This window comes from Flavobacterium sp., assembly GCF_041392005.1.
Classification (GTDB): domain Bacteria; phylum Bacteroidota; class Bacteroidia; order Flavobacteriales; family Flavobacteriaceae; genus Flavobacterium.
On sequence record NZ_JAWKMX010000005.1, the window covers coordinates 1 to 57,671 of the forward strand.

The following is a 57,671-nucleotide window of genomic DNA, read 5'->3' on the forward strand; positions in this document are numbered from 1 at the left end:
TCATCAATTCCTTTTTGTAATAGCAACTTTGTAGAATATTTCCTACTTATGGCTAATTCTTTTTGGTTTAAAATAATTTTGAAATAAAATTTACCGTTTCCCGATTTAAATTTCATGAAAATCAAATCGGGTAGATGTCTTTTAATATATTCAATTTCTTCCTCACATTCAAAGCGTAGTTCAAAAGAATTACTTGTAAAAATAGTTTTCCCTTTTCGCGAAACTAATTCGTATTTATACAAACCGCTAAAACGTTTACTAATAACAAAAGTTGCCATAAAATTTAGAAATAAAAAAAGCCCCAAGAAAACTTGGAGCTTTAGTACTCAAGGCGGGACTTGAACCCGCACGGACATTGCTGCCCACTGGATTTTAAGTCCAGCGTGTCTACCAATTCCACCACTCGAGCATTATATTTTGGTAGTGTTGAGCGAAAAACGGGGTTCGAACCCGCGACCTCAACCTTGGCAAGGTTGCGCTCTACCAACTGAGCTATTTTCGCATTTGTTAAGAACTTCGCAATGCTTAGTTGTTCATTGCGAGTGCAAATATAAAACATATTTTTATTCTTACAAGAACTTTTTAAATAAAAATATAAACTTTTTTATAATGTTTTGATAATTAATAATTTATTTATGTTTTAATATACGAAAATTTACTTTTTAAATTAATAAATCTTTTTTCGTATGTGGTATAAGAAAGATGAGCTATTAAAATTGTTAGAGAAAAAGTAGCTATAAACATTGTTATATCTTTTATTATCGGATTAAATTCTTTTAAATAAGGAACCAAATAATATAGTAAAAAGTAGATTACAATTTGATGAATTAAATAAAGACCAAAGGAAATTTTACCTAAATAGTTCATCGTTTTATTCTCAATATTAAAGAGAGGAGCTTTGTTAATGGACAAATTCAAAATGCAAAATCCAAAAAGCCAAGGATTAATTAAGAAGTTTACTATGTTAAAAAAATCCGAAGAATAGCTTGTAATAATTATTGAAAAAAAAGCTAAACCAAAGACCAATAGTTGCATATTTTTTCCGAAAAAATTTTCTAGTTTAAAAGTGAATTTTAAAACTTTTAATTCTTTGGAATAACCTAAAATTCCAAATAACCCGCCTACAGCCATAGCATCAAATCTTGTAACACTTAAAATACTGGATATTGTTTGATACAGTTCTATACTTGTAAATTTGTTTAAAGCCATAAATAAAAATTTTAAAGCTGGTATGGCTAAAATTATTAAAAATATAATTTTATTTCGCCATTTTTGCTTCAATTTAATAACCCATGGCCAAAAAATATAAAATTGTTCTTCAATTCCAATAGACCAAATTACCCTAATTATTAGTGGTGTCATTTTTAATATTAGTGTTACATTGGTTAAAAAGAAAATATTTAATAATACGCTATTAAAATTAAAACGATTTATCTCTTTTTGATAGTAGCTAGGAATAATAAAAGGGATAAGAATATAGGTAAATAATAGCACCAAAAAATATAGAGGCCATATTCTTAATGCTCTTCTAATATAAAAATCTTTAACTTTTATAGTTTTAAATTTTTCTTGTTCTGCTAATAATAAATATGTAATTAAAAAGCCACTTAGCGTGAAGAAAATAGTAACTCCAAGTCCTCCAAAGTGTCCTAAATGTTGACCTAGTTTAGTTTTATTATTTAATAAATGAGAAATAATTACCATACAAGCAGCAATTGCTCTTAATGAGTTTAAATTAGACAAGTAAACTTTATTCATTAATTTATTTTTTAGTCAACATTCGTTTTATTTCATTTAGTTTCATTAAAGCCTCTACAGGGGTTAGTGTGTTAATGTCGATAGTAATTATTTCTTCTTTTATTTCTTCTAAAAGCGGATCATCTAAATTAAAAAAGCTCAATTGCAGTTCTTCTTCTTTTGGTAGCGCACTCCGCTCAGTATTAGAATGGTTTTTTTCTAGCCTTTTAAGCATTTTTTGTGCTTTTTGAATTACAGTTTGCGGCATTCCAGCCATTTTTGCTACATGAATACCAAAACTATGTGCGCTACCTCCTTTTATTAACTTTCGTATAAACAAAACGGTATCTTTTAATTCTTTTACAGCTACATTATAATTTTGAATGCGTTCAAAAGTAGCTTCCATTTCATTTAATTCATGATAGTGCGTTGCAAAAAGAGTTTTTGGTTTATAAGGATGTTCATGTAAATATTCTGAAATTGCCCAAGCTATCGAAATACCGTCGTATGTTGATGTTCCTCTGCCAATTTCATCAAGAAGTACCAAACTTCTTTCAGAAATGTTATTTAAAATAGAAGCAGTTTCGTTCATTTCGACCATAAAAGTAGATTCGCCCATCGAAATATTATCGCTTGCGCCAACTCGGGTAAAAATTTTATCTACAATTCCTATTTGTGCGCTTTCCGCAGGAACAAAACTTCCCATTTGTGCTAATAATACTATTAAAGCGGTTTGCCGTAAAATAGCTGACTTACCCGACATGTTAGGCCCAGTAATCATTATAATTTGTTGTTTTTCTGTGTCTAAAAACAAATCGTTTGCAATATAAGGAACGCCAATAGGAAGTTGCTTTTCAATAACAGGATGTCTTCCGTTTTGTATAATAAGCTCTAAGGTCGAATTAATTTCGGGTTGTACATAATTATTTTCAATTGCTAATTGGGTAAACGATTGTAAACAATCTAACTGTGCTATTAAATTAGCATTGTGTTGTACGGGTTTTATGTAAGTTGCAGTCCAATTTACTAGTTGTTCAAAAATTTTAGTTTCGAGTAATTGAATTTTTTCTTCGGCACCTAAAATTTTGGTTTCATATTCTTTTAATTCTTCGGTTATGTAGCGTTCGGCATTAACTAATGTTTGTTTGCGTATCCATTGGCTAGGCACTTTATCTTTATGCGTGTTTCGCACTTCTATATAATAACCAAAAACATTATTAAACGCTATTTTTAACGAAGGAATTCCTGTTTGTTCACTCTCGCGCTGTTCTAATTCTTCTAAATAGGCTTTTCCGTTTTGTGAAATATTGCGCAATTCGTCAAGCTCTTGGTTTATACCATTTGCAATAGCATTTCCTTTATTTATATTTACGGGTGCATCTGAAAATAGTGTAGTTTCAATTTTTTCGCGTAATAACTCGCAAGCATGTAAATTATCGCCTATAGTTTTTAAGGCTTCATTATTGCTTTGTAATGCTTTGTTTTTTATTGGAATAATAGCGTTTAACGATTCTTTTAAGTAAACCATTTCGCGAGGCGATATTTTTCCAGCAGCAACTTTAGAAATAAGACGTTCTAAGTCGGAAATTTGTTTTATTTGGAACTGAAAATGTGTTAAAAAGTTATCGTTTTCTTTTAAAAAACGAACCACTTCGTGCCTATTTCTTATGTTGTTTTCATCTTTTAAGGGCAATGCTAACCAGCGTTTAAGTAGCCTAGCGCCCATTGGCGAAAGGGTTTTGTCAATGACATCTAAAAGTGTAACCGCATTTACATTTGTAGAATGAAGAAGTTCTAAATTACGAATGGTAAAACGATCCATCCAAACGTAGGCATTTTCGGCTATTCGTTGAATGTTGGTTATGTGCTGAATTTTACTATGTTGAGTTTCCGAAAGATAATATAATATAGCACCCGAAGCTATAATTCCATCAGTTAAATCGTCTATTCCAAAACCTTTTAAAGAATTAGTTTGAAAATGCTTGGTTAAACTTTCTATAGCGTAATCTTCTTTATAAATCCAATCTTCTAGATAAAATGTATGATAATCTTCGCCAAAAATTTCTCTAAATTTTGTTTTGTATTGTTTTGGAATTAAAATTTCACTTGGATTAAAATTTTGCAATAATTTATCAATATAATCTTCGTTGCCTTGCGCGGTTAAAAACTCGCCAGTTGAAACATCTAAAAACGAAACGCCTAAAGTAATTTTTCCAAAAAAAACAGCGGCTAAAAAATTGTTCGATTTAGCTTGTAAAACTTCATCGTTCATGGCAACTCCAGGTGTTATTAATTCGGTAACACCTCGTTTTACAATTGTTTTAGCCATTTTTGGATCTTCTAATTGGTCGCAAATGGCTACTCGAAGTCCTGCTTTTACTAATTTTGGTAAATAAGTGTTTAAAGAATGATGTGGAAAACCAGCTAATGCTGTTTCGCTTTCGCTACCACTTCCTCTTTTGGTTAGGGTAATGCCTAAAATAGCTGCCGACCGAACAGCGTCGTCGCCAAAAGTTTCGTAAAAATCGCCTACGCGAAACAGTAAGCAAGCATCAGGATATTTTGCCTTAATGCTATTGTATTGTTTCATTAAAGGCGTTTCTTTTTTTGCTTTGGTTTCCTGTTTTTTTGCCACAATTATTGTTTTAGTTGTCTTGTTGCGAAGGTACTAAATTAACTGTCAAAACCAATAACCAATAAATTCCATTTTATAATTTAGTTGTAAAAATAGAAACCATAAAGCAAAATAATTTAGCTAATATTTGACTAAGCGTTAATGGGTTTGTAGTAAAATAAAATAGCCTAAATCTTGGTTTAGGCTATTAATGTTTTAAAAAATTACTTTCGATTTTATAGTATTGTTATCTTCATCGGTCATTTGAATTAACAGTACTGAATTTGTTTTAAGTATTGTTTGCGTTTCGATGCGGTTTGCATCAATTCCTAATTTACGCCACAATAGCCTCCCCTGCATATCGTAAACTTCAACTTTTTGTAATTTAGCTATAGTGCTGTTAAAGACTAAATTATTGTTGTTAACAAATGCAAACATTGTATTGGCGTTTGTGTTAAAAAAGGTATTGTTTAATGCAGCGTTATAGATTATTTCAAACCGAGCATTTTCTTCAATTGCATTAGAATAAAAAGAATAGCTATTTTCAGAAAGGTTAATTATGCTACCTGTAAAGTTATCTTTTAAATAAATGTTTTGGTTGTTTACAAATATACCTTCGGTGGCGTCTAGCGAAATAGTGAAAGTGCCGTCAACGTTTGTTTTGTAGCCAAGAGGCACAATGTCATCTGTGTTAAATGGGGCCGCTTTTCCTTGAATTACAAGTTTATTATCTTCTACTACAGAATATAAGCTAGCGTTACTATTGTTATATAGTTTTCCGTCGTATCCGTTATCGAAACCGTTTGTTGCATTTTCTACATAACCAATAAGAATTTGATTTTGAGGAGTTTCATCTGCTGAAAAATTCAACCAAAATTTATTGTTCTCAGTAGTAGCGCTTATTGTTTTAGCCATAAATTGATTATTACTTGTGGCGTTTCGCATACTGTTAGTAAAATAAAGTGTTCCGTTTACTGGAGTGTCAATAAGAAAACCTTGCCCAGATTCAATATATAAATCGGGAATAATAGAACCGCCATAAGCAGCTGTTCCGCCTGTTAAATTGCGGGTTGCCCAGTTGTTTTGTATGTAAATACCGCCTACAGGATCGTTTGTATTGGTCCAAAAATGAAGTGTTCCGTTGCTTGTAGCTTGGTTTCCTTCAATAAATTCTTCAATGTTAATAGGCGATGGGTATGGATTTCCTACTAAATTGTAACCAAGTGTAGCGCCATAATTTTCTACAGTTTGGTTAATTCTTCCGTTAAAAGGTGTTCCGTTAAAACTACCTGTCCAGTCAGTAGGAGTTGTAGTCCAGTTGTTCTCTGCTCGAATAGTATAACCTTTTGCAGGCAAAAAATTATGGGTTAAAGGGTCTATATTTATATAAGCTGTTTCAGTTGTTCCTCCTGCAGGATTAAATTCATAAAAACGTTGATTTAATGTTTCAGGAGAAAAGTTTTTTAAATTTTGATTGGCAACAGGTGATGACCAAAACACATAATTTAATCGTTTAATTGTAACGGTTTTATCTAATAGAATATTGCCAGTATTAGCAATTTCTTCGATTTGATAAATATTTGCATTATCATTTATTTTTAGTTGCGCTGTAGCAGCTACATCAATTTTTCCACGAACTATTAAATTATCGCCAGATAAAAAAGTAACAACAGCATTTCCGTTAACAGTTACCGAACAAGCTTCTAGATTGCTATTAGAAGTATAATCGTCGTTAAAAACTACTTGTGTTTCTTTGTTAGGAGCTCCGTTGCTCCAGTTTGATCCATCCCAAGTAGTTATGTTAGGACATTTTAGTTGTATATTGTTTACAATTTCATCAATTGCAAAAGCTACGTTATTAGGAGTTAAAGTAACATGAAATTCATTTTGCGTAGGCGCATAATAGGCATCAAAATTGGTAACATCTGTATTTACAATGTTTGCATACCAATTATTTCCAGAGGAAATAGCTAATGAGCTTTTTGCAGGAATAAAATCAAATTTTTTAATTTGAAGCGCATTTAAAAAGTTCGTAAGTGTAGGGTTAGAGCCAGCATCGGCTGCCAAACCTTCCATATCGAATTGACCTCCAGGAGCCGAATCTAAACCAGCAGTATAGCTAAAAGACCTAGCATTGGTTGCACCTGTACCAATAGTAACCCAAAAAAGCGTCCATATTTGTTTTCTTACACGGCTAACTTGTATGTTTCCATTGGCATTAGGTGTAAATTTAAGATCGAGTAAAGCTCTAGAAAAACCTTCGCTATCGGGTACATCTAAGCCGTTTAAAACGGTCATTCCAGGTGTTCCTGTCATTGCGCCATTAGAGGCGCCATTAGAAATAGCAATTTTTCTACACTTTTGAGGGAACCCCATTGTGTTTAATTCGGTTTGGAAAACGTTGCGATATGTTGGGTGTCCCGTTGGTAAAAGCGCTGTTGAGTTTTGATTAAATTCGGTTGTGCTACCACTAACTAAATGGCCTTCGAAATGATCGATAAGCATTTGTCTAGCTGCCGGACTTTTAAGCATAGCATCTACTATGGCTCGCACTGTTAAATCGGCAATATCACTGTCGTAGGCAATATAATTAAACATATGTTGCATTCCTATAGGAACATTGGCCCCTAAATGTGGAGAATCAAAAGACAACCAAAGTCTTGTATGATGATTCATTCCGTTCATTTCCATATAGCGAAGTGCATAGCGCGAAATTAAACCACCCATACTAGGGCCTATAACAACTAATTCTTGGTTTCCTACTTTATTTGCATTTAAATAATTAATGAGTTCAATTAAAACTCGTGCATTTCTTTGGATATAATCGACACCGCCATCAATATTTGTTACGCCATCTGGGCGTGTGTATTGTGGAAAATTTAAAACGACTACATCGTAACCTAAATCGCGAACGGTATTGCCTAAGTTTTGAGTAGGACTTCCATAGTTTAATAAATTGTAGATAGCACTTGTGTCTCTACCATCGCCAGGATCAAAACCATCGCAAACAATAACTATTTTGTCTAATAATCCTGCTTCGTTATCGTAATAAATTTGGAATTCTCCTTGTCCTGCATGAGCTGCAGATTCGTCGTATCCTTGATAGGTTAAAGAAGAAGTAATAGTTGTTACAGGTGTAATTTCACTTGTTAATCCTTGCGAAATGTTTTTGGAATAATCTAGCGGTTGTGCTTGCGCAATAAGTTTAAACGATACGGTATTTGTAAAAACTTCGCCATTATTTAATGTTATTTTAAAAACACCTTCTTTTATACCCGTTGTTTCAAAATTAATGGTTATTATTTCGTTTTCATTAATGGTTTTAAAACCTAGATTGTTAAAATTTACTTCTATTTTAGAAATTGTTTTATTTGTAGTGTTAAAAATTAAATCGCTTTTGAGTTGAAATTGAATTGAAGTACCTTTAAGTTGTTTAATTAAGGGAGAAGCTAATCCTACTTTGTAAGTATCAAATAAATCAATAGCGTTTGAAACAGGTTCGTATTGATTGTTGTTGTTTAAAATTAATTGATTTTGAGCTTTTACACTAGGTTTTAAGGCTTCAAACTCGGAAACTAAAATAGATATAGGAATAATACGGCTTGCAAAACCTTCTTCGGTTGCTTTTTCTAAAGTAGTTAAGCTAGGAAGTCTATTTAAAAAATCGGAACGTTGAATTTCATAAAAGGCTTGTTTGTAATATAAAGTGTTGCAAGCATCTTCTTTTTTTGATGTTAATTTAGCTATAGGAGCAACTCTGTTATATAAAATTTTAGTTTGTGTTTTATCTTTTAGTAAATCAAATTGATTATTTCTAGAATCTTTATTTTGAGACCAAGAAATAACAACAAAAAAAAGTAAAGTTAGTAATGTAATTTTTTTCATATCGGGTACAATTAAAATAGGATAATTAGATTATAAAAATATAAAAAAATATTTTAAAAATGAGATAGTTACACTTTATTATGGAAAACAAAGTAAATATCTATATAAACCAAAAAGAGTTGCTTTTAGCAACTCTTTTTGGTTTGTAGTATTTTGTAAGAAACTATTTTAAAAAAGGATAACGATAGTTTTCTGGTGTTACAAAAGTTTCTTTTATAGTTCTTGGCGAAACCCAACGGAGTAAGTTTAAGGCAGAACCTGCTTTATCATTAGTTCCTGATGCTCTTGCACCACCAAAGGGTTGATTACCTACAACTGCACCTGTTGGTTTGTCGTTAATATAGAAATTTCCGGCGCTGTTTTCTAAAGCTTTTGTAGCTTCTTCAATTGCATAACGGTCTTGACTAAAAATAGCGCCTGTTAGTGCATATTCAGAAGTGGTGTCTATTAGCTCTAGTGTTTCATTCCATTTTTCGTCATCGTAAATGTAAACCGTTAAAACAGGTCCAAAAAGCTCTGTTTCCATGGTTTTGTATTTAGGATTAGTGGTTACAATTACTGTTGGCTCTATAAACCAACCTTTCGATTTGTCGTAGCCACCACCAATAATAACTTCGGCATCTGCATCTTGTTTTGCTTGGTCTATATAAGATGCTAGTTTGTTAAAAGAACCTTCGTGAATTACAGCCGTAAAGAAGTTAGATAAATCATCTGGAGCTCCCATTTTTATAGTGCTTATTTCTTTTTCTAATTCTGTTTTTATAGCATTCCATAAACTTTTAGGGTAGTAGGCTCTTGATGCGGCAGAACATTTTTGACCTTGGAATTCGAAAGCTCCTCGTATAGAGTTTGCTACTACTTGTTTTACATTTGCTGATGGGTGTGCTACAATAAAATCTTTTCCACCTGTTTCGCCAACGATTCTTGGGTAGGTTTTGTAGTTGTGAATATTAGTTCCAATTTTTACCCATAAATCTTTAAAAACGTGGGTAGAACCCGTAAAGTGAATTCCAGCGAAATCTGGGCTTGCTAAAATAGTATCTGTAATCATTATAGGGTCGCCATAAACTACGTTTATTACGCCATCAGGCACACCTGCTTCTTTAAAAACATCAACAATTACTTTTGCAGAAAATATTTGGCTATCGCTTGGTTTCCAAACCACAACGTTGCCCATCATAGCGGCACTTGCTGGCAAATTAGCTGCGATAGCTGTAAAATTAAATGGTGTTACAGCATATACAAAACCTTCTAATGGACGTTGCTCTAAACGATTCCAAACCGACGAATCTGAAATAGGTTGGTCTTTGTAAATTTGCGTCATAAATTCTACATTAAATCGCAAAAAGTCAATTAACTCACAAGCAGCATCAATTTCGGCTTGATGTACTGTTTTAGATTGTGCAATCATAGTTGCGGCATTAATTTTTGCTCGGTAAGGTCCAGCAATTAATTCGGCTGCTTTTAAGAAAATAGCAGCCCGACTTTGCCACGACATTTTAGACCATTTTTTGCGAACTTCTAAAGCTGAAGCAATGGCTTTTTCTACGTGCGATTTTTCGGCTAAATGGTATTTTCCTACAATATGTTGATGGTCGTGCGGTGCCGACATTGTTTTGGTATTGCCGGTTTTTATTTCTTCATTGCCAATATACAAAGGAACATCAATTTGTTGGTTCCACATTTTGTTGTAAGCCTCTAATACTTGCTCTCTTTCGGGTGTTCCTGGTGCATACGATTTTACTGGTTCGTTTACAGCCTTTGGAACATTAAAAAATCCTTTAGACATATTTTGTTTTTTTAAGAATTGTGTAAAAAATAAGTACAAAATTACTAAAAAAATATAGTTTTTTCAGTAATTAAAGTAACATTAAATAAATAGCATTAATTAAGAGCAAACGGAGCGCTTAATCGAAAAGTAGGCACATTAACTTTAAAGCTTTTAGAAGAAGTAAAATTAATCATGTTAAAATGACCTTTCATTGCCCCAATTGGCGAAGCTAAAAGACAGCCCGAAGAATATGCATGTTTTTCGCCTGGTTTTAAAACGGGTTTTTTGCCAACAACACCTTCGCCATCAACAATTTCTTTTCCGTTTAAAGCATCAAAAATTTCCCAATGACGCGATTTTAACTGTACCGAATCTTTACTTTGATTTTCTATAGTTATATGATAACTAAAAGCAAAATGAATTTTGTAGTTTTTAAAGTAAGTGCCTTCAAAACTAGTTAAAACCGAAATTTTAATACCTTTTGTTATTTGTGTTATCATAGCAATACAAATCCTAACGAAAACATGATAAAAGATGAAATTATCATTATAATTAGAAATAGTGGATGTAAAATTACAAATTTTAAAATGGTTTTCCAACGACTAAAATTATAAAAATTTCTTAAAGCGCGATATAAATAATAAGGTAATATAAGAAAGAAACCAATAGATGTAATAAAATTGGAAAGATTTATAGAAAAAATTGCAATTAGTTCTGTAAACAATACAAATAAAAATAAGAAGGTGTAGAAGGAATAAGTAAAAATTAAATGATCGGTATAATTGTATTCTTTTCTGTAAAAAGTAATCCAAAAAATTAAAGCGATAAATGGTATAGTGAGAAAAAGTAAAAAAGGTAATTTTTCTACGATTAAACCGCCAGCTTCTTGCATAATTTCTTTTGTTTTAAACTTTTCAGCTTTGTTGTATAAAAAAATATTCACATTTGAATTTTCAAATTGAAGCTCTTTAAAGGTTTCGCTTTTTCCTTTTTCAGGAAATTTTTCTCTAAAATTTTTAAAAGTAAGTATTTTGTTTGTTGCTAAGCTAACAATGTTGCTGCTGTTTTTTTTCAAAAAGGCTTCGTTGTAAATAGAATCTTTATTTATATGAGCTAGTTTTAAGGTTTTTTTATTGCCTAAAAATTGCTGATTTACAGTTACACTATCGAGTGTTTCTTCTTCTTTTGTTTCGTGCGAAGGATTTATTTTAACTATTCCACCGGCATATTGTTTTTCTTTATTTGGGTTATTATTGTCATAAAAATCACTTAAGATGCTCATTGTTAAAAACAAAATAATCGAAACATTTAAAAACAATCGAAACGGATTGGCAAATGTGGTACGCTGTCCTTTTATATAAAGTTTTGGTAATACACCAGGTTTTGTAAAAAGATAAACTATCGAATTCCGTATTTTAGAATCGTAGGCATAAAAATTAGATAAAAATTCTTCAAAAAAGTCTTTTAAAGTAATTTTTTTAGTTGAGTTTAATTGTCCGCAATGGTGGCAATATTTTTCACTAATATCTAAAGGAGTAAAGCAATTTAAGCACTTTTCTCCTCTGTATTGAACTTCTTTTCTACTCATTAATTTCGAATATTTTCACTATTGTTTGTAGCTCGTCCTATAACTCTATCGTAGCGTTCGGCATTACCGCGATAATACACTAAAACAGCGTAGTTGTTTTCTGTTTGGTAAAAATTTCCATCAATAGCATTTTTAAAATCGATAACATTTTGGTTGTTTGCAATAGTGTATTGATAGTTAGTGTAACCTTGTTTTATTAAAACGGCTTTTTCAAAAACATTTTTTTCTTTATTATAGTCTAATTTGTATTCGTTTGTTAACGCGTAGTTGTTAAACATACCGTTTACGTAAATGGCATTGTTAGAAAAAAAATCGGGTGCCGATAATGAAAAATAGACCCAAGTATAATCGGCTTCAATTTCATTGTCTTCTACCGCACCTACATTGGTTACATAAAAATTACCGTTAAAATCTGGCAAGTAAGTATATACTTTGTTTTTTCGAGCCAAATTAGTATATAAAAGCGAGTTGTAAATGTCGCCAGCCGTAACAGCTGCTACACTATTGTTTGTAATACGAATATTAGAAGTGTCTAGTGTGTAAAATTCGTTTCCTGCCCAAAATTGTGTTTCACTATCGTATCGATATACTAGTTCCGAACCAATGGTGTATTGTGGTTTAATATTGCCAATAGCTGTTTTTAAGTTTCCATTTTGTATTAGTAAAATATTCACATTGTTTTTAGGATCTTGTAGCAAATTATCGCCATAATTAATTACAATTTCCATATTTTGTTTCTCGTTAATTACATTAAAATCGCGAGCTCTTCTTATAGAAAGACCAACGTTAATAGCGTCTTCATATACAATAAATTTACGAGTAAAAACTACTTCGCCATCATCGTCTAAAATGGTAACAATATAGTTTCCACTTTTCGTTATCGAATTAAAACGATTAGGAAACGAAAGCGTATAATGCGAGTACTGCTGTAGGGTGTTGTACGAATTTTTGTAAGTCATAATTCGTTGGTTATCTATTCCTTTTAAAAATTCTACTTTAGCTAAGCCCGATGGTGTCCAATCGTAATTATAATGTTGAATGGTATAATAATAATCGGCTTCATTTCCAAATAAATCATCAAATTGTAGTTCAAAACTTTCTCCCAATCTAAAATAAGGATAAACGCTATTCCCTTTTTGAAAAAAAGCAACGGTTTTTATATTATACGGAGGATTTTTTTCTATAGCCACTTGACTATTAGCCGATAAAAAAGTTAAAAACACTATAAAAGAATAAATGCAATATTTCATAACCAATTATTTTAGGTAAAAATAAGAATTCTAAATGAAAAGAAGAACAAAAACTTTGCCGTAAAAAACAAATAATTTAGAATGAATATAAATAAAATAAAATATAACACTATATTTTTAAAAGAATTATGTAAATGGTTAAATTTGCACGTTTAAAAAATTAGTACTAACCATATCTTTAACAATATGTCACAAGACATTCGAATTAAAAAAGGTTTAGACCTTAAGTTAAAAGGAAGCGCGGCAAACAATACTGTTACCGTAGCTCGATCGAAAGTCTATGCTATTAAGCCTTTCGACTTTCATGGAGTAATTCCTAAAATGCAAGTTAAGGAAGGCGATACGGTAAAAGCGGGCGATATTATTTTTTCTTCGAAAGCAAATCCTGAAATTAAATTTGTTTCGCCAGTAAGTGGAACAATTCAAGAAATTGTTCGAGGCGAAAAAAGGGTAATTCTTGAAGTGAGAATTGCAGCCAACTCGCAAGATAACGCAGTAGAGCATAGCGTAAAAAATCCAAACGATTTAACAACAGAGCAAATAAAAGAAGTATTGTTAGCTTCTGGAACTTGGCCATTTATTAAGCAGCGTCCTTACGATGTTATGGCTAATCCAGCCGATTCGCCAAAAGCAATTTTTGTAACAGCGCTTCATTCGGCTCCGTTAGCGGTAGATTTAAATTACACGTTAGTTAATAAAAAAGAAGCTCTTATTGCAGGTTTCGATGCACTTAAAAAATTAACGGCAGGTAAAGTTCACGTTACAGTTGCGCCAAACGCTAGTTTTATGCCTAATGTTTCGGGTGTGGCAATTCATAAAGGAATTGGTAAGCATCCAGTGGGTTTGGTTTCTACACAAATTGCAAAAATTAATCCTATAAACAAAGGCGAAAAAGTTTGGGTTTTAAATATTGAAGATGTTGCCACAATAGGAGAGCTATTTTTAACAGGAAGAGTAAACTTTGAAAAAACGGTTGCTTTAACAGGTACAGGTTTTGAGAACCCGTCGTATGTAAATGTAATTTCTGGCGCACAAATGAAAGATGTAGTGGCAGGAAATTTAAAAGATGGAAATTACCGTATTATTAGTGGAACGGTTTTAACAGGCGATAAAAAATCGAAAGACGACTTTTTAGGTTTTTATCATAACCAAGTTACTGCAATTCCAGAAGGCGACGATTACGATTTCTTTGGTTGGAATTTACCACGACCAAACAAGTTTAGTGTGTACAGAGCAGGAATGTTCTCGTTTTTAACACCTAATAAAAAGTACGATTTAAATACGAATACCAACGGAGAACACAGAGGTTTTGTATTAACTGGCGAATACGAGAAAGTTTGTCCGCTTGATATTTATCCTATGCAATTGTTAAAAGCTATTTTAGTTAACGATATTGATCAAATGGAAGCATTAGGGATTTATGAAGTTGCTCCTGAAGATTTTGCTTTAACAGAGTTTGTAGATGTTTCAAAACAAGATCATCAACAAATTGTAAGAAAAGGATTAGACTTAATGATTAAAGAAGTTGGTTAATAGTCTAAAGTAATAAAATCACAAAAAATGAGTTTAAAACAAAATTTACATAATTTAAAAGAAAAGTATCGCGGAACAAAAATGGAGCAAAGCTTTAATGCGCTGCATACGTTTCTTTATATGTCTAACATTACCACACATGCTGGTTCACATGTTAGAGATGCTGCCGATTTAAAACGTGTGATGAACACAGTTATTATGGCAATGATTCCTGTATTATTATTCGGTATGTTTAATGCAGGTTACCAAATGAACGGACAAATTAATGGTTTCGATGCTATCGATTTTTTTACACTAGATAACTTTTTAGTAGGATTAAAAAAGATTCTTCCTTTGTTAATTGTATCTTACGGTGTTGGTTTAGGTATCGAGTTTATATTTGCGACAGTTAAAAAACACGAAGTAGAAGAAGGTTACTTAGTAACAGGTATGCTTGTACCATTAATTGTACCTATCGATATTCCATTATGGATGCTAGCAGTTGCCGTTGCATTTGGTGTAATTATCGGTAAAGAGTTATTTGGTGGAACAGGAATGAATGTCTTAAATCCGGCACTTACTATTCGTGCTTTCTTATTCTTTAACTGGGCAGCTTGGATGTCGGGCGATAAAGTTTGGGTTCACGGCGCAGTAGATGGCGTTATGAAAGCAAACGGAGTAGATGCTATTTCTGGCGAAACTATTTTAGGTCAATTGGCACAAAATAAAGTAGTAGATCATAGCACTTGGGATATGTTCATGGGGTTAATTCCAGGTTCAGTAGGAGAAACTTCTACAGTATTAATTTTATTATCAGGTTTGTTCTTAATTATTACAGGTATAGGTAGTGCTCGTATTATGCTATCAGCAGTTATTGGCGCAGCACTTATGGCATTTTTCTTTAATTTCTTAGTAGATGCAAATGTAATTGTAGAAGGAAGTAAATTTTATAGTTTAATGGCATTCGAATGGTGGCAACATTTATTGGTAGGAGGTATTGCATTTGGTATTGTGTTTATGGCAACAGACCCAGTTTCTGCTTCTCAAACCAATACGGGTAAATGGATTTATGGCTTTTTAATTGGATTGTTTTCAATCTTAATTAGAGTTTTCAACCCAGCGTATCCAGAAGGTGTAATGATGGCGATTTTATTGATGAACGTATTTGCACCTACTATCGACCATTATGTGGTTCAAGCTAATATAAAACGAAGAATGAAACGTTTAAAACTTAAAACTACTTAATTATGTCAGCAAAACGTACAGATTCAAACGGATATACTATCATTTTTTCAATAGTAATGGTAGTAGTAGTGGGTTCTTTGTTGGCATTTTTCGCAAATGCAACAAAGCCAATGCGCGATAATAACGATAAAGTTAAAACACAAATAGATATTTTAAGCGCTATGGGTGTTGAAGCTAATCGTACAAATGCCACAGAAACTTTTAATCAATACATCAAAAAACAGCTTGTAATTGAAGGTACAACAGCTACCGAAAATAACGAAGCTTACTTAATTGATATTAAAAAAGAACAACAAGCAGCAAAAGAAGGTAAAGTACAACGCTTACCATTATTTATTGGCGAAAAAGAAGGTAAAACCATTTATATTATTCCTGTAAGAGGTAATGGTTTATGGGATGCTATTTGGGGCTATGTGGCGCTAAACGACGATTTAAAGTCAATAAATGGTGTGTATTTCGATCATAAAGGCGAAACACCAGGTTTGGGTGCTAATATTACCGAACCATTTTTTGAAGACGATTTTAAAGGCGAAATGATTTATGATGCTGCTGGAAATTATAAGGCAGTCGAAATTTCAAAATCAAACGCCGATCCAAATAACGAAGACAAAACAGACAATCAGGTTGATGCAATTTCAGGAGCAACTATAACTGGAAACGGAGTAGGAGCTATGCTTAAAAAAGGAATTGGTTTGTATTTGCCTTATTTTGAAACATTAAAAAAATAAACTATGGCAGAAAATAAAACATCAGAAAAAGAGCCATTGTTCTCAAAAAAGAATCAAGAACTTGTTAAAGATCCACTATGGGATAACAACCCTATTACTGTACAAGTATTAGGTATTTGTTCTGCTTTAGCAATTACTGCCGAGTTAAAAGCCTCGGTAATTATGGCATTATCGGTAATGTTTGTATTAGCAATGGGTAACGTTGTTATCTCGTTAATGCGAAATATTATTCCAGGTTCTATTCGTATTATTGTACAATTAGTTGTAGTAGCTGCATTGGTAATTATAGTAGATTTAACACTAAAAGCCTATGTGCCCGATTTGGCTAAGAAATTATCAGTATTTATCGGGTTAATCATTACTAACTGTATTATTATGGGGCGTTTCGAAGCATTTGCACTTGGTAACACACCTTGGAAATCGTTTTTAGACGGAATTGGTAACGCAGCAGGATATGGTTTAATATTAGTAATTGTTGGTTTTTTCCGCGAATTATTAGGTTCAGGTAAATTATTTGGTTTTCCTGTATTTGGCGATCCAGTTGAAAAAACAGGATTGTATGCTATAGGATACGAAAACAATGGCTTTATGTTATTGGCACCAATGGCGTTAATTACATTAGGATTAATTATTGGTTTTCAACGTTCAAGAAATAAAAGTTTAATCGAAGAATAACACACTAAGAAATGGAATTATTACAATTATTTTTAAAATCAATTTTTATTGATAATATGGTATTCGCCACATTCTTAGGAATGTGTTCTTACTTAGCAGTTTCTAAAAAAGTATCAACGGCAGTTGGTTTAGGAGCAGCGGTAATTTTCGTTATGTTAGTAACGGTACCATTAAACTATTTGTTAGACCAATACATACTTCGACCAGGAGCATTAGTATGGTTAGGAGAAGAATATGCAGATTACGATTTAAGTTTCTTAACTTTCATTTTATTTATAGCAACTATTGCAACAATGGTTCAGCTAGTAGAAATGATTGTTGAGAAATTTGCACCAGCATTATACAACTCATTAGGTATTTTCTTACCATTAATTGCTGTAAACTGTGCCATTTTAGGAGGCTCATTGTTTATGCAGCAAAAAGAGTTCGCTAATATTACAGAAGCTACAGTTTACGGTGTAGGTTCGGGTATTGGTTGGTTTTTAGCAATCCTAGCCATTGGTGCTATTCGCGAAAAAATTCGTTATTCTAATGTTCCGCCAGCTTTTAGAGGTTTAGGTATGACATTTATATTAACCGGATTAATGGCCATTGGGTTTATGTCTTTCGGTGGTATGTTAACAGGAGGCGATGAAACGCCCGCTAAAAAAGATGTTGTAGAAAATGTAGCACCAGTAATTGAAAAAGAATCAATTATTGAACAAACTATAGATTCTACAGCTGTTGAAGTAGTAAAAGATTCAGTAACGGTAATAGCACAAAATTAATTATGATAGCATTAGAAGTTAGTACTACGGGATTAATATCAACAACCGTAATAGCATTTTTAGTATTACTGTTAATTTTAGTAGCTGTTATTTTGTTTGCAAAAGCAAAATTAGTCCCATCTGGTCCAGTTACTATTAAAATTAACGGAGAAGAAGAAATAGAAGTTGGTTCAGGAAACTCATTGCTTTCTACATTAGGAAGTGCAAAAATTTTCTTACCATCGGCCTGCGGTGGTGGTGGAACTTGTATCCAATGTAAATGTAAAGTATTAGAAGGAGGTGGAGAAGCACTACCAACCGAAACACCTCATTTTAGCCGTAAAGAGTTAGCCGAAGGTTGGCGATTAGGTTGCCAAGTAAAGGTAAAAGGCGATATGAAAATTGAAGTACCAGAAGAAGTTTTTGGTATTAAGAAATTTGAAGCCAAAGTATATTCAAACTACAACGTAGCCTCTTTTATTAAAGAGTTTATAGTAGAATTACCAGAAGATATGCACTACGAGCCAGGAGGTTATATTCAAATTGAAATTCCGCCTTGCGAAATTAAATATACTGATATCGACATTACAGCTCACCCGGTAGAGCATCCAGGAGAACCTGAAAAATTTAAAGTAGAATGGGATAAATTTAATTTATGGCCATTAGTTATGAAAAATAACGAAACTGTAGAAAGAGCTTACTCAATGGCTTCGTACCCTGCAGAAGGTCGTAAAATTATGCTAAACGTTCGTGTGGCTACCCCACCATGGGATAGAGCTGCTAACGGATGGATGAAAGTAAACCCAGGTGTTGCATCGTCGTATATTTTTTCTCGTAAAGCAGGCGATCCTGTAACAGTTTCTGGACCTTATGGAGAGTTCTTTATTAATGAATCAGATGCAGAAATGTTATACATAGGCGGTGGAGCAGGTATGGCACCTATGCGTTCGCATTTGTATCATTTGTTCCGTACAGTTAAAACAGGAAGAAAAGTTACGTATTGGTACGGAGGTCGTTCTAAAAGAGAATTGTTTTATGTAGATCATTTTAGAGCTTTAGAGAAAGATTTTCCTAACTTTAAATTTTACATAGCATTATCTGAACCATTACCAGAAGACAACTGGAAAGTAAAAGATGGAATTAATGGAGAAGGAGATGGTTTTGTAGGTTTTATCCATAATGTAGTTATAGATAACTATTTAAAACATCACGAAGCACCAGAAGATATCGAATTTTATTTCTGTGGCCCACCTATGATGAATAATGCCGTTGTTAAAATGTGCGACGATTGGGGTGTTCCTAAAGAAAATGTTCGTTTCGACGACTTTGGGGGATAATAACTCAAATACAAACATAAAAAAGTTCCACATTTGTGGAACTTTTTTTATAACGTAATTTTATAAGTTTATATTAAATAACGTGAGTTCGATACAAAAAATATTATAAAGCAATGCGTAGCATTGCATAGCTTTTACGCAGAATAGTTTGAAAAAGCTTTGAAAAACAGGAGCAAAGCGACGCAAAGTTTTTCAAACGGTTTTAATCAGAGATTAAAAATTCCTCGTAAAAGTGTCCTTTCTTTTGATTCGTTTTCTTTGGACAAGCAAAGAAAATGAATAATAAAAAGACAAATAAAGTGTAAAGTACTGAAAATGAGAAATACACTTTTAAAAATTAAGTAAAGTTATATCGAACTCACGTTAAATAATATCGAGTGTTTTAGCTTTAGCAAGTAAATCAATTAAATTGCTTACGCTAAGTTTTGCTAATAAACGAAGTTTGTAGGTACTAATTGTTTTTTCGTCTAAACCTAAAATTTGAGCAATTTCTTTATTTTTCTTACCATCATTTAAGTAGCGTAAAACTTCAATTTCTCGAGTCGATAGCTTTTTATGCAACCTATCGGTTTTATTTCCTTTACTTAAAAGGTCAATTTTTTTCTTTACTTCTTCGCTATATACTTTTTCGCCATTATTTACCTTAACAATTATTCTTTCTAATTCGTGTAGCGAAGTTGTTTTTTCCACATAAGCATAAACACCCGCTTTAATAGCGTTTGAAGCATACATTTTTTCGGGAACGGTAGTATATAAAATTATTTTAGAATCTGGGTTTTGAGCAACTAATTTTTTAATGTCTTTTATACTCAATACTCCAGAAAGTTCTAAATCTAATATAATAATGTCAGCTTTGTGAGTGTTTAAAAGTATATTCAACTCTTCGAAACTTGTAGCTTTTAAAGGAACATCTATTTTTGGATTGTCCTTAAAATACGACATAATTCCTAGAAGCACCACAGGTTGGTTATCAGCTATACATATTTTAATCATAGTAGCTTTTTTATATTTTTAAAGATAGGTGGTTTTTTTAAAAAATACCAAGGTTAAAGTAAATAAAAAATTACTAAAAAAGCAAGTTTTATTTCATCTTTTTAGGAATAATGCAAATTGGTATTGGATTCATTTTGTGTTGATTAGCTTTATTCAATTTAGTGAAAATAGCAAAAACTTCTGCTTCTCTTCCCGAAAAGTTAGTTATAGTACTTCCCTTTTCATATGCTAACATAGCCCATTCTAACTCGTCGTAACTAGCGCCTAATTGGTCTTCGTCGCTTCTATCATCGCCAAATAAACCATCGGTAGGCTTTGCTTTTAAGATACTTTCCGATATATTTAAATAAGCAGCTAGTGCTCTCACTTCGCTTTTCATTAAATCGGCTATTGGACTAATATCTACGCCGCCATCGCCATATTTTGTAAAAAAACCGACACCAAAATCTTCAACTTTGTTTCCTGTGCCTGCTACTAAAAACTGATGAATACCCGCAAAATAATATAAAGTAGTCATTCGTAATCGAGCTCTAGTGTTCGCTAGCGTTAAATCGAGCAAAGCAATGTTATCACTTGTAGGAATTTGTGATTTAAAAGATTCGAAAACAGGTGTTAAGTCTGCTCGCTGTTGTATAACATTAGAAAACTTATTCTTTAAATTGTTTATATGTTCGTTAGCTCTATCAACATGGCTTTGTGCTTGATGTATGGGCATTTCAACGCAAAGGGTTGGTAATCCAGTCTGTGCACATAAGGTCGAGGTTAAAGCACTATCTATTCCGCCCGAAATTCCTACAACAAAACCTCTTACTTTGGCATTTGTAGCATATTCTAGTAACCAATTAACAATGTGTTTATTTATTTCTTCTGCATTAAATGTTTTTGAAACAGCCATTTCTTAAAATATAAGGTTAAAATTTTAGTGTTAATTGTACCATTTTATTTTTCGCAATTAAATACTATAACGGTATCTTTGTCGTTTTTATTAAACGTACCAAAAATAAAAATTTACAATTGTTTTATGAAGAAATTAGTTTATTTTTCTTTACTATTCCTGTTGTTTTTTTCGTGTAAAACCGAAACAAAAAAACAATTTGAAACGATAAAGGTTGAGTCTGTTGCTGTTACAATTGAAAGGTTTGACAAGCTGTTTTACGAGTCTAAACCCGAAAACTTGGCTTTACTAAAAAAGGAATACCCGTATTTGTTTCCTAGCCAAGTTGAAGATACTGTTTGGACAAATAAAATTAACGATAAACTATTGCGTGAATTATACCAAGAAGTTCAAAAAAAATATCCAAACAATAACGAATTAGAAAATGAGTTAGGCAATTTATTTGCTCGCATTCAATATTATTTTCCTAAAGCAACTGTTCCTAAAGTAATTACTTTAATTAACGAAGTAGATAAAGATGCCAAAGCCATTTATACAGATAGTTTGGCTTTACTTTCTTTAGATTGTTATTTGGGCGAAAAACATCGCTTTTATGAAGATTTCCCAAGCTATCAGCGTATAGAATTTAATGAAGATCAAATGATGCCCGATTTGGTTAAAAGTTTTTCGCTATACAAAATTCGTTATCCTAACGATAATACCTTGCTTTCGCAAATGATTTACTATGGAAAGCAATTATACTTAAAAGATGTATTGTTGCAAGGTTTTTCAGACGAAGCTAAAATTGCATACAGCGAAAACCAGTTAAAATGGTGCCAAGAAAATGAAACGCAAATGTGGAGTTATTTTATAGAAAATAAATTGTTGTTTGATGCTAATCCAAAAAATAACTTCCGATTTATAAACGATGCGCCTTTTTCAAAATTTTACTTAGAAATAGATAACGAATCGCCAGGTAGAGTTGGGCAATGGTTAGGCTGGCAAATTGTGCGTAGCTTTATGAAAAATAATGCCGTATCTTTGCCCGAAATGTTAGCAATAGACGCTAAAACTTTATTTGAAAATTCAAAATACAAACCTGCAAAATAATGGCAAATAAAAAATCGGATATAAAAATTTCGGTAGCATTAGATGAAAATAATGTTCCCGAAAAATTGTTATGGTCTGCACAAGACGGAGGCGTAAATGCAGCCGAAGCAAAAGCCATGTTGTTATCTATTTGGGATCACAAACAAAAGGAAACACTTCGTATAGATTTATGGACAAAAGATATGCCAGTTGACGAAATGAAACAGTTTTTTCATCAAACACTTGTGGCTATGGCAAATACTTTTGAACGAGCAACTGCCGATGAAAAAATGAGTGCTACTATGCGCGATTTTTGCGATTATTTCGCTGAAAAATTAGAGTTAAATAGCTAGTTTAAAGCAATTTATTTGAGTGAAAGGATTCGTTTATTTCGTCAATAAATGTTAATAACTCGTCTTTTCCTTCAGTATTTAAAGACGATGTTATAAAGTATTGCGGCATTTCTTCCCAACCTGTAGCAAGTAATTTTTTACGATAAGCGGCAACATTTTGTTGTGCTTTTACTTTACCTATTTTGTCAGCTTTAGTAAAAATAATACAAAACGGAATTTCACTTTCGCCTAAATAAGTAATAAATTCTAAATCAATTTTTTGAGCTTCAAGTCGAATATCTATCAATACAAAGCCACAAACTAGTTGTTCTCTTTTTTCAAAATATTCGGTTATAAATTTTTGAAAAGTAGCTTTTGTCGTTTTCGAAACTTTAGCGTAACCATAACCAGGCAAATCTACTAAATACCAATTCTGATTAATTTTAAAATGATTAATTAATTGTGTTTTTCCTGGGCGAGCCGATGTTTTGGCTAATTTTTTCTGACCAGTAAGCATATTTATAAGCGAACTTTTACCTACGTTTGAACGGCCAATAAAAGCATATTCGGGCAAAGGCTCATTCGGACATTTTTTCACATCCGAATTGCTAATTATAAATTCTGCACTAGTAATTTTCATTTCACTTATTTTGTCATTCTGAACTTGGTTCAGAATCTAAATTCACTATATTCTATAAAAAAGAAATTCCGAAATCGAAGATTCAGCGCAGCTAAATAAATTCGGAATGACACTTTTAAATATTATTTTTTTGCAACCAAGCAAACAAAAGTTGGTTAAACTCATCTGGGTGTTCCATCATTGCTGCATGGCCACATTTGTCTATCCAAAACAAATCGGAATTAGGGAGCAATTTGTTAAATTCTTCGGCAACTTCTGGTGGTGTTACTTTGTCGTTTTTACCCCAAATAATACAGGTTGGTACTTGCATTTTGGGTAAATCTTTTGCCATATTGTGGCGAATGGCGCTTTTTGCAATAGTTAAAGTTTTTAATAGTTTTATGCGGTCGTTTACGGTTGCAAAAACTTCGTCAACTATTTCTTTTGTGGCTACTTTGGGGTCATAAAAAACATCTTCACTTTTCTTTTTTATGTACTCATAATCGCCACGCTTAGGGTAACTTTCTCCCATTCCGCTTTCGTATAAACCAGAACTTCCTGTAATTACCAAACCTTTTACAAATTCGGGATACATTTTTGCAAAATATAAAGAAATATGGCCACCAAGCGAGTTTCCTAAAAGAACTACTTTCTCAAAACCTTTGTAAACAATAAAATCTTTCACAAATTTTGAAAAATCTTTCACATTTGTTTTTAAAATATTCTGGGTGTACAAGGGCAACTCTGGAATAACAACTTTAAATCCGTTTTTCGGGAAAAAAGTAGCCACACCTTCAAAATTACTTAAACCGCCCATTAAACCGTGTAAAACTATAATTGGCGTTCCTTCGCCAGCTTCAAAGTAAGTATATTTTTTGTCTGTTTTTAGCATAAAATTATTTCAAAATAAATCAAAAATGAAATATAAGCAAACATACATAATTTTAATGTATGTGCCAATTTTGAAATTAAATAATAACTTTTAAACGTGTAAATTTTAATTAATTTTTAAAATCAATCTTTTTTGACTTTTAATTAACAAAATAAGAAGGTCTGTAAAGAGTTAAAGGCTAATCTTTTGGAAAAAGCATTGCAATATATTAAAGTTATCAACAAATTCTTATAAAAACTAATTTTTACAACGTATTCATTTTCTTTTTTAAAAGAATAAAAATAGGGCTTTAACGAAGTTTTGTTCAAAACCCAGTTTAAAAATGGAAAAACTTATTAACAAAGTGGGTTTTTGTGGTAAAAAGTGGTAAATAATTTTTATTTTTGTGGTAAACAAGTCTTAAAAAAATAGTTTTTGAACGCTTTAATTGGAACATACGAATGTAAAGTAGATGCTAAAGGTCGCCTTATGGTACCTGTGGCGTTGAAAAAACAATTAGGCAATTTAAACGAAGGGTTTGTTTTAAAACGTTCGGTTTTTCAGCCTTGTTTGGAGTTGTTTCCAATGAGTGAATGGAATAAAATGATGCAGAAAATCAATAAGTTAAATCGATTTAAAAAGAAGAACGACGATTTTATTAGACGATTTACAGCAGGTGTTAAAATGGTTGAAATAGATGCTAGTGGTCGTTTATTGATTCCGAAAGACTTGATTGTTTTTGCAAAAGTTAAAAAAGAAATTGTGTTGTCTTCAGCAATAAATATAGTAGAAATTTGGGATAAAGAATTGTATGAAAATGCAATTGAAAATGCAACCGATGACTTTGCTGATTTAGCCGAAGAAGTAATGGGAGATTTTAATGATGACGAAGATGGAATATCATAATCCTGTTTTATTAAAAGAAACGGTAGATGGTTTAAATGTTAAGCCTAATGGTGTGTATGTTGATGTTACCTTTGGTGGTGGTGGTCATTCAAAAGAAATAATGAGCCGACTTGGCGAAAATGGAAAGTTGGTAGCGTTCGATCAAGATGAAGATGCTTTGCAAAACGCAATTAACGATGAACGCTTTTTGTTGATAAATGAAAATTTTAGAAATATAAAAAGGTTCTTACGATTTCATGGAATTAAACAAGTTGATGGCGTTTTGGCAGATTTAGGTGTGTCTTCACATCAATTCGATGTTGCCGAAAGAGGTTTTTCTACTCGCTTCGATGCCGAATTGGATATGCGAATGAGCAAACGCGATAGTTTAAGTGCGTTTCATGTAGTGAACGATTATGATGAGAAAGACTTAAAAAGAGTGTTGTTTCAATATGGCGAATTAAAAAACGGTGGAGCTATGGCAAATGTTATTGTTTCGGCTCGAAAAGAAAAGCAAATTCGAAATACAGAGCAGTTAAAACAGGTGTTGGCTAAGTTTTTGCCAGCTCATAAAAGCAACAAAATTTTAGCTCAAATTTACCAAGCTATTCGTATTGAGGTTAACCAAGAAATAGAAGTTTTAAAAGAATTTTTAGAACAATGTAACGAAATTTTAAAACCAGGCGGAAGGCTAAGTGTTATTTCCTATCATTCGCTTGAAGACAGATTAGTAAAGCGTTTTATGCGCAATGGAATGTTCAACGGCGAACCCGAACGCGATATGTTTGGACGGTTTGAAGTGCCATTTAAGTTTGTGGAAAAACTAATTGTGCCAACCGAAGCGGAAATTGCAACAAATAACAGAGCTCGAAGCGCAAAGTTAAGAGTAGCCGAAAAATTATAAAAAATGAAGCAAGGAATTTATAGTTTATTAAAAGCTAAGTTTTTAGTAAGTGATGACGCTTTTAAAAATTGGAAATTTATTGTATTTCTAATTGTGCTTTGTATGATTATGATAGCCAATAACCATCGGTACGATGCAAAAAACTATCAAATAACCGAGTTAACAAATCGAGTGAAAGAATTGCGTTCAAAATTTGTAGATAATCGTTCTGAATTAATGAAGTTAAAAATGGAATCAACTATTGCAAAAAAAATGGAGGTACGAGAAATTTTTCCAGCAACTGTTCCGCCTACTAAAATAATTATAAAACAAAAAGAAGAAAAAAGTTTTTTTGACCAATTTTAAAATGGCAGTAAACCCAAAAAATACCAATTTGCGAATGTACATAACAGCTTTTGTAATTTTTACAATAGCTGCTTTGGTATTGATAAAATTGAATAATATTCAATGGGTGGAAGGCGATTATTATAGAAAATTAGCAAAAGAACGCACCGTACAAGATTTTGTTATTCCAGCTAATAAAGGAAATGTTTATTCGGCTGATGGAAGCTTACTTGCAACATCAATACCAGAATATACCATTCGGTTCGATGCTTTAGCACCAACACTCGAAACATTTAATCAAAATATAAAACCCTTATCAGATTCGTTAGCTAAAATGTTTGGTAAAACATCGGGTTTTTATCAACAAGAATTGCAGAAAGCAAGAAACAATAGAAGTCGTTATTTTTAATTGCACGAAAATTAAGTTATACCGATTATATGCGAATTAAAAGTTTTCCACTGTTTAAAAACGGACCTTATAAAGGTGGTTTAATTGTTAAACAAAAAACAGTACGTTCGCATCCTATTGGTTTGGTGGCACAAAGAACCATTGGTTACGAACGAGAAAATGAAGACGGAACCTTCAACGGGAAAGGTTTAGAATATGCTTTTAGAAAATATATTAATGGAAAAGATGGTTTTCAAAAACGACAAAAAATAGCTAAAAACCAATGGAAACCAATTAGTGATAATAACGAATTAGAACCACAAGATGGCTACGATATTATTTCTACTATAGATGTATATATTCAAGACATAGCGCACCACGCTTTATTAAAACAACTCGAATATTACCAAGCCGATCATGGTTGTGTAGTGGTTATGGAAACTAAAACAGGCGAAATTAAAGCTATTTCTAACCTAGGTCGTGCCAATGATGGTTCGTATTACGAAACCCAAAATTACCCGGTGGCCGAATCGCACGAACCAGGTTCTACTTTAAATTACTCGATTTAATTGCTTTGTGAACGATGAAAATAGATACCAGTAAAAACTTGATTTTCGACACGCACAACGGGTTGTTTTGTATGGAAGCGGTACGTTCGCGATTCTAAAAAAGGAGGCTATGGAAAAATATCGTTGGCACGCGGTTTCGAACTTTCTTCAAATACAGTTTTGGTACAAGCAGTTTACGATAATTATAAAGACAATCCAAAACAATTTATAGACAGAATAGATAGCTATGGTTTAAACAAACCATTAGGACTTCAATTAATAGGAGAAGGAAAACCAAAAATTCCGCAACCAGGTGAAAAAGATTGAGCATGGCACTACATTGCCTTGGATGGCTTTGGTTACGGTGTTTCGCTGCAGCATTGCAAGTGTTAACGATGTATAATACCGTTGCTAATAATGGTGTAATGGTTAAACCTTTATTTGTAAAAGGAAGAATTAAAGATAGAACAGACATTAAAAATACGACACCGAAGTTATTAATCCAAAATAGCTACCGATGAAACATTACTACAAGTACGAGCTATTTTAGAAAATGTAATAAAAAGAGGAACTGGAAAATCGTTGTATTCTAAAATTTTTTCAATGGCGGGAAAAACAACAGGAACGGCTCAAGCTAATTATATGATAAATCAAATTACACATTATGTAATGCTACAGGATATTTTCCAGCCGACGAACCAAAATATTCATGTATAGTAGTAGTGCATAAACCTAATGTTGAAGCAGGTTATTACGGTGCCGATGTGGCAGGACCAGTTTTTAAACGAATTGCACAAAAAATTTATACCGATTCGCCGCCTACTAATCACATAACCGATTTGGATCAAAAGCTTTCTAAACTCGATAAAAACTACGTAAATTATTATAAAAGCACGAAAATAGCAAAAATGTTGTGCCAAATCTTAAAAGGTATGCAAGTAATGGATGCTATTGCTTTGTTAGAAAATTTAGGATTAAAAGTAAAAGTAAACGGGTGGGTAAAGTAAAAACCCAATCTATTAACTCGGGAGAAAAAATAAGTAAAAATCAAATTATAGTTTTAGAATTATCGTTTGTTTTAAAAGACATATTGTATAAAGTGCATAATGAAATGATACAAGGAAGTACCAGTGTTTAATGTAATACAAAAATTGATTCGATTCTCGAAAAGTAGCATTGAACGATGTTTTTGTGGCTATAAAAAGGGTACTTTCAAACGGACACGATTTATAGAAAAAGCCGTAAATCAAGGGGCTGTTGCGGTTATTTGCGAAGAATTTCCAACTAAAATTATAAACGGTGTTACCTATGTAAAAGTTCAAAACACAAATGAAGCATTGGCTTTTTTAGCAGCAAATTATTACAACAATCCATCAAAAAATATTCGATTAGTTGGCGTAACAGGAACTAATGGAAAAACTACAATTGCTTCGCTTTTGTACCAAATGTTTAAAAAAGCAGGTTATAAAGTAGGATTACTTTCTACCGTAAAAATTAGGGTTGATGAAACCGAATACAAAGCAACGCATACAACGCCCGATTCGTTAACTATTAATTATTATTTAAATGAAATGGTCGAAATAGTTTTGTAATTTTGCTTTATGGAAGTTCCTCGCACGGTATTCATCAAAAACGTACCGAAGCACTTTATTATTTCGAAGGTGGAATTTTTGTTATCGCTTTGATCATTTAGACTATCACAACACATTTGCCGAATACCGCGACGTGAAAAAAGTTTTTTTCGACAATTTGCCAAAGTCAGCTTTTTGCGTAATAATATTGAAGCGTTTCGATAAAAACGGAACGATAATATTACAAAATACCGCAGCGAAAAGAAATTACTTATGCCTTGCATACCCAAATCGTATGCCGATTATATATTTAAAATTAGAAAATCAATTTACAGGTTTAATGGCAAAATAAATAATAACGAAGTTTATACCAAATTAATTGGTTCTTTTAATGCTTATAATTTGTTAGCAATTTACGCTACTGCTGTAGAATTAGGAATCGAAAAAAATGAAGCACTTCGTTTGTTATCCGAATTAGAAAGTGTTTCAGGACGATTTCAATATTTTATTTCCGAAGGAAAAATAACAGCAGTTGTCGATTATGCCCATACGCCCGATGCTTTAGAAAATGTATTGCATACACTAAATGATATTCGTACTAAAAACGAAGAATTAATTACAGTTGTAGGTTGTGGTGGCGATAGAGATAAAACAAAACGACCAATTATGGCAAAAATTGCTTCCGAATTAAGCACAAAAGCCATTTTTACAGCAGACAATCCTCGAACGGAAAATCCACAAACTATTATCGACGAGATGGAAGTTGGTGTTGAGCCGCAAAATTTTAAAAAAACACTTTCCATTTTAGATAGAAAACAAGCTATAAAAACCGCTTGCCAAATGGCAAATGCAAACGATATTATTCTAATCGCTGGAAAAGGACACGAAACCTATCAAGAAGTTAACGGCATACGAACCGATTTCGACGATTTAAAAATTGTAAAAGAACTGTTAAACCAATTAAATAAGTAAAAATGCTCTACTATCTCTTTCAATATTTAGACCAAACGTTCGATTTTCCAGGTGCGGGAGTATTTCAGTATATCACATTCCGTTCGGCAATGGCATTTTTATTGTCTTTATTTATAGCAACGGTTTACGGAAAAAAAATAATTAATTATTTACGCAAACAACAAATTGGCGAAACTGTTAGAGAACTCGGTTTAGAAGGTCAAAACCAAAAAGCAGGAACACCAACAATGGGCGGTGTTATTATAATTCTGGCAACCTTAATTCCAGTGTTATTATTTGCTAAATTAGAGAATATCTATGTTATCCTTTTATTAGTTACTACAGTTTGGATGGGAACCATCGGTTTTATTGATGATTATATTAAAGTTTTCAAAAAAGATAAAGAAGGATTAAAAGGACGATTTAAAGTTTTTGGTCAAATAAGTTTGGGTGTAATTGTAGGTTGTGCTTTATATTTTAGTCCAAATGTTACCATAAAAAATAATATTGATATTGTACGAAACCAATCAGGAAAAGTAATTACCACAACCGAAGCCGTAAAATCAACCGAAACAACGGTTCCGTTTTTTAAAAATAATACATTCGATTATGCTGAGGTTTTATCCTTTATGGGCGATGGTTACGAAAAGTATGCGTGGATAGTTTTTATTTTGGTTGTAATATTTATCATTACAGCCGTTTCAAACGGAGCAAATTTAACCGATGGTATCGATGGTTTAGCCGCAGGAACATCGGCAATTTCGGTGTTAACATTAGGAATTTTTGCATTTGTGTCGGGTAATATCATTTTCTCCGATTATCTCAACATTATGTACATACCCAATTCTGGAGAAATTACCGTTTTCATTTCGGCATTTGTAGGAGCATTAGTTGGGTTTCTTTGGTACAATACCTTTCCGGCCCAAGTTTTTATGGGCGATACAGGTAGTTTAACCATTGGCGGAATAATAGCCGTAATTGCCATTGCTATTAGAAAAGAATTGTTAATTCCTGTTTTATGTGGCATTTTCTTAGCCGAAAATTTATCAGTGGTTTTACAAGTTAGTTATTTTAAATATACAAAGAAAAAATATGGCGAAGGAAGACGAATTTTTTTAATGTCGCCTTTGCATCATCATTACCAGAAAAAAGGATTTCACGAAAGTAAAATTGTAACGCGTTTCTGGATTGTAGCCATAATATTAGCCATTTTATCATTAGTAGTTTTAAAATTGAGATAAAATGAAACGGTTGGTAGTTTTAGGCGGAGGCGAAAGCGGTGTAGGAACCGCAATTTTAGGAAAGAAAAAAGGATACGATGTATTTGTGTCTGATTTTGGAAAAATAAAAGAAAATTATAAAGAAGTTCTTTCAATTAACGGAATAAAATGGGAAGATGAAAAGCATACAGAAAATTTAATATTAAATGCCGATGTGGTTATGAAAAGCCCCGGTATTCCCGATAAAGTGCCAATTGTTAAACAATTAAAAGAAAAAGGAATTTCGGTAGTGTCGGAAATAGAATTTGCTTCTTCGTTTACCAACGCTATTACCATAGGAATTACAGGTAGCAACGGAAAAACCACAACTACGCTTTTAACCTATCATTTGCTAAAGCAAGCAGGATTAAACGTAGGATTGGCAGGAAATATAGGAAAGAGTTTTGCGTGGCAAGTTGCCCAAAACGAACACGAAGTGTATGTCTTAGAATTGAGTAGTTTTCAGTTAGATGGTATTGTTAATTACAAACCGCATATTGCCATAATTACCAATCTAAGTCCAGATCATTTAGATCGATATGATTACGATTACAAACAATACATCGCTTCAAAATTTAGAATAACGATGAACCAAACCAAAGACGATTTTTTAATAGTAGATGCAGATGATGTTGAAATCGAAAAATGGTTACAAAATAATACCACTAAAGCCAAAGTGCTGCAATTTTCACTAACAAAAGAGTTGCACGAAGGTGGTAGTGTACTAGAAAACAATTTGAATAACAATATAAACAACGACCAATTTACTATGCCAATTAACGAATTAGCTTTAGAAGGAAAACACAACGTTAAAAATGCTATGGCGGCAACCACTGTAGCGCAGTTGATGAAAGTTAGAAAACAAACCATTCGCGAAAGTTTAAGCAATTTTCAAGGCGCCGAACATCGTTTGGAAAAAGTTTTAAAAATTCAAGGCGTGCAATACATAAACGATTCTAAAGCGACCAATGTAAATGCTACATTTTTTGCACTAGATAGTATGACAGCACCAACCGTTTGGATTGTAGGCGGAATAGATAAAGGGAACGATTACGACGAATTAATGCCGTTAGTGCGCGAAAAAGTAAAAAGCATAATTTGTTTAGGTGTCGATAATCAAAAGTTAATTCACGCATTTAGCGATGTAGTTGACGTGTTAATTGAAACAACTTCAATGACGGAAGCCGTTAAAATAGCCGAAAAAATGGCAGAAAAAGGTGATACCGTTCTATTGTCGCCGTGTTGTGCAAGTTTCGATTTGTTTGAAAATTACGAAGATCGTGGTCGTCAGTTTAAAAATGCAGTACATAACCTATAAAAATGAAATATATTTTAAACAGATTAAGAGGAGATAAAGTAATATGGGCAATAGTTTTTCTATTGGCTCTCATTTCCTTTTTGCCTGTTTATAGTGCAAGCACAAATTTGGTTTATGTTATCGGTAAAGGATCAACAATAGGCTATTTAATTAAGCATTTAGCCCATTTGTTTATTGGTTTTATTATTATTTTTTGGATACATAAAATTCCGTATCACGTTTTTAGAGCTTTATCAATTATTGGAATACCAATAGTTATTGCTTTACTTATATATACTTTAGCGCAAGGTAAAACTATTGGCGGTGCTAATGCCAGCCGATGGATAGAAATACCATTTGTAGGCATTGGTTTTCAAACATCAACATTGGCATTTGCTGTTTTAATGATTTATGTTGCCCGATATTTAGCTAAAATAAGTAACAAAGAATATACGTTTAAAGATTCCTTATTAGAGCTTTGGCTACCTGTTTTTGCGGTACTTATTTTTATTTTGCCTTCAAATTTTTCAACTACGGCATTAATTTTTGCTATGGTGTGTATGTTGTTATACATAGGGCAATATCCTTTAAAATATTTAGCAGTTGTTTTAGGTTCTGGTGTTGCTATTTTGTTGTTGTTTCTCGTATTAGCAAAAGCCTTTCCAGATTCTAAATATTTTAGCCGTGTTAAAACTTGGGAAAAACGTGTAGAACGTTTTGTAGATAATACACCTAATGAAGACGATTACCAAATTGAAAAAGCAAAAATTGCCATTGCTTCAGGTAAAGTTTATGGTTTAGGCCCAGGTAAAAGCGTACAAAAAAACTTTTTGCCACAATCTTCTTCCGATTTTATTTTTGCCATAATTGTAGAAGAATATGGTTTTGTAGGGGCTTTTGTAATTGTGTTTTTATATATGTTGTTGCTCATTCGGTTTGTAATAAATGCACAAAAAGCGCCCACACTTTTTGGAAAATTAGTAATAATTGGTCTTGGTTTTCCCATTGTGTTTCAAGCCTTAGTAAATATGGCTGTAGCGGTAGAGCTACTTCCTGTTACAGGGCAAACTTTACCGTTAATTAGCGCGGGTGGAACTTCTATTTGGATGACTTGTGTTTCAATTGGTATTATTTTAAGCGTAACCAAAAAAGAAGAGGAAGTAGCCCAAGACGAAGCCGAACGAAAAGAACGCGACGAAGCATTGCAACGAATTATAGATAGAGAAATTGAACTTTCTTCTAATGACGATACTAACGATAATAATAATCCAAATCCTTTAGAACCTATATTAAATCAGTAAAATGGAACAACTTAAGTTTATAATTAGCGGCGGCGGAACGGGTGGACATATCTATCCGGCAATTGCTATTGCAAACGAATTAAAAGAACGTTTTCCTAATGCCGAATTTTTATTTGTGGGTGCAAAGGACAAAATGGAAATGCAAAAAGTACCACAAGCAGGCTATAAAATTGAAGGGCTTTGGATTTCGGGAATTCAACGAAAGTTGAGTTTACAAAATTTAATGTTTCCGATTAAACTACTATCAAGTTTATGGAAATCGTACCGAATTATTAAAAAATTTAAACCCAATGTGGTTATAGGAACTGGCGGTTTTGCTAGTGGAGCAGTTTTAAAAGTGGCATCAATGGCAGGTATTCCTACGGTAATTCAAGAACAAAATTCGTATCCAGGAATTACCAATAAACTACTGGCAAATAAAGCACAATCTATTTGTGTGGCATATGAAAATATGGAACAGTTTTTTCCTAAAGATAAAGTTAAACTAACGGGCAATCCAGTGCGTCAAGATTTAATTTTTGTAGATGACAAACGCATTCAAGGATTAACCTATTTCGAATTAAATTCCGATAAACGAACGCTTTTAGTTTTAGGCGGAAGCTTGGGCGCAAGAAGAATTAACCAACTTATCGAAAAGGAACTCGAATTTATTCTATCGTTAGGAATTCAAATTATTTGGCAATGCGGCAAATTATATTACGAAACATATAAACATTGGAACGAAAAAGAAAATGTACATGTGTTTGCATTTATTGATAAAATGGATTTTGCGTATGCGGCTGCCGATTTTATTATTTCACGGTCGGGCGCATCGTCAATTTCCGAATTATGTATTGTAGGTAAACCCACAATTTTAATTCCATCGCCTAATGTAGCCGAAGATCATCAAACTAAAAATGCTTTGGCATTATCAGAAAAAAAAGCCGCTATTTTAATAAAAGAAACAGAACTCGACGACAAATTTAAAACTACTTTTGCCGACTTGGTTCCAAACGATGCTTTACAAGAAAAATTAAGTAAAAAAATACATAAAAAAGCGCTGCCAAATGCTACAAAAGAAATAGCAGAGGAAGTGGTAAAACAATTCAGTAAGAAATGAATTTAAATCAAATACATAACATATATTTTATTGGTATTGGCGGCATCGGAATGAGTGCTTTAGCCCGATATTTTATGTATTTAGGTAAAAATGTAGCTGGTTACGATAAAACCCAAACGCAATTAACAAGCGAATTACAAACGCAAGGCATCAATATTCATTTTGAAGATGATATTGCGTTAATCGATAAAAAATATTTAGATAAAGAAACTACATTGGTTGTAATTACACCAGCTGTTCCAAAAAATCATACCGAGTGGAATTACTTTTTGAGCAATGGTTTTGAAGTAAAAAAACGAGCCGAAGTTTTGGGTATTATTACAAAAGGTACATATTCGTTTGCCGTTGCAGGAACACATGGTAAAACTACAACGTCTAGCATTTTAGGGCATATTTTATACCAAAGCAATGTCGATGTTACCGCATTTTTGGGCGGAATTGTAGAAGGTTATAATTCTAATGTAATTGGAACAGGAACTTCTGTTTCAGTTGTAGAAGCCGATGAGTTTGACCGTTCGTTTTTACATTTACATCCTAATTTGGCTTGTGTAACATCTATGGATGCCGACCATTTAGATATTTACGGAAATACAGAAGCAATAGAAAATTCGTTTCGAGAGTTTGCTTCAAAAGTAACACCCGAAAATTTATTTATTCCAATAGGATTACCATTAAAAGGAACAACTGTTGGCATAAACGAATCTGCCGATTTTTCGGCTCAAAATATTAGAATTGAAAACGGATTTTATGTGTTTGATGTAGTTACCAAAACGGAAACTATACACAATATACAATTTAGTTTGCCAGGACATCATAATTTATCAAATGCTTTAATTGCTTTAGCAATGGCAAAAAAATATGGTGTTTCAAATGAAAATATTAAAAACGCATTAGCCACGTTTACAGGTGTTCGTCGTAGGTTTTCGTTTCAGGTTAGAACGAAAAACGTAGTTTATATTGACGATTATGCACATCACCCAACCGAAATTAATGCGGTGCATCAAGCAGTACGAGAATTATATCCTGGTAAAAAAGTAATGGCTGTTTTTCAACCTCATCTTTTTTCTAGAACAAAAGATTTTGTTGATGGCTTTGCTGAAAGTTTATCAAAATTTGACGCCATTATTCTGTTAGCTATTTATCCTGCAAGAGAATTGCCAATTGAAGGTGTAACATCGAGCTGGTTATTAGAAAAAATTACAAATACAAATAAACAATTAGTAACAAAAGAAACACTATTAGAGATTATTAAGAAAAGCAACTTCGATGTGTTAGTAACAATAGGTGCTGGCGATATAGGCGAAATGGTAAAAGAAATTAAAAATATAATAAATGAAAAAAATCAATTGGCATAATATCCGACTTGTTTTAATCATTTTGTTAATGGTTTTTCTGTATTCTTTTGCTAGCAAAAGAAACCAAAATAGGGCTATTAAAAACGTTCAAATTTCGTTTGTAAACACAAAAGAAAACCACTTTTTAACCGATGAATTAGTTAATAACTTGTTGAAACAAAATTTAGGTGGTTCGTTCAGTATAGCAAAAGATAAAGTAGATTTGAATAGTGTAGAAACAGCCCTTAATAATCATGGAATGATAGAAAAAGCAGAAGTTTTTTCATCAATAGATGGTTGCTTAAATGCTCAAATTACGCAAAAAACGCCTATTGTTCGATACTTGTCTAGTGCAAATTCGTATTATTTAGATAAAAACGGAAGTATAATGCCTCTTTCAAGTAATTATTCGGCACGTGTGCCTATTGTGGTAGGAAATTTAACCGAACAAAATAAAGAAAAATATTTTGAGTTATTTCAAGAAATAGATAGCGATAATTTTTTAAAGAAGAATATTACAGGTATAGAAATTTTACCCTCGGGAAATGTAGTAATGAAAAACAGAACCTACAATTACAAAATCATATTAGGGAAGCCCGAACGAGTAAGACAAAAATTGAATAATTATAAAGGTTTTTACTATTTTTCGATAAAAGATACTTTAGCAAAAAAGTATAAAGAAGTAAATTTAATATTTACAGATCAGGTAGTTTGTAAAAAATAAGCAGTTATGAATAAAGACACTATTGCAGTAGGATTAGATATTGGAACAACAAAAATTGTTGTGATGATAGGCAGAAAAAACGAATACGGTAAGCTAGAAATTCTAGGTGTAGGAAAATCAAAAAGTTTAGGCGTGCATAGAGGTGTAGTAAACAATATTACACAAACTATACAATCTATTCAACAAGCCGTTTTAGAAGCCGAAAACAATTCTAATTATAAAATACACGATGTTGTTGTAGGAATTGCAGGGCAACACATTCGCAGTATTCAGCATAGCGATTATATAAGCCGTTCTAACGCCGAAGAAGTTATTGGCGATGCCGATATAGAAAAATTAATCGGTCAAGTTCATAAACTCGCCATGCTACCAGGCGAAGAAATTATTCATGTTTTGCCGCAAGAGTTTAAAATTGATGGGCAAAGCGAAATAAAAGAACCAATAGGAATGTATGGTGGCCGATTAGAATCGAGTTTTCATGTAGTAGTAGGGCAAGCAGCATCTATTAGAAACTTAGGGCGATGTATTAAAAGCTCGGGGCTAGAGCTTTCGGGCTTAACCTTAGAACCATTAGCTTCGGCAGATGCCGTTTTAAGCCAAGACGAAAAAGAAGCAGGTGTAGCATTAGTAGATATAGGTGGCGGAACAACCGATTTAGCGGTTTTTAAAGACGGAATAATTCGCCATACAGCCGTAATACCTTTTGGTGGAAATGTAATTACCGAAGATATAAAAGAAGGCTGCTCAATTATAGAAAAACAAGCCGAATTACTAAAAGTAAAATTTGGATCAGCTTGGCCAGGCGAAAACAAAGACAACGAAATTGTTTCTATTCCCGGATTAAGAGGCCGCGAACCAAAAGAAATTTCACTTAAAAATCTATCAAAAATAATACACGCCAGAGTAGTCGAAATTATAGAGCAAGTATATGCCGAAATTAAATTATACGGACACGAAGAAAGCAAAAAGAAATTAATTGCAGGTATTGTTTTAACAGGCGGCGGAGCCGAATTAAAACACATAAAACAATTAGTAGAATATATAACAGGAATGGATACTCGAATTGGTTATCCAAACGAGCATTTAGCTGGCGACTCTCACGAAGAATTATCGAGCCCAATATATGCCACAGCAGTAGGTTTAGTTATGAATAGTATTCGTAACAATACCAAAAGCGCAACACCATTATTAGAATTAAAAAAAATAGAAGAAGAACAAAATTATTTTGAAGCAAAACAAGCCGAACCCGAAGAAACAGAAGACAAACAACAAAACAATACTGTTGTAGAATCTTCCGAATCAAAAGTACGAAAATCGTTTTTTGATAAGTATATAGAAAAAATAAAAGAATTTTTAGATAATGCCGAATAATATAATACCAAACGCTATGTCAGACTTTACAGATATCAAATTTAATTTACCCAAAAACCAATCAAACGTAATAAAGGTTATTGGAGTAGGAGGTGGAGGTAGCAACGCTATTAACCACATGTTTAAGCAAGGAATAAAAGGAGTAGATTTTGTAGTTTGTAATACCGATGCACAAGCGCTGCAAAGTAGCCCTGTTCCCAATAAAATTCAGTTAGGGGTAACCTTAACCGAAGGATTAGGTGCAGGTGCAAACCCAGAAGTTGGCCACCAATCGGCATTAGAAAATATTTCCGAAATAGAAAAAATGCTCGATACCAATACCAAAATGGTATTTATTACCGCAGGTATGGGCGGCGGAACGGGTACAGGTGCAGCACCTGTAATAGCCCAGTTAGCAAAAGAACGCAACATTTTAACAGTAGGTATTGTAACTATTCCCTTTCAATTTGAAGGAAAAAGTCGTACCGAGCAAGCCATGATTGGTGTAGAAAAATTACGCAAGCAAGTAGATTCGCTAATTGTTGTAAACAATAATAAATTACGAGAAGTTTACGGAAACTTAGGCTACAAAGCAGGCTATTCTAAAGCAGACGAAGTATTAGCAACAGCAGCACGCGGTATAGCCGAAGTAATTTCGCAACATTATATTCAAAATATCGATTTGCGCGATGCCAAAACAGTACTTGCCGATAGTGGTACCGCAATTATGGGTTCTGCACTAGCAACAGGTACAGATAGAGCCAAACAAGCCATCGTAAAAGCACTCGATTCTCCGTTGTTAAACGACAATAAAATTACAGGAGCAAAACAAGTATTATTGCTAATTGTTTCAGGAAAAGATGCCGAACACGAAATTACAATAGACGAAATAAGCGAAATAAACGAATACATTCAAAGCGAAGCAGGAAATAGTGCCAATATAATTATGGGATTAGGAGAAGATGAGTCGCTAGACAGCGCTATTTCGGTAACAGTTATTGCTACTGGTTTCAATCTCGATCAACAAGCAGAAATTGTAAATACAGAACCTAAAAAAATTATTCATTCTCTTGAAGACGAGCAAAAATTAACACACGATTTATCGTCGCCAAAACCAACTACAGCGTTCAATAATTTGCAAGAAACTGAAAATGATGCTGTTGAGGCAAAAAATGAAACCAAAAATGTAGAAGCAGAAACAACTGCAGTTGCCGAAAAAGTAGTTTTTAATTTAGAGGAAGAAACGGTAAAAAAAAATGATTTTTCATTTGAAATAACAGCACCAAAACCCGATTTAATTGAAACTACACAAGAAATTCAAAATATAGATGTTGCATTTGAAATAGTTACACCAGCTGTAGAAACAACACCGTTTCAAAACAACGCCGTAAAAGAAATAGAAGTAGCCGAGCCAAAAGAAATTACACCAGCTACCGAAAATATTAATTTTTCTTTAGAATTGTTTGAAACCAATGAAACAACAAAAACCGAAGAGCCAGTTGCAGCAATTGAAACCGAAAATAAAGTTATTAAATATTCATTAGACGATTATTTAGAAAAAGAAAACGAAATGCTTTCGGCAAAACCAGTAGCGCAAGTTAAAGAAGAGGAAAAAATTGACGAAACATTGCAGTTTCAAGTAAAACAAAAAGAAACTACGCCAGTTGTTGAGCTAAATGAATCTACAACTTCGCCAATTGAAATGACCATTGAAGAATCGTTACGAGCAAGAGTCGAAGAAAGAAAACAAAGAATGAAAGAATTTAATTACAAGTTCAATACAGCATCATCTCAAGTTGACGAACTCGAAAAAGTTCCAGCTTATAAACGACAAGGCTTAGATGTAGAAACTAAAATTGCAACCAATAATCAGTCGCGAATGTCTTTAGATACCGATAGTAACGACGATTTGCAGTTGCGTTCTAACAATTCGTTTTTACACGATAATGTAGATTAAAACTAGAAATTCTATCGCAATAAAATCCCGATTAATCGGGATTTTTTTATTACTTTTGCAATGCAAAAAACACATAAAAATGAGTTTAGAAACACAAATAATGGGGCAAATGAAAGAAGCTATGAAAGCCAAAGACAGCGTAGCTTTAGAAGCATTGCGAGCCATAAAATCGGGTATTATTTTAGCCAAAACAGAAACAGGAGCTAAAGAAGAATTATCAACAGATGATGAAATAAAACTATTGCAAAAATTAGTTAAACAACGCAAAGATAGTGCGGCTATTTATACCGAACAAGGCAGAGCCGATTTGGCAGATCCCGAGCTAGCACAAGTAGCAATAATAGAGAAGTTTTTACCAGCACAACTATCGGAAGCAGAAATTGAAGCCGAAGTATCAAAAATTATTGCCGAGGGCAATTTTTCGGGTATGGCTGCAATGGGACAAGTTATGGGATTAGCCTCTAAAGCTATGGCGGGTAAAGCCGATGGCAAAACCATCTCAAACATTGTTAAAAAACTTTTAGCATAAAATAAATTTTGAATTCCAATTTCAAAATTGATAAGGCCTCGTAGTTCAACTGGATAGAATAACGGATTTCGGCTCCGTTGGTTGGGGGTTCGAATCCCTCCGAGGTCACAATTAAACAAAAATAGGATGTATAATTTTTAATTGGTAAAAATGAAAATAGTTATTACACTTTTAGTTACAATCATTACTACTATTAGTTTTTCTCAGGAAATTGATTTTTCTAGAAATGAGTTGATTGTTGAGTTTAAGGAAAACAATTATAAAGATAAATTAAAACTTTTTAAATCAAATAGTAGGTTAAATAAAATTAATGATTCATTGGAATTGGATTCTTTTAAAATAATTGGAAATAAAAAAGATAAGAATACCTTTCTTTTAAAATTCAAAAAAGAAATTGATGTTGAATCTATAATTAAAACGTATTCAAATACAAATCTATTTAATTATGTTGAGCCAAATTATATAGGAAAAGGACATGGGGTTTTACAAACTACTCCAAATGATCCTTTTTTTTTAAGTCGTCAATGGTCTCATTATAATGATGGTAGTTTTTCACTCTCACCATCCATAAATGATGCAGATATTGATACAGATTTAGCTTGGGATATTACTCAAGGGAGTACTAATTTAATTGTTGCAATTTTGGATACAGGTATAAAATTAGATCACCCTGAATTTTCTGGACGAATAGTTGCAGGTTATGATTTTGTAAATGAAGATACTAATCCTACTGACGATCAGGGTCATGGAACTAATGTTGCTGGGATTGCCTTGGCTAAAGGAAATAATTTTATAGGGTATGCCGGTGTAAATTGGAACTCTAAAATTATGGCTTGTAAAGTTTTAGATTATAATAATTCTGGATATTACAGTTGGTGGGCTGATGCTATTTATTTTGCAGTAGATAATGGTGCAAAAGTTATCAATTTGTCAGCAGGGGGTAATGGTTCTTCGACATTGCTTGAAAACGCAGTAAATTATGCGTACAACAATAATGTTAGTGTAGTTGTTTCAACAGGTAATCAAAATTCAACTATTCAATATCCAGCTAAATATGTAAATTCTATTGCCGTAGGTTCTACAAATTCAAATGACATTAGGTCAAGTCCTTTTTTTTGGAGTGCAACGAGTGGAAGCAATTATGGTGCTGAATTGGATTTTGTTGCTCCTGGAAATTATATTTATGGCTTAAGCCATACATCAAACACAAACTATGATTATTATTGGGGAGGAACTTCACAAGCTGCACCACATGTAACAGGTGTAATTTCACTTTTACTTTCAGTTAATCCATCATTGACAGTTAGTCAAATACGCTTTATTTTACAACAATCATCTCAAGATTTAGTTGGAGATAGTTTTGATACAGTAGGTTGGGATCAATATTACGGTTTTGGAAGAATAAATGCTTTTAATGCAATTTCTAATCCTTTATTATCAAATACTGAATATTATATAGCATCTAAAGATTTGAAAATATTTCCAAATCCAATTATTAACGAAAATTCATTTTCAATTTCAGGTTTAGAACCAAATGTAATTTATGATATTAAAATAGTTTCTCTTGATGGTAAAATAGTTAAAGAAATTAATGATTTAAAAACAGATGGAGTATTAAAAGTTGAACATGAGTATTTGATATCTGGCATTTATTTTGTTAATATTCATGATTTAAATTCTAATTTAACTTTTAATAAAAAAATAATTATAAAGTAAATTAAAAAACAAGAACTTTACTTCTTTTTTACTGTTTGTATAAGAAGCTTTCAAATTCGCCAAATGTAAAAATATATAACCAAGATTATTGCAATTTAATTACTTTTTCTAGTGCTGTAGTAGTTTTAGTAGTAATTTTTATAAAGTATAATCCAGAAGGTAATTTAGATAAATTTAGAGTAGTTTCATTGTTTTCTATTACAACGTTTGTAAGAACAGCTACAGTTTTAAAATTGGCATCGAAAACCTCAATAGAACGTATTTCAGTAAGTGGTGTTTGCAAACGAATAGTTTCCTTAAACGGATTAGGATAAAACACAGTAGAAATAGTAGTAGCTGAATTTTGATTTAAAGCAGCACAATAAGAAGCTCTTGGATTTAAAGCATTTGTGCAAGGACTAGAATAATTAGACTCGGGAAATTGCGGTGCTAAAAAATCGTTAACCACTAAACTCGATAAACCACCTGATAGCTGTGTTTGCACCGTTGACCCATTGCCTAAAGCAATGTCTTTTGCAGTTGCGTTACCCGTAAAAGTATAATCCGCTAAAGCATCAACAAGTCTATAAATAGCATAGTAATCAAGCGCATCGAAAGAAGAATTGGTTAAGCTAGTATAATGATCTGCCGTATAATTGTATCCGCTAATCACATCGGTGTGTATGTAAACAATATCTTTTTCTGTGTTGGCAATATTAATATTTTGAAAAATATCTATCGCCATACGATGATCGGTTACATTTTCATCTTCGGTTATTATACTTAATAATTTAGTAGAATTGTCAAAATTTTCGAGTTGGCTTTGCGAAATATTATACGAATACCATTGCGATATAGGTACTAAAAATTTTCCAGAATTCCCCCAGTTGTTAGTTGTAATCAAATTATTGGCAATAGCAAAAATAGCGCCTGCGCCAAACGAATGCCCTATAAACCCAACTTTTGAAGTATCTAATATAGAAGGATAATTAGTTGCAGCGGCTAAAAACCCTTGTTCTAACACTGTGTATTGATTGGTTCCCGAGATTGGATAAGGTACAAATACAACAGCATAACCTTTAGAGACTAAAAAATTAATAAAACCTAAATAACTAACAGGAGAACTTAACGAAAAACCATGTGCAAAAAAAATAGTGGGAACACTACTTGTTATGCCTGTTGGGTAATAAATTTGAACATTTTGTGTGTAAACAGGATTGGTAACCGATACATTTGTTAGCGAATAAGCACCATCAGCACCATAACCCGATAGTGGTTTTGCTATAGGGCCAGTATAGGTTTGACCAAACGCTAAAGTACAAAATAATAGACTTATAATTAAAGTTGCTTTCTTCATTGTTAATCTACAATCATTAACTTTCCTATATCAGTTCGGTAAAGCATACCTGTTTCTAAACCAGCATTTTTCGCTTCGTTGTTTGAGTTGTAAACAGGGCAATTTTCAATCATTAACGGCGATAAATCCTCTGCTTTAGCCGTAATATGTGCTGTTACAAATTCATTTGTTAAATTATCTTCAGAGTTTATAACAATTTTATCAGCAATTAATTTTGTGTTGTTTGCTTGTTTTTCAGTTTCTCTTTCTATAGATACTAATTCTTGGTTTCCGTTAGCATTTGTGAAATTAAAAAAACCATTACCTATATGCGTTAATTTATTAGGCGAAGCCATTCGTAAACTAGAAGCATTTATAGTTTTAAGATAACCGTTTGCGTCTATAGCTACAATTTGTGTTTGCAAGTTATCTGTAGCCCAGCGGTTATTTTTATTAAAACTAATTTTACCGTCTTGGTGCAATTCCATTTTTAGTTCAGGGTTTTCTGCATCAGAAGTATAGCGTTCAATATAAAATTGCAGTTTACCTGGTGTTGAACTTGCCGTAATTGTTCCTTCAGCAACACTTTGTATATTTCCTAATGTGATAAATTGTGGTGTGCCACTAACTACATCGCCAACACCTCTATAATTAAGCGCACCTATAATGTCGTTATCTTCAACTTTAGTGGCATTTTCGTAAGAAGTTCCTCTACCTCTTAAAAATTGTATAGTTGTGGCTTCGTTTGCATTATTACTGTATTTGCTAAAATAGGTTTCTTGTTCACTATCTACCGATTCGGCAATAGCTGTTAATTTTCCCAAAGAAACTGTTGTACCCACAGAAACATTTCCTTTATGGTAAATACTACTATTATTGGTTGCGTCGGGTAAATCTGTTGCTACGTTTAACCAAGGCAACGATTTTTCTCCTAAAACAGCAGTTGATAAAAGGCGTACCCACAATGTTCCGTTCCAGAAATAAAAACCAGGAGTTACGTCATTTACAGTAGCCGTATTATAAACTAATAATGATTCTTTAGGTGTATTTAAAATAGGGCTAGTGCTATTTGTTTGTATAAGCCTTACTTTTGGAATTAAAATTCCTTTATCTGTAGCAGTTACATCTAGTACACTACTATTATGTGGCGTTTGCGTACCAATTCCAACTTGTGCGTGTAAACAAGTTGAGAAAAGAATAAGTGTAAGTAATATTTTTGCTGTATTCATCTTAAAAAACAATCATTAAGTCGCCCTCTTTATCTTTGTATAACATACCTTCTTTTAATCCAGCTTTTTTAGCCTCATCATTCGAATTGAATGTTGGAACTTTAGAAAGCAGTAAAGGCGATAAATCGGTTGCACGTTTTACAATATGTAACGATGTACTTTTATTAGAAAATAATGTTCCTACAATAACTTTTTCAGTATTGTTTGCTTCTTTTTGAAGGCTAGTGCTTTCGGCTGCAGCAGGATAAAGGTTTATTTGCTGTTTGTTTAAGCGGTTTGATAATGTATAACCTTTCTCTTTTTTAACAATGGTTTGTGGTGATGTTCGTAACAGTGAAGCATCAATTTTTACTAATGTACCATCGCTTTTTACTGCAATTGCAGTTTCTGAGCTTAAATTTGATTCGTCCCAATTAGTATGTTTTGGAAAATGAATTTTTCCGTCGTTTAAAATTCGCATTACAAGTTCTGGTGCAGTTGCACCTATGGGTGTTGTAGAAAACTCTAATCGAGAAGGAAAATCGTCTGTTCCAGTTGCTCCATCTACTGCGGCTTCAATTTTTGCAAAAGAGCCAAAAACAGGTTCATTAGCAATAACTTCTTTAACGCCTTTCCATTCCATAGTGCCTACTTTATCGCCATCTACTAATGCTAATTTTGTATCGTAATTATTTCCTCTAGAACGCACTAAATCTAAATCGCAACCCGAATCTTTGTCGTTTTCAATACTCATAAAATGAGCTACAGGATTTTCGCTATCTTCTGTAAGAACAGTAAGAGGACCAAAAACTTTATTAGTACCAATACTTACAGTACCATTTGTATAAATATTATCGGTATTGGTGGCATTTGCCGTGCCCGAACTATAATTGTACCAAGGCGAGTTATACGTTTTACTATCGGTACCATCTAGTAACTTTACCCATTTGTTTCCGTTCCAATAATAAAATCCTGGTATAACATCATTTGCAGTTGCAGTGTTGTAAACCAATATAGATTCTTGCGGCGTTACACTAACAGGAATTGGCGATTGGTTTGTGGTTGAAGTTAGTGTAACTCTAGGTATTAAAACACCTTTATCTGTAGCTACTACATCTAAAGCAGAACTGTTATGAGGCGTTGTTGTATTAATACCAATTTGCGCCACACAAGTAAAAGACGTTACAAAAACTAAAATATAAATTAACTGTTTCATTTAAATTACAATTTTTAAGTTACCCGTAGTGGTTTTATAAACCATTCCTTCTTGTAAACCATTTTCAAGAGCTTCTTCGTTCGAATTAAAAACAGGGCAATCTTCAAGTGTTACAGGCGATTTCTTGTTTTTTCCTGAAATGTTTACTGTAGCAAAATTCTCAGTGATATTTCCTATGTTTAATTCAGATTTGTTATATGTAAACGTGTCCAAATCTACAGCGTTATTATTTTGAGTTCTGTTTGCCATTAAGGCAGCTTTGTCTATTTTAATAAATTTATCGTTTTTAATTCCTACTATTTTGTCGGTAGCTAAATCGCTTGTAGCCCAGTTAGCAACACTTCTGTTGTAATTAAATTGCACAACTCCATGAAGGTTTATTCTGAAAACTCTTGTAGAATCGTCGAATCCATCTTCGCAAGTTTCAAACCACATTTGTGCAGGTGCTCTTGTAGCCGATATGTTTCCGTTGCCCCAGCTTTTTACTTTTATTTCGGCATAAGTATCTCTTCCTAAATATGAAAAAATACTAAAGCTAAGCCTTGCAGTACCCACAAAGCGAAGACTTCCTACGTCCCAGTCGCCACTAATTCCATGACCACCATTATCGTCTATAGACATAACAGTGCTATAACTAGTACCGGCTCCATGGCAAATATTAATATTAAAACTAGTGTTGGTATTTGAAAAATGACCAAAAGTGTTAATGTCTAAATCGCCAGCATACGATTCTGTATATAGAATTCTACCTAACCCTAATGCTAAAAGACCAGAGTCTGGTTTAACGTATGTAGTGCCAAGGGTGTAAACATTGTCTAAATAGCTAGATGATGGCGTGTTAGTGCTTAAAATGTTCCAAGGCGTGTTTGCTGTAACGGTTAAATCATTAAGGTTCGTTATAAAAGGACTCCATTGGTTATTTTTTTCCCAAAAATAAAATCCTTTTTTTACATCATTTACAACAGAAGTATTGTAAATTAGTAACGATTCTGAAGGAATATTTCCTAAATTTGTAGTAGTATTTGTTAAACTAACATTAGGAAGTAGTACACCAGAATTTGAAGAGTCAATATGCAAAATTGAAGAACGATCAACAGTTGTAGTTCCTATACCAACTTGTGCATACGAAATGGCACTAAAAATTATAAGTGAAGTACAAACACTTAAAATTTTTATTTTTTCTGAAATAACAATAAAACAAGATCGTAACATAGCAATAGTTTTAAGGGTTGTTAAACGCTTAAATTTTTTGCAAAGGTAAGAACTTAACGTGTTAAAAAAACAAAAAATCGGTAAAAAGAATAAAATTCTGACAAATAACAGTGTTTTTAAGCTGTTTTGTTATGGTTAATAATTAAATTCTTACACCGTTTTGTAGGTAAAAATATAGTAATAAATGGTTTATTTTTTAATTTTTATAGCAGTATTATTCTCGCTTTTTTTTCTTTTTAATGTAATTTTAGAACCTGCTTATGCTTATTTTTTTAGAAAACCTGTTTTTGTTCATTTTTATCCATTTCCAAAAAAATTAACACTAGTCCAACTACAAATATTAAATAGCGAATTTGAGTTTTACCAAAAACTACCGCCGCGATTTAAAGGTTATTTTGAACACAGAACGGCCACTTTTATCAGGCAATATCCTTTTTATGGTAAAGAAAATTTAATGGTAACCGATAGAATGAAGGTGCTTATTGCTGCAACAGCTGTTATGCTTACCTTTGGTATGCGTAATTATCTTTTCGATGTTATTGATAAAATTATTATTTATCCCAATATTTATTATTCAAGTTTTAGTAAAGATTATCACAAAGGCGAATTTAACCCAAGAATGAAAGCTATTGTTTTTTCTTGGAAGCATTTTTTAGAAGGATATGAAATTTCAAATGATAATCTGAATTTAGGTTTGCACGAATTTGGTCATGTGCTTCATTATCAAGGATTAAAAAGTACGGATACTTCGGCTACTATTTTTTCGGTTACTTACGATGAAATTATGAAACAAATACAATATCCGCCTAATTATAAACGATTAATTGAATCGAATTACTTTAGAATATATGCTTACACAAATGAATTTGAATTTATTGCGGTAATTTTAGAACACTTTTTTGAAACACCCGAACAATTTCAACACGAGTTTCCGCAATTGTATGAAAAAGTAAGAATAATGATTAACTTCAGTAAGCTATAAAATACTAAAAAAATAGTTTATAAGCAATGATGTAATACTTTAAAAAACCTTTTTTTGTTTCGTAAATTTGATGAACAATTAAAATAACAACACTATGAAGCAGAAAGTTCCTATTTCGACAATAATGTCAACCAACGTCATTAAATTAAATACTACAGACGATTTAACTAAAGCAGAGTCTTTATTTAAAAAACATAAAATTAGGCATATACCAGTAGTAAATGGAAATAAAATAATAGGCATGTTAAGCTATACCGATTTGCTTCGTATTTCCTTTGCTGATGCAACCGATGAAGACGATGAGGTGGTAGATACAACGGTTTACAATATGTTTTCGGTAGAACAAGTAATGGCAAAAAAACTGGTAACAATATCGCCAGAAACCACAATAAAAGAAACTGCCGAAATTTTATCTAAAAAGGAGTTTCATGCACTTCCTGTTTGCGAAGGCGATATGATTGTAGGTATTGTTACTACAACCGATTTAATAAAATATTTAATAGACCAATATTAATTTTTTAGTAGTGCTAAGATATACCATAAAAAAATCTCGTAGCTTTCTACGAGATTTATCTTTTTTATTGTATTTTATTTGTTGTTGTATTTTTTTATTTTACTCACTAAAAATTACATATACGCTTCAATAGGTGCGCAAGAACATACTAAATTTCTATCGCCGTACGCATCGTCAACACGGCGTACACTTGGCCAAAATTTATTTTCAGCAATATAGTCTAACGGATAAGCGGCTTGTTCTCTTGTATAAGGAAAGTTCCATTCGTTTGCTGTAAGCATAGCTAAAGTATGCGGCGCATTTTTTAATACGTTATTAGTATCTTCTTTAGAAACCGCTTCAATTTCTTTACGAATCGCAATCATAGCATCGCAAAAACGATCTAATTCGGCTAAATCTTCACTTTCGGTTGGTTCAACCATAAGTGTTCCTGCAACAGGAAACGAAACCGTAGGAGCGTGAAAACCATAATCCATTAAGCGTTTGGCAATATCGGTTACTTCAATGCCTTTTTCTTTAAATGCTCTACAATCTAAAATCATTTCATGTGCTGCTCTTCCCATTTCTCCCGAGTATAAAACAGGGTAATGTTCCTCTAAACGCGCTTTCATGTAATTGGCATTTAAAATAGCATATTTCGTAGCATCGCTTAAACCATCGGCACCCATCATACAAATATAACCATATGATATTAAACAGACTAACGCTGAGCCATAAGGCGCTGCCGAAATAGCGGTAATGGCTTGGTCGCCACCCACAGGAATGATAGGATTACTGGGTAAAAATGGGACTAATTTATCGTTCACACAAATTGGCCCAACACCTGGTCCACCACCACCGTGAGGAATAGCAAAGGTTTTATGTAAGTTTAAATGACAAACATCGGCACCTATAGTTGCTGGATTGGTTAAACCTACTTGAGCATTCATATTAGCACCGTCCATATACACTAATCCGCCGTTATCGTGAATAATTTTGGTAATTTCTTTAATTGCACTTTCGTAAACGCCGTGAGTAGAAGGATAGGTAACCATTAAACACGATAATTTATCGGCGTTTGCTTGTGCTTTTTCACGTAAATCTTCGACATCAATATTGCCTTCAGGAGTAGTTTTGGTAACAATAATATCCATTCCTGCCATAGCTGCCGAGGCTGGGTTTGTGCCGTGTGCCGAAGAAGGAATTAAGCAAACAGTTCTGTGCTTATCGCCTCGTGATAAATGATAGGCACGAATTGCCATTAAGCCAGCATATTCGCCTTGTGCGCCAGAATTAGGTTGTAAAGTAGTTCCTTGAAACCCAGTAATTACATTTAATTGATGTTCGAGTTTGTTTAACATCATTTGGTAACCAATCGTTTGATCTTGTGGAGCAAATGGATGAATATTATTCCACAACGGCATACTCAATGGCAACATTTCTGCGGCAGCATTCAGTTTCATGGTACACGAACCTAAAGAAATCATCGAGTGGTTTAAGGATAAATCTTTTCGTTCTAGTTTTTTAATGTAGCGCATCAATTGGCTTTCGGAATGATGGCTGTTGAAAACATCGTGTTGTAAAAATGTTGAAGTTCTTATCAAGCCGTTTGAAATCATTACTTCATTCGCTAATTCGCTAATTGAAAAGGTTTCTTTTCCAAGTGCTTCTGCAAAAACAGTAATAATTTCATTTACATCAGCTAAAGAGGTGGTTTCGTTAAATGAAATAGCAATTGTTTCGTTATCTATATAATAAAAATTAATTTCTTTACTTTCTGCAATTGGTCGTACACGCACAGCATCGGCTTTTACTACAATTGTATCGAAAAAAGAAGTATTGGTTTGATAAATTCCTAATTTATTTAAAGCATTAGCAGCAGTTACTGCCATAGTATGCACTTTGTTTGCAATATAATTTAAGCCCTTTGGTCCGTGATACACGGCGTACATTCCCGCCATAACGGCTAATAAAACTTGAGCTGTACAAATATTTGATGTTGCTTTTTCGCGTTTAATATGTTGTTCACGTGTTTGTAATGCCATGCGCAAAGCACGATTTCCGTTTGCATCGACAGTTACACCAATAATTCGTCCGGGCATAGAACGTTTGTATTCTTCTTTAGTTGCAAAATAACCCGCGTGAGGACCACCAAATCCCATAGGAACACCAAAACGTTGTGTAGTTCCTACCACTACATCGGCTCCCATTTCGCCTGGAGATGTTAGTTTAACCAAAGATAAAATATCGGCAGCAACTGCAATTTTAATATTGTTTTCTTTTGCCTTTGCAATAAAACTAGCATAATCGTAAACTTGTCCGTATTTTCCAGGATATTGTAAAATTACTCCAAAAAATTCAGATGAAAAATTAAACTCTTCGTGGTTTCCAATTACCAATTCAACTCCTATAGGTGTAGCACGTGTTTGTAAAACCGATAAGGTTTGCGGCAAAATTTCTTCGGAAACAAAGAATTTATTTGCATTGTTTTTCTTTTGTTCCCTTGTTCTTACATCGAACAGCAAAGCCATTGCTTCTGCTGCGGCTGTTGCTTCGTCGAGTAAAGAAGCATTTGCAATTTCCATTCCTGTAAGTTCAATAATTGTAGTTTGAAAATTTAAAAGTGCTTCTAAACGTCCTTGAGCAATTTCCGCTTGATACGGCGTATAAGCCGTGTACCAACCCGGATTTTCAAAAATATTACGTTGGATAACAGCTGGAACAATTGTTGGATGATAGCCTAAACCAATATACGATTTAAAAACTTTATTTTTTCTACCCAAATCGCGAACGTGAGCTGCATATTCGTATTCTGACATGGCAGGCTCTAAATCGAGTGGATTTTTTAACTTTATATCGTCGGGTAAGGTTTCGTAAATTAATTGGTCAACTGTTTCAGAACCAATTGTTTTTAGTATAAAATTAATTTCGTTTTCACGAGGACCTAAATGACGTAGGGCAAAATTATCTGTTCTCATTTTTAATGAAATATTAAAGTAAAATTGTGTTGTTTTTAGCGAACAAATTTAATTATTAAATTCGTAATAATTTGCTTTTTAAATGTGTTTGATTGTGATTTTTTTAAACAAAATAATCAATTTGTTAACACTTTGATTATTTTTGTTTATGCACTTAGCAAAAATTTTTTTCAATTTTTATATAGATAGTAGTATTCATGTAGCTTTATCAGTGTATGCTTTAATAAGGATTACATTTTTTAAGTTACATCTTCCGTATGACGAACCTGTAGCCTATTTTGGTTTTTACGGAACTATTGTAGGGTATAATTTTATAAAATATGATGCGCTAGCTCGGGTAAAAAGAATAAAGCTAACACCAACTTTTAAAGCAATTATTGGATTGAGTTTTTTTGCAGCTTTGGCTACGCTTTATTACTTTTTTCAATTGCAACAAATAACGAAAATTTTTGGTTTTGGAGCCTTGCTGATTACCCTTTTATATACACTTCCGTTTATTCCGAAACGAACCAATATGCGCAATTGGGCTGGAGTAAAAATCTATTTAGTAGCGTTAGCTTGGGTTGTGGTTACGGTTTGGCTTCCTGTAATGAATGCCGATTATGGTTTTGATGCTATAGTGCTTATAAAAAGCGTACAACGATTTATTTTGGTTTTTGTTTTAATGCTAATTTTTGAAATTGTAGATTTACAAAATGACGCCGAAAGCCTGCAAACCATTCCACAGAAAATAGGTGTAAAACGAAGTAAGTATTTATCGTATTTATTATTGGTTTTGTTTCTTTTATTGGATAGTTTAAAACCAGAAATTACGGCTATAGATTGCACAATTACTCTTGTTGTATCTGTAATTCTAGTTTTGTTTACTTTTTTTGTTTCTCCACAAAAATCAAAATATTATACAAGTTTTTGGGTAGAAGCTGTACCTGTTTTTTGGTGGATTTTGTTATTAATAAATGGGTAATTCCAAGTAGTTTCAATTTGAGATGCCGTTTCTTTTTTTGTATTGACAGAAACATTTTGAATCCATTTTATTTTTTTAAATAAGAGAATACAATACCAACCTAAGTCGAATTCATACCATTTTAATCCTAGTTTAGCCGATTTTGGAAAAGCATGATGGTTGTTGTGAAATCCTTCACCAAAAGATATATACCCTAAAATTAAATTATTATAAGCACTTTCATCGGCATCATCAATTTCGTAATTAGCATAGCCGTATTTATGTGAAATATAACCAATAAACCAATGTCCTAAAATGGTTAATCCAATTCGGAAATTAATAATGAGTAAAGCTGAATTGATTCCAAAAATCAACCCAATAATTGTAAAAAATGAAGCGTTTAGTACGAACCAATATTTATCTAAAAAATTGATGTATTTGTCTTGTATATCTTCATTTGGAATTTTATAACGTTCTTCATTTTTTGGAGTAAAGACTAAATGTAAATTCCAGAAATAATCAGTTACTAAAGAATGTTTGTATTGAAAATATTTTGGACAATCTAATCGGTTTTGCCAATAATCTCTGTAATAATGCATTTTTAACCAATCTTTAGGACTACCAAGACCTGTAAACACAAAACAAGTAAGCAATAAATTTTTAAAAAAAGTTGAGGTTTCGTAGGATTTATGAATGATGCCTCTGTGTAAACCTACAGAATGTCCTAAACAAACCGTTATAAAGGTAAGTAGTAATCCAATAATTGATGTTTTTAAAGATATATTTTCCCACTTAATAAAGAAAATTGGAATTAAAATGAGATACAACCACAATGTTTTTGAAAAGGAAAATGATATTTTTCCAATTTCATTAGGAACTAAATTTTTCATACAATTCTATTTTTATTTTCAACTGAAATTTCAGAACCAATAGCAAAAATGGTAGATGCTGGATTTTGATAGTTAAGAAACTCAAATTCATTACCATAAGTGGCTTTAAAATCTACATCAATTACAGTTTGGATTATTTCTTTTTGTTGCCATTTAGGATGTTTTACTTCGTATTCAAATGTTTTGTTTTCATTATATTTTGTGTAGCCAAAATAATGTTCGGTAATAAATTCAGAAGTTGTTCCGCTTTCTATTTCTATAGCATTATCTTTTGTTTCCATTAAAATAGTATTCCATTTATTTTTTGTTTTCCATTGATAGACAAAATCGGTATTTAAATTTTTATTCTCAGTAATAGAATGTTTCATTGGTAAGGTTTGATAGTGTTCTTTATACACTGTGTTTGCAACCCATGTTAAAGCAGGTTTTGGAACAATTTCTTTTATAAACACCACACCTCGTTTCCATTCGCCATTTTCAAAGCGCTTAACGTAAAATCGAAGATTTACTTCTTCAAAATTGGTATGAAACGGAATTTTTATACCTAATAATTTTGTATTTTGAAATAGAAAACCAACCAAACTGATATAGCATTTTCCATTATAGAAATCGATTTCTGTACCTTTTGGAACATATTTTTCTAGTAAACTAGCCTCAATTTCATAATTGATTAAGGCTAGATTTTTCCATTGTGCATTTAAAAAACTCATAGTGTTATTTTTTATAAATTATTATGGATAGGTAAACGCAAAGCATTGGTGGTAAAATCCAAATTAAATCGCTGTTGAAACCACTAAAAATTGTTATAAAAAATAAGGCAACCAACATAAAATAAACTTGAATTTCGATGTTTTTTGGAAACATAATCCAAAAGATAACTCCAGCAACTACTTGTAAAAATCCTGTAACCATAGTAGCAACTATAGCATACAAAAAGTATTCTTCGAAGAAAAAACCTATAAATCCTAATAGTATAGGAATTAATAAGGCAATGGTGTTTAACGTTTTTAGTGCTTTCATTGTTATGTGTATTTTTAAACTTTCAGAAAAAAATGAAAGTTTAAGTTAAAAAAATTATTTCATTATTTTAACAACTAACTTTGTTAGCCAATTGTCTTTGTATTCTGTTATTTTATCTAAAACATTGTCGGCTTTTAATACGAAATCGTATAATTTTTGGGTTTGTTCTACAAAGTGTTTTTCTTCTTCATTGGCGTTTGCGTCAATTGAAGAAACTTCTTTTAATACTTTTAGAGTAGGTTTTATTTCTCTCTTGCTGCGTTCACGAGCAATTTTTACTGCTAATTCATCCAAATCTTTTTCTGCTGTAAAAAATTCTTTGCGTTCGCCCACTTTATACTCTTTATACACAATGCCCCAATCCATTAACGCGCGTAAATTCATAGAAGCATTGCCGCGGGAAATTTGCAATTCGTCCATAATGTCTTCCATAGAAATCGGTTCGTTTGACACCATCAACAAAGCATGAATTTGAGCCATAGTTTTGTTTATGCCCCATTGACTGCCTAATGCTCCCCAAGTTTGAACGAATTTATTTTTAGCTTCTTGAAATTCCATAGGACAAAGTTAAGCAAAAGTTTTTAAACTTTCAAAAATAAATGAAAGTTTATTTGAAAATAAAACCGAAGCTAATTTAACTTCGGTTTATATTGATGCTGTCAAGCTGAATTTATTTCAGCTTCTAAGATATGAGTTTAGATTTTGAAACAAGTTCAAAATGACAAAGGTTTCTAAATTAACCCAGCTCGTTTTAGCAAAGCATCTGGTGTAGGTTCTTGTCCACGGAATTTTTTATACAATTCCATAGGGTGTTCCGTTCCGCCTTTAGACAATACATATTCTTTAAATTTTGTAGCGACTTCGGTATTAAAAATACCGTTTTCTTCGAAATAAGCAAAGGCATCAGCATCGAGAACTTCTGCCCATTTGTAGCTGTAATAGCCCGAAGAATAACCACCTTGAAAAATATGTGAGAATGAAGTACTCATACAATTTTCAGCTACATCTGGATAAAGTTTTGTGTTTTCAAATGCTTCTTTTTCAAATGTCTTAACATCTTCAATTGTTTGCGGTTTACCATGATACGCCATATCGAGCAAACCAAAACTCAACTGACGCAGGGTTGCCATTCCTTCTAAAAAGTTAGCACTTTCTTTAATTTTATCTACATATTCTTGCGGAATAATTTCGCCTGTTTCGTAATGTTTGGCAAACAAAGCCAAAGCTTCGGGCTGGTAACACCAGTTTTCCATAATCTGGCTTGGCAGCTCTACAAAATCCCAAAAAACCGAAGTTCCCGATAAACTTGGATACGTTGTATTGGCTAACATTCCGTGTAAACCGTGCCCGAATTCGTGAAACAAAGTGGTAACTTCGTTAAAGGTTAGGAGTGAAGGTTTGGTTTTTGTAGGAGGCGTAAAGTTGCAAACATTAGAAATATGCGGACGTTCATTTTTGCCGTCTTTTATATATTGATTTTTAAATGAAGTCATCCAAGCACCGTTGCGTTTTCCTTTTCTTGGGAAAAAATCGGCGTAAAATAAGGCTATAAAATTGCCTTCAAAATCTAAAACTTCATATGTTTTTACATCTTCATGATATTTATCGATATCGAAAACTTCTTGAAAACGGATTCCATAAAGTTTTTCGGCAATAGTAAACGCACCGTTCAATACATTTTCCAATTTGAAATACGGTTTTAGTTTTTCATCATCTAAATTGAATTTCTTTTGTTTTAATTTTTCCGAATAATAGGCGCTGTCCCATTTTTGTAATTGGTCGATTCCGTCTAATTCTTTGGCGAAAGCCGTAAGTTCGGCAAATTCATTTTCAGCAGCGGGTTTTGCTTTTTCTAATAAATCGTGTAAAAATGCTTGTACTTTTTCCGGATTTTGTGCCATTCGTTCTTCTAAAACAAAATGAGCATGAGAAACATAACCCAGTAAATTAGCGCGTTCGTGACGTAAACGAACGATGTCTTTAATGTTTTGTTGATTGTCGAATTCGTTATTCTGAAAGGCTTTTTTTCCGTAGGCAATAGAAATTTCTTTTCGCAATTCTCGATTGTCAACATAGGTAACAAATGGCAAATAACTCGGAAAATCAAGCGTAAAAATCCAACCTTCTAAATTTTTAGTTTTTGCTAAATCGGCTGCAGCTTCTTTTGCGCCATCAGGCAAACCCTTTAAATCGGTTTCGTTAGTAATATGCAACTGATAATTATTGGTTTCTGCCAAAACATTTTCGCCAAATTTTAATTTCAATTTGGCTAGTTGCGTATCAATTTCGCGAAGTTTTTTCTTTTGGTCTTCGTTTAAAAGTGCACCATTGCGAACAAAACCTTTGTATTTTTTATCTAAAAGCGTTTTTTGTTCTATTGTTAACCCTAAAGAATCCTTAATGTCGTAAACCGCGTTTACTTTTTTGAATAATTCTTCGTTTAGCGTAATATCGTTGCCAAATTCTGTTAGCCAAGGCGAAACTTCTTGTGCAATTTTTTGCATTTCATCACAAGTTTCGGCAGAATTTAAATTGAAAAATATGCTAGATAAGCGGTCTAATTGTTGTCCGGCAAATTCTAATGTTTCTATAGTATTTTCAAATGTTGGGTTTTCTTGTGAAGTAACAATTGCATCAATTTCTTTTTTGGCATTAGCAATACAGCTTTTAAAATTGGGTATATAATCGGCAAGTTCAATTTTGGTAAAAGGTGCCGATTCGTGTTTGGTGTTAAAATTTTTTAAAAAATCCATTTTTAGTTTGATTATATCGATAAAAAGCTTAATTTTGACGATGAAATAATATTTTTATTTTAAAGAGTAAAATTTTTTTATAGTTGTCACGTAATTGTGAGTAGAAAAACCCTAGCGAAAGTTGGGGTTTTCTGCTTTTTTACGGTTTCTTTAACTCTTCGGCAGCTTTTAAAACAACTTGTTTTAAGCCTTCTTTGTAGGCTATAATTTTATCTAAAACACATTTGTCGTTTGTGCCAATTATTTGAGCCGCTAAAATCCCAGCGTTTTTTGCTCCGTTTAAAGCAACTGTTGCCACAGGAACGCCACCTGGCATTTGTAAAATAGACAAAACCGAATCCCAACCATCGATAGAGTTACTCGATTTAACAGGAACACCAATAACAGGAAGTGGACTCATAGCGGCTACCATTCCTGGTAAATGTGCGGCTCCACCAGCGCCCGCAATAATTACTGAAATGCCTCTGTTGTGTGCATTTTTACTGAAATCAAATAATTTTTCTGGTGTTCTATGTGCCGAAACAATATCGACTTCTACTTCAATATCGAATCCTTTTAATATTTCAATGGCATCTTGCATTACCGGCATATCCGATATGCTACCCATTACTATAGCTACTTTACTCATGTTTGTTCTTTTATAGTTTGTTGTTTATAA

The 57,671-nt window shown here is 32.8% G+C and carries 47 protein-coding genes, 3 tRNA genes and 2 pseudogenes; 27 read left to right on the forward strand and 25 right to left on the reverse strand.

All coding sequences use genetic code 11. The annotated features are described in order from the left end of the window. From R2808_RS04250 to R2808_RS04295, 10 genes are all read right to left on the reverse strand, one after another. Positions 1-278 (reverse strand): DUF1508 domain-containing protein (locus R2808_RS04250; protein WP_371269719.1); only part of this gene is annotated, 278 nt, incomplete at its 3' end. Between the two features lie 45 nt (positions 279-323). Further along, positions 324-409: transfer RNA gene (locus tag R2808_RS04255), tRNA-Leu, on the reverse strand. Between the two features lie 20 nt (positions 410-429). Beyond that, positions 430-502 (reverse strand) — tRNA-Gly (locus R2808_RS04260). 131 nt (positions 503-633) lie between these two features. Beyond that, the gene (locus tag R2808_RS04265) at positions 634-1,758 is read right to left on the reverse strand and encodes an acyltransferase family protein (protein ID WP_371269721.1); all 1,125 of its coding nucleotides are present in this window, start codon (positions 1,756-1,758) and stop codon (positions 634-636) included. Between the two features lie 4 nt (positions 1,759-1,762). Continuing rightward, entirely contained in the window at positions 1,763-4,327 is a 2,565-nt protein-coding gene (mutS, locus tag R2808_RS04270) for a DNA mismatch repair protein MutS (protein ID WP_371269817.1), read from the reverse strand. 240 nt (positions 4,328-4,567) lie between these two features. Continuing rightward, positions 4,568-8,236 (reverse strand): hypothetical protein, encoded by a 3,669-nt coding sequence (locus R2808_RS04275; protein WP_371269722.1) that lies wholly within the window; start codon positions 8,234-8,236, stop codon positions 4,568-4,570. Positions 8,237-8,399: 163 nt separating this feature from the next. Beyond that, on the reverse strand, positions 8,400-10,025 hold the full coding sequence (gene pruA, locus R2808_RS04280; RefSeq protein WP_371269723.1) for an L-glutamate gamma-semialdehyde dehydrogenase: 1,626 nt from the start codon (positions 10,023-10,025) through the stop codon (positions 8,400-8,402). A gap of 95 nt (positions 10,026-10,120) precedes the next feature. After that, on the reverse strand, positions 10,121-10,507 hold the full coding sequence (gene apaG / locus R2808_RS04285) for a Co2+/Mg2+ efflux protein ApaG (protein WP_371269724.1): 387 nt from the start codon (positions 10,505-10,507) through the stop codon (positions 10,121-10,123). Continuing rightward, positions 10,504-11,595 (reverse strand): DUF3667 domain-containing protein, encoded by a 1,092-nt coding sequence (locus R2808_RS04290; protein ID WP_371269725.1) that lies wholly within the window; start codon positions 11,593-11,595, stop codon positions 10,504-10,506. The genes apaG and R2808_RS04290 overlap by 4 nt, the downstream gene beginning before the upstream one ends. Then, complete coding sequence (locus R2808_RS04295) at positions 11,595-12,845, reverse strand: DUF5103 domain-containing protein (RefSeq protein WP_371269726.1); 1,251 nt, start codon at positions 12,843-12,845, stop codon at positions 11,595-11,597. The genes R2808_RS04290 and R2808_RS04295 overlap by 1 nt, the downstream gene beginning before the upstream one ends. Before the next feature lie 186 nt (positions 12,846-13,031). Between R2808_RS04295 and R2808_RS04300 the strand changes: the two genes are divergently transcribed. From R2808_RS04300 to nqrF, 6 genes are read left to right on the forward strand one after another with little or no spacing between them, the layout of a single operon-like run. After that, entirely contained in the window at positions 13,032-14,378 is a 1,347-nt protein-coding gene (locus R2808_RS04300; RefSeq protein WP_371269727.1) for a Na(+)-translocating NADH-quinone reductase subunit A, read from the forward strand. Between the two features lie 27 nt (positions 14,379-14,405). Next, positions 14,406-15,602 (forward strand): NADH:ubiquinone reductase (Na(+)-transporting) subunit B, encoded by a 1,197-nt coding sequence (locus R2808_RS04305; RefSeq protein ID WP_371269728.1) that lies wholly within the window; start codon positions 14,406-14,408, stop codon positions 15,600-15,602. A gap of 2 nt (positions 15,603-15,604) precedes the next feature. After that, a complete protein-coding gene (gene nqrC / locus R2808_RS04310; RefSeq protein ID WP_371269729.1) occupies positions 15,605-16,330 on the forward strand; it encodes an NADH:ubiquinone reductase (Na(+)-transporting) subunit C in 726 nt (241 codons plus the stop codon). Between the two features lie 3 nt (positions 16,331-16,333). Beyond that, positions 16,334-17,005, forward strand: coding sequence for an NADH:ubiquinone reductase (Na(+)-transporting) subunit D (locus R2808_RS04315; RefSeq protein WP_371269730.1), 672 nt, complete (start codon positions 16,334-16,336; stop codon positions 17,003-17,005). An 11-nt stretch (positions 17,006-17,016) separates the two neighbouring features. Next, positions 17,017-17,772 carry an NADH:ubiquinone reductase (Na(+)-transporting) subunit E gene (nqrE, locus tag R2808_RS04320; RefSeq protein ID WP_371269731.1) on the forward strand — a complete coding sequence of 252 codons (756 nt, stop codon included), beginning with the start codon at positions 17,017-17,019 and terminating at the stop codon, positions 17,770-17,772. A gap of 2 nt (positions 17,773-17,774) precedes the next feature. Then, the gene (gene nqrF / locus R2808_RS04325; RefSeq protein WP_371269732.1) at positions 17,775-19,088 is read left to right on the forward strand and encodes an NADH:ubiquinone reductase (Na(+)-transporting) subunit F; all 1,314 of its coding nucleotides are present in this window, start codon (positions 17,775-17,777) and stop codon (positions 19,086-19,088) included. 363 nt (positions 19,089-19,451) lie between these two features. On the opposite strand, the gene R2808_RS04330 is transcribed toward nqrF, so the two are convergent. Together R2808_RS04330 and nadE are read right to left on the reverse strand one after the other, a co-directional pair. Further along, on the reverse strand, positions 19,452-20,081 hold the full coding sequence (locus R2808_RS04330) for a LuxR C-terminal-related transcriptional regulator (RefSeq protein ID WP_371269733.1): 630 nt from the start codon (positions 20,079-20,081) through the stop codon (positions 19,452-19,454). A gap of 88 nt (positions 20,082-20,169) precedes the next feature. Continuing rightward, entirely contained in the window at positions 20,170-20,976 is an 807-nt protein-coding gene (gene nadE / locus R2808_RS04335; protein WP_371269734.1) for an NAD(+) synthase, read from the reverse strand. Between the two features lie 126 nt (positions 20,977-21,102). Here nadE and gldB point away from each other — a divergent pair, with 126 nt between their 5' ends. Further along, complete coding sequence (gene gldB, locus R2808_RS04340) at positions 21,103-22,065, forward strand: gliding motility lipoprotein GldB (protein ID WP_371269735.1); 963 nt, start codon at positions 21,103-21,105, stop codon at positions 22,063-22,065. Beyond that, positions 22,065-22,397: a gliding motility protein GldC gene (gene gldC, locus R2808_RS04345; RefSeq protein WP_371269736.1), complete on the forward strand. Its 333-nt coding sequence runs from the start codon at positions 22,065-22,067 to the stop codon at positions 22,395-22,397. The genes gldB and gldC overlap by 1 nt, the downstream gene beginning before the upstream one ends. Position 22,398: 1 nt before the next feature. On the opposite strand, the gene yihA is transcribed toward gldC, so the two are convergent. Continuing rightward, positions 22,399-23,016, reverse strand: a complete 618-nt coding sequence (gene yihA / locus R2808_RS04350; protein WP_371269737.1) for a ribosome biogenesis GTP-binding protein YihA/YsxC — start codon at positions 23,014-23,016, stop codon at positions 22,399-22,401. A gap of 115 nt (positions 23,017-23,131) precedes the next feature. After that, positions 23,132-23,887 (reverse strand): alpha/beta fold hydrolase, encoded by a 756-nt coding sequence (locus tag R2808_RS04355; protein ID WP_371269738.1) that lies wholly within the window; start codon positions 23,885-23,887, stop codon positions 23,132-23,134. Positions 23,888-24,301: 414 nt separating this feature from the next. Here R2808_RS04355 and mraZ point away from each other — a divergent pair, with 414 nt between their 5' ends. The 16 genes and pseudogenes from mraZ to R2808_RS04435 all read left to right on the forward strand — a co-directional run bounded on the left by mraZ (position 24,302) and on the right by R2808_RS04435 (position 42,003). Beyond that, entirely contained in the window at positions 24,302-24,772 is a 471-nt protein-coding gene (gene mraZ, locus R2808_RS04360; RefSeq protein ID WP_371269739.1) for a division/cell wall cluster transcriptional repressor MraZ, read from the forward strand. Then, the gene (rsmH, locus tag R2808_RS04365; RefSeq protein WP_371269740.1) at positions 24,747-25,655 is read left to right on the forward strand and encodes a 16S rRNA (cytosine(1402)-N(4))-methyltransferase RsmH; all 909 of its coding nucleotides are present in this window, start codon (positions 24,747-24,749) and stop codon (positions 25,653-25,655) included. Before mraZ ends, rsmH begins: the two co-directional genes overlap by 26 nt. Positions 25,656-25,658: 3 nt before the next feature. Continuing rightward, positions 25,659-26,000, forward strand: coding sequence for an FtsL-like putative cell division protein (locus R2808_RS04370; protein ID WP_371269741.1), 342 nt, complete (start codon positions 25,659-25,661; stop codon positions 25,998-26,000). Position 26,001: 1 nt separating this feature from the next. Further along, positions 26,002-27,987: pseudogene (locus R2808_RS04375) on the forward strand (penicillin-binding protein); the annotation flags it as partial. A 39-nt stretch (positions 27,988-28,026) separates the two neighbouring features. Continuing rightward, positions 28,027-29,458, forward strand: a pseudogene (locus R2808_RS04380) (UDP-N-acetylmuramoyl-L-alanyl-D-glutamate--2,6-diaminopimelate ligase). 2 nt (positions 29,459-29,460) lie between these two features. After that, positions 29,461-30,678: a phospho-N-acetylmuramoyl-pentapeptide-transferase gene (gene mraY, locus R2808_RS04385; protein ID WP_371269742.1), complete on the forward strand. Its 1,218-nt coding sequence runs from the start codon at positions 29,461-29,463 to the stop codon at positions 30,676-30,678. A 1-nt stretch (position 30,679) separates the two neighbouring features. Then, positions 30,680-32,014 (forward strand): UDP-N-acetylmuramoyl-L-alanine--D-glutamate ligase, encoded by a 1,335-nt coding sequence (murD, locus tag R2808_RS04390; protein ID WP_371269743.1) that lies wholly within the window; start codon positions 30,680-30,682, stop codon positions 32,012-32,014. Between the two features lie 2 nt (positions 32,015-32,016). After that, complete coding sequence (locus tag R2808_RS04395) at positions 32,017-33,294, forward strand: FtsW/RodA/SpoVE family cell cycle protein (protein ID WP_371269744.1); 1,278 nt, start codon at positions 32,017-32,019, stop codon at positions 33,292-33,294. A 1-nt stretch (position 33,295) separates the two neighbouring features. After that, complete coding sequence (gene murG / locus R2808_RS04400) at positions 33,296-34,393, forward strand: undecaprenyldiphospho-muramoylpentapeptide beta-N-acetylglucosaminyltransferase (RefSeq protein ID WP_371269745.1); 1,098 nt, start codon at positions 33,296-33,298, stop codon at positions 34,391-34,393. Further along, positions 34,390-35,748, forward strand: coding sequence for a UDP-N-acetylmuramate--L-alanine ligase (murC, locus tag R2808_RS04405; RefSeq protein WP_371269746.1), 1,359 nt, complete (start codon positions 34,390-34,392; stop codon positions 35,746-35,748). Before murG ends, murC begins: the two co-directional genes overlap by 4 nt. Then, complete coding sequence (locus R2808_RS04410; protein ID WP_371269747.1) at positions 35,726-36,451, forward strand: cell division protein FtsQ/DivIB; 726 nt, start codon at positions 35,726-35,728, stop codon at positions 36,449-36,451. Before murC ends, R2808_RS04410 begins: the two co-directional genes overlap by 23 nt. A gap of 6 nt (positions 36,452-36,457) precedes the next feature. After that, positions 36,458-37,822, forward strand: a complete 1,365-nt coding sequence (gene ftsA, locus R2808_RS04415; protein ID WP_371269748.1) for a cell division protein FtsA — start codon at positions 36,458-36,460, stop codon at positions 37,820-37,822. Positions 37,823-37,838: 16 nt separating this feature from the next. Next, positions 37,839-39,758 carry a cell division protein FtsZ gene (gene ftsZ / locus R2808_RS04420; protein WP_371269749.1) on the forward strand — a complete coding sequence of 640 codons (1,920 nt, stop codon included), beginning with the start codon at positions 37,839-37,841 and terminating at the stop codon, positions 39,756-39,758. A 79-nt stretch (positions 39,759-39,837) separates the two neighbouring features. Next, positions 39,838-40,287: a GatB/YqeY domain-containing protein gene (locus R2808_RS04425; RefSeq protein WP_371269750.1), complete on the forward strand. Its 450-nt coding sequence runs from the start codon at positions 39,838-39,840 to the stop codon at positions 40,285-40,287. Positions 40,288-40,321: 34 nt separating this feature from the next. Then, positions 40,322-40,395, forward strand: a tRNA-Arg gene (locus R2808_RS04430). A 42-nt stretch (positions 40,396-40,437) separates the two neighbouring features. After that, positions 40,438-42,003: a S8 family serine peptidase gene (locus tag R2808_RS04435; RefSeq protein ID WP_371269751.1), complete on the forward strand. Its 1,566-nt coding sequence runs from the start codon at positions 40,438-40,440 to the stop codon at positions 42,001-42,003. An 85-nt stretch (positions 42,004-42,088) separates the two neighbouring features. Here R2808_RS04435 and R2808_RS04440 read toward each other — a convergent pair whose 3' ends face one another. The 4 genes from R2808_RS04440 to R2808_RS04455 are packed head-to-tail and all read right to left on the reverse strand — an operon-like array spanning position 42,089 to position 46,954. After that, entirely contained in the window at positions 42,089-43,339 is a 1,251-nt protein-coding gene (locus R2808_RS04440) for a T9SS type A sorting domain-containing protein (RefSeq protein ID WP_371269752.1), read from the reverse strand. 2 nt (positions 43,340-43,341) lie between these two features. Beyond that, positions 43,342-44,547, reverse strand: a complete 1,206-nt coding sequence (locus R2808_RS04445) for a hypothetical protein (protein ID WP_371269753.1) — start codon at positions 44,545-44,547, stop codon at positions 43,342-43,344. A 1-nt stretch (position 44,548) separates the two neighbouring features. Further along, positions 44,549-45,742 carry a hypothetical protein gene (locus R2808_RS04450; RefSeq protein ID WP_371269754.1) on the reverse strand — a complete coding sequence of 398 codons (1,194 nt, stop codon included), beginning with the start codon at positions 45,740-45,742 and terminating at the stop codon, positions 44,549-44,551. Beyond that, positions 45,743-46,954 (reverse strand): hypothetical protein, encoded by a 1,212-nt coding sequence (locus tag R2808_RS04455; RefSeq protein WP_371269755.1) that lies wholly within the window; start codon positions 46,952-46,954, stop codon positions 45,743-45,745. 184 nt (positions 46,955-47,138) lie between these two features. Between R2808_RS04455 and R2808_RS04460 the strand changes: the two genes are divergently transcribed. Both R2808_RS04460 and R2808_RS04465 read left to right on the forward strand, forming a co-directional pair. Beyond that, the gene (locus R2808_RS04460) at positions 47,139-47,936 is read left to right on the forward strand and encodes a zinc-dependent peptidase (protein ID WP_371269756.1); all 798 of its coding nucleotides are present in this window, start codon (positions 47,139-47,141) and stop codon (positions 47,934-47,936) included. A gap of 94 nt (positions 47,937-48,030) precedes the next feature. Continuing rightward, entirely contained in the window at positions 48,031-48,450 is a 420-nt protein-coding gene (locus tag R2808_RS04465; RefSeq protein ID WP_371269757.1) for a CBS domain-containing protein, read from the forward strand. A gap of 113 nt (positions 48,451-48,563) precedes the next feature. On the opposite strand, the gene gcvP is transcribed toward R2808_RS04465, so the two are convergent. Then, on the reverse strand, positions 48,564-51,407 hold the full coding sequence (gcvP, locus tag R2808_RS04470) for an aminomethyl-transferring glycine dehydrogenase (RefSeq protein ID WP_371269758.1): 2,844 nt from the start codon (positions 51,405-51,407) through the stop codon (positions 48,564-48,566). 148 nt (positions 51,408-51,555) lie between these two features. Between gcvP and R2808_RS04475 the strand changes: the two genes are divergently transcribed. Further along, on the forward strand, positions 51,556-52,371 hold the full coding sequence (locus R2808_RS04475) for a hypothetical protein (RefSeq protein WP_371269759.1): 816 nt from the start codon (positions 51,556-51,558) through the stop codon (positions 52,369-52,371). Here the strand turns inward: R2808_RS04475 and R2808_RS04480 are convergent. The 6 genes from R2808_RS04480 to purE form a co-directional block, all read right to left on the reverse strand. Continuing rightward, on the reverse strand, positions 52,305-53,240 hold the full coding sequence (locus R2808_RS04480) for a fatty acid desaturase (protein ID WP_371269760.1): 936 nt from the start codon (positions 53,238-53,240) through the stop codon (positions 52,305-52,307). The genes R2808_RS04475 and R2808_RS04480 overlap by 67 nt on opposite strands. Beyond that, positions 53,237-53,950 carry a YqjF family protein gene (locus R2808_RS04485; protein ID WP_371269761.1) on the reverse strand — a complete coding sequence of 238 codons (714 nt, stop codon included), beginning with the start codon at positions 53,948-53,950 and terminating at the stop codon, positions 53,237-53,239. Before R2808_RS04485 ends, R2808_RS04480 begins: the two co-directional genes overlap by 4 nt. A gap of 4 nt (positions 53,951-53,954) precedes the next feature. Then, positions 53,955-54,260 (reverse strand): hypothetical protein, encoded by a 306-nt coding sequence (locus R2808_RS04490; protein ID WP_371269762.1) that lies wholly within the window; start codon positions 54,258-54,260, stop codon positions 53,955-53,957. A 54-nt stretch (positions 54,261-54,314) separates the two neighbouring features. Beyond that, on the reverse strand, positions 54,315-54,818 hold the full coding sequence (locus tag R2808_RS04495; RefSeq protein ID WP_371269763.1) for a GbsR/MarR family transcriptional regulator: 504 nt from the start codon (positions 54,816-54,818) through the stop codon (positions 54,315-54,317). 173 nt (positions 54,819-54,991) lie between these two features. Beyond that, positions 54,992-57,013, reverse strand: coding sequence for a M3 family metallopeptidase (locus tag R2808_RS04500; protein ID WP_371269764.1), 2,022 nt, complete (start codon positions 57,011-57,013; stop codon positions 54,992-54,994). Between the two features lie 139 nt (positions 57,014-57,152). After that, positions 57,153-57,641 carry a 5-(carboxyamino)imidazole ribonucleotide mutase gene (gene purE, locus R2808_RS04505; protein ID WP_371269765.1) on the reverse strand — a complete coding sequence of 163 codons (489 nt, stop codon included), beginning with the start codon at positions 57,639-57,641 and terminating at the stop codon, positions 57,153-57,155. Positions 57,642-57,671 lie beyond the last annotated feature (30 nt).

Excerpts from the sequence above, each read along its gene's own strand:
- R2808_RS04485 (WP_371269761.1), bottom strand. The coding sequence starts at position 53,950 with ATGAGTTTTTTAAATGCACAATGGAAAAATCTAGCCTTAATCAATTAT.
- R2808_RS04315 (WP_371269730.1), top strand. The coding sequence starts at position 16,334 with ATGGCAGAAAATAAAACATCAGAAAAAGAGCCATTGTTCTCAAAAAAG.
- R2808_RS04300 (WP_371269727.1), top strand. The coding sequence starts at position 13,032 with ATGTCACAAGACATTCGAATTAAAAAAGGTTTAGACCTTAAGTTAAAA.
- nadE (WP_371269734.1), bottom strand. The coding sequence starts at position 20,976 with ATGGCTGTTTCAAAAACATTTAATGCAGAAGAAATAAATAAACACATT.
- apaG (WP_371269724.1), bottom strand. The coding sequence starts at position 10,507 with ATGATAACACAAATAACAAAAGGTATTAAAATTTCGGTTTTAACTAGT.
- R2808_RS04440 (WP_371269752.1), bottom strand. The coding sequence starts at position 43,339 with ATGAAGAAAGCAACTTTAATTATAAGTCTATTATTTTGTACTTTAGCG.
- ftsA (WP_371269748.1), top strand. The coding sequence starts at position 36,458 with ATGAATAAAGACACTATTGCAGTAGGATTAGATATTGGAACAACAAAA.
- R2808_RS04290 (WP_371269725.1), bottom strand. The coding sequence starts at position 11,595 with ATGAGTAGAAAAGAAGTTCAATACAGAGGAGAAAAGTGCTTAAATTGC.
- gcvP (WP_371269758.1), bottom strand. The coding sequence starts at position 51,407 with ATGAGAACAGATAATTTTGCCCTACGTCATTTAGGTCCTCGTGAAAAC.
- R2808_RS04295 (WP_371269726.1), bottom strand. The coding sequence starts at position 12,845 with ATGAAATATTGCATTTATTCTTTTATAGTGTTTTTAACTTTTTTATCG.
- R2808_RS04355 (WP_371269738.1), bottom strand. The coding sequence starts at position 23,887 with ATGCTAAAAACAGACAAAAAATATACTTACTTTGAAGCTGGCGAAGGA.
- nqrF (WP_371269732.1), top strand. The coding sequence starts at position 17,775 with ATGATAGCATTAGAAGTTAGTACTACGGGATTAATATCAACAACCGTA.
- R2808_RS04500 (WP_371269764.1), bottom strand. The coding sequence starts at position 57,013 with ATGGATTTTTTAAAAAATTTTAACACCAAACACGAATCGGCACCTTTT.
- pruA (WP_371269723.1), bottom strand. The coding sequence starts at position 10,025 with ATGTCTAAAGGATTTTTTAATGTTCCAAAGGCTGTAAACGAACCAGTA.
- R2808_RS04445 (WP_371269753.1), bottom strand. The coding sequence starts at position 44,547 with ATGAATACAGCAAAAATATTACTTACACTTATTCTTTTCTCAACTTGT.
- R2808_RS04460 (WP_371269756.1), top strand. The coding sequence starts at position 47,139 with ATGGTTTATTTTTTAATTTTTATAGCAGTATTATTCTCGCTTTTTTTT.
- murC (WP_371269746.1), top strand. The coding sequence starts at position 34,390 with ATGAATTTAAATCAAATACATAACATATATTTTATTGGTATTGGCGGC.
- yihA (WP_371269737.1), bottom strand. The coding sequence starts at position 23,016 with ATGAAAATTACTAGTGCAGAATTTATAATTAGCAATTCGGATGTGAAA.
- R2808_RS04455 (WP_371269755.1), bottom strand. The coding sequence starts at position 46,954 with ATGTTACGATCTTGTTTTATTGTTATTTCAGAAAAAATAAAAATTTTA.
- R2808_RS04370 (WP_371269741.1), top strand. The coding sequence starts at position 25,659 with ATGAAGCAAGGAATTTATAGTTTATTAAAAGCTAAGTTTTTAGTAAGT.
- ftsZ (WP_371269749.1), top strand. The coding sequence starts at position 37,839 with ATGTCAGACTTTACAGATATCAAATTTAATTTACCCAAAAACCAATCA.
- mutS (WP_371269817.1), bottom strand. The coding sequence starts at position 4,327 with ATGAAACAATACAATAGCATTAAGGCAAAATATCCTGATGCTTGCTTA.
- R2808_RS04410 (WP_371269747.1), top strand. The coding sequence starts at position 35,726 with ATGAAAAAAATCAATTGGCATAATATCCGACTTGTTTTAATCATTTTG.
- R2808_RS04265 (WP_371269721.1), bottom strand. The coding sequence starts at position 1,758 with ATGAATAAAGTTTACTTGTCTAATTTAAACTCATTAAGAGCAATTGCT.
- purE (WP_371269765.1), bottom strand. The coding sequence starts at position 57,641 with ATGAGTAAAGTAGCTATAGTAATGGGTAGCATATCGGATATGCCGGTA.
- nqrC (WP_371269729.1), top strand. The coding sequence starts at position 15,605 with ATGTCAGCAAAACGTACAGATTCAAACGGATATACTATCATTTTTTCA.
- gldC (WP_371269736.1), top strand. The coding sequence starts at position 22,065 with ATGGCAAATAAAAAATCGGATATAAAAATTTCGGTAGCATTAGATGAA.
- R2808_RS04480 (WP_371269760.1), bottom strand. The coding sequence starts at position 53,240 with ATGAAAAATTTAGTTCCTAATGAAATTGGAAAAATATCATTTTCCTTT.
- R2808_RS04495 (WP_371269763.1), bottom strand. The coding sequence starts at position 54,818 with ATGGAATTTCAAGAAGCTAAAAATAAATTCGTTCAAACTTGGGGAGCA.
- R2808_RS04330 (WP_371269733.1), bottom strand. The coding sequence starts at position 20,081 with ATGATTAAAATATGTATAGCTGATAACCAACCTGTGGTGCTTCTAGGA.
- R2808_RS04425 (WP_371269750.1), top strand. The coding sequence starts at position 39,838 with ATGAGTTTAGAAACACAAATAATGGGGCAAATGAAAGAAGCTATGAAA.
- R2808_RS04465 (WP_371269757.1), top strand. The coding sequence starts at position 48,031 with ATGAAGCAGAAAGTTCCTATTTCGACAATAATGTCAACCAACGTCATT.
- R2808_RS04395 (WP_371269744.1), top strand. The coding sequence starts at position 32,017 with ATGAAATATATTTTAAACAGATTAAGAGGAGATAAAGTAATATGGGCA.
- R2808_RS04305 (WP_371269728.1), top strand. The coding sequence starts at position 14,406 with ATGAGTTTAAAACAAAATTTACATAATTTAAAAGAAAAGTATCGCGGA.
- R2808_RS04275 (WP_371269722.1), bottom strand. The coding sequence starts at position 8,236 with ATGAAAAAAATTACATTACTAACTTTACTTTTTTTTGTTGTTATTTCT.
- R2808_RS04450 (WP_371269754.1), bottom strand. The coding sequence starts at position 45,742 with ATGAAACAGTTAATTTATATTTTAGTTTTTGTAACGTCTTTTACTTGT.
- murD (WP_371269743.1), top strand. The coding sequence starts at position 30,680 with ATGAAACGGTTGGTAGTTTTAGGCGGAGGCGAAAGCGGTGTAGGAACC.
- mraY (WP_371269742.1), top strand. The coding sequence starts at position 29,461 with ATGCTCTACTATCTCTTTCAATATTTAGACCAAACGTTCGATTTTCCA.
- murG (WP_371269745.1), top strand. The coding sequence starts at position 33,296 with ATGGAACAACTTAAGTTTATAATTAGCGGCGGCGGAACGGGTGGACAT.
- R2808_RS04435 (WP_371269751.1), top strand. The coding sequence starts at position 40,438 with ATGAAAATAGTTATTACACTTTTAGTTACAATCATTACTACTATTAGT.
- R2808_RS04475 (WP_371269759.1), top strand. The coding sequence starts at position 51,556 with ATGCACTTAGCAAAAATTTTTTTCAATTTTTATATAGATAGTAGTATT.
- gldB (WP_371269735.1), top strand. The coding sequence starts at position 21,103 with ATGAAGAAATTAGTTTATTTTTCTTTACTATTCCTGTTGTTTTTTTCG.
- nqrE (WP_371269731.1), top strand. The coding sequence starts at position 17,017 with ATGGAATTATTACAATTATTTTTAAAATCAATTTTTATTGATAATATG.
- rsmH (WP_371269740.1), top strand. The coding sequence starts at position 24,747 with ATGATGACGAAGATGGAATATCATAATCCTGTTTTATTAAAAGAAACG.
- R2808_RS04490 (WP_371269762.1), bottom strand. The coding sequence starts at position 54,260 with ATGAAAGCACTAAAAACGTTAAACACCATTGCCTTATTAATTCCTATA.